Below are 54,744 nucleotides of genomic sequence, written 5' to 3' on the forward strand. Positions count from 1 at the left end.
AGGGGTGCTCGGCGGCGAGCGAGGCCTTGATCTCCTCGTCCTCGACGATCCGGTGCTCGGCGATGTCGATCAGGAACATCCGGCCGGGCTGCAGACGGCCCTTCTTGACGACCTTGTCCTGCTCGATGTCGAGCACGCCGACCTCGGAGGAGAGGACGACCAGGCCGTCCTCGGTGATCCAGTACCGGGCGGGGCGCAGGCCGTTGCGGTCGAGGACGGCGCCGATCCGGGTTCCGTCGGTGAAGGTGACGCAGGCCGGGCCGTCCCAGGGCTCCATCAGGTTGGAGTGGTACTGGTAGAACGCGCGGCGGGCCGGGTCCATGGTGGCGTGGTTCTCCCACGCCTCCGGGATCATCATCAGCACCGCGTGCGGCAGCGAGCGTCCGCCGAGGTGGAGCAGCTCCAGCACCTCGTCGAAGGACGCCGAGTCGGAGTGGTCCGGGGTGCAGACCGGGAAGATCCGGCTCAGGTCGCCGGGGATCAGGTCGGTGGCGAGCTGGGACTCCCGGGCGGTCATCCAGTTGCGGTTGCCCTTGACCGTGTTGATCTCGCCGTTGTGCGCGACGAAGCGGTACGGGTGGGCCAGCGGCCAGCTCGGGAAGGTGTTGGTGGAGAACCGCGAGTGCACCAGGCCGATCGCGGAGGCGTAGAGCCGGTCCGACAGGTCGGGGAAGAACGGCTCCAGCTGGCCGGTCGTCAGCATGCCCTTGTAGACCAGGGTCCGGGCGGACAGCGACGGGAAGTACACCCCGACCTCCCGCTCGGCGCGCTTGCGCACCACGAAGGCGACCCGGTCCAGCTCGATCCCGGCCCGCTCGCCGCTCTCACCGGCGGGCGCCGACGCCAGGCTGTGCTCATCCGAAGGCGCTGACGCGAGGAAGAGCTGCCGGAAGCGCGGCATGACCGAGCGGGCGGTGCTGCCCAGCAGCTCCGGGGCGGTGGGGACGTCGCGCCAGCCGAGGACGGTCAGGCCCTCCTCGGCGGCGATCGCGCCGATCCGGGCGACGGCGGCGGCGTCCGCCGCGTCGTCGTCGGGCAGGAAGGCGATGCCGACCGCGTAGGAGCCGGCGGCGGGGAGTTCGAAGTCGACCCGGGAGCGCAGGAAGGCGTCCGGGATCTGGGTGAGGATGCCCGCGCCGTCACCGGAGTCGGGCTCGGCGCCGGTGGCGCCGCGGTGCTCCAGGTTGCGCAGTACGGTCAGCGCCTGCTCGACGATCCTGTGGTCGGCGATGCCGGTGAGCGTGGCCACGAAGCCGACGCCACACGCGTCGTGCTCGTTGCGCGGGTCGTACAGACCCTGGGCCTGGGGACGCGCGTCCGGAACGAGGGCGTAGGGGCCGGCGGCCTGGTTGCCCTCGGGGCCGGAGTGCAGGGATGCAGACAGCATCGGCTCTCCCGTCGTCGTGTATCTGTTGCTTCATGCAAAGGGACGACGTTGGCCCTGATGCGATTTGTCGGTGCAGGTTACATGATGCCGGTGATCCCGGGTAGCGGAATCCTGCGTCCACATCGCGGACGCAAACCCCAGGTCAAGGGGCCGATGGAGGGTAGGCGCAGCGTCGCGCGTCCAGACCAGTGTGCCCGGGCACCAGGGGGTCGAAACAGGGGCGAAACACCCTCGGAACGACCCCCTCCGGAGGCCGGCCTGGGATTCCCCGACCGGAGCGCAGATCGCGGTTGGGATTGTGCGGGTCGACGACCGGATGCTGAGACTAGGGCAAGGCGGGGCACGCTGCCCATGTGTGGAACATCACGCACCGGAGCGCATAACCATGCAGAAGCCTGGGTGTTCGTACAGGGCCGTCCGGAGGCCCGGTCAGCCGATCGCCCCGCCGATCAGGCGGCCCAGCAGGAAGGTGACGGCCGCGGCCGCGGCGCCCAGCGACAGCTGGCGCAGGCCGCTGAACCACCAGGTGCGGGCGGTCACCCGGGCCACCGCGGCGCCGCAGCCGAACAGGCCGAGCATCGCCAGCAGCGCGGCCGGCCACAGCATGGTGGCGCCGAGCAGGTAGGGCAGCACGGGCAGCAGCGCACCCAGGGCGAAGCAGCCGAACGAGGAGACGGCGGCGACCAGCGGCGAGGGCAGGTCCTCCGGGTCCACGCCGAGCTCCTCGCGGGCGTGCACCGCGAGCAGGGTGTCCGGGTCGGCGGACAGCTGGCGGGCGACCTCCATGGCCAGCTCCGGGTCCACGCCCTTGGCCACGTACAGCTGCGCCAGCTCGGCCAGCTCGCCCTGCGGGTTGCGCCGCAGCTCGATCCGCTCGGCCTCCAGCTCGGCCTCCACCAGCTCACGCTGGGACGCCACCGAGGTGTACTCCCCCACCGCCATGGAGAACGCGCCAGCCGCCAGGCCGGCCAGTCCGGTCAGCACCACGGTGCTCGGCTCGGCGGCGCCGCCGACCACGCCGGTCATCAGCGCGAAGTTGGACACCAGGCCGTCCACCGCGCCGAACACGGCCGGCCGCAGCCAGCCGCCGTTGACGTCCCGGTGGTGGTCGGCGGCGGGTATCCGCGGCTGCGAGTTGTCGGTGTGCTGGTCCGCGATGACGGCGCTCATGCTGTCGGCCTCCCCTTCCGGGCACGGCGAAGAACCCCCTGCCGGGTTCCGGACGGGCTGCTCGTGCCTCTCGAAACTAGCCGTTTGACCTGCGAGTTTCCAGCAAAGTAAGCCTGCCCAAAGGCAGTTGGGGCCGCCCCGCCGATGCTGGCGGAGCGGCCCCGGGCCGGGTCAACTGCCGTGGTCAGGAGGACTTTTCGGAGTCCTGGACGTCCTTGGTGTCCTTGCCGTCCTTGCCGTCCGGCTTGTCCTCCGGGCCCTTGCCGTCCTTCGGCGTCTCGTCGGTCGAGACGTCCGCAGCCACGGCCACGGCCGCGGCCTCGGCGCGCTCGCGGGTGGCCTGCGGGTCGATCTCGTCCGGGTCCTCGCGGCCGGGGCGCAGCCGGGCGGAGACCACCAGGTAGACCACCGCGCCGATGAAGACGAGGATCGCCACCCAGTCGTTCAGCCGCAGGCCGAAGAAGCGGTGCGCCTCGTCGATCCGCAGCCACTCGGTCCAGAACCGGCCGACCGTGTAGGCGGCGACGTACAGCGCGAAGGCCCGGCCGTGGCCGAGGGTGAAGCGCTTGTCGGCCCAGATCACCAGCACCGCGACCAGCACGCACCAGAGCGACTCGTACAGGAAGGTCGGGTGGTAGATGCCGGTGACGACCTCGCCGTTGGGCAGGGTCTTGTCGATCTCCAGGCCCCAGGGCAGCGTGGTGGGCTTGCCGTACAGCTCCTGGTTGAACCAGTTGCCCCAGCGGCCGATGGCCTGGGCGAGCGCGATGCCGGGGGCGAGCGCGTCGGCCCAGGCGGGCAGCGGGACGCCGCGGCGGCGGGCGCCGATCCAGGCGCCGACCGCACCGAACGCGATGGCCCCCCAGATGCCGAGGCCGCCCTCCCAGATCTTCAGCGCGTCGAGCGGGTGCTTGCCCTCGCCGAAGTACAGCTGGTTGTCGGTGATGACGTGGTACAGCCGGCCGCCGACCAGGCCGAACGGCACCGCCCAGACCGCGATGTCGCCGACGGTGTGCTTGCCGCCGCCGCGGGCGACCCAGCGCCTGCTGCCGAGCCACACGGCCACGACGACACCGATGATGATGCAGAAGGCGTAGGCGCGCAGCGGGATGGGCCCCAGGTACAGGACGCCCCGCGACGGGCTCGGAATGTATGCGAGATCCATGACACCCTCGACGCTACCGTGTCCCGCCGGTCGTACCCGCACCGGAGCGGGTCACGGAAGCGTCACTCTCCCGGTCGAGTCCTCCGGCGGTCAGGGCGAGGGCGAGGTGTTGGTCTCGGCGGCGGTCGAGCTGGGCGCCGGGCTCTGCCCGTGCGAGCCGGGGGTGCCGAGCTGCTTGCCCTGGTTGGCCTCGTCCACCCACTTGACCAGGTTCTCCGGGCTGATCTGCTCGTCGCCCTTCTTCGGGTAGATCGGCTGGCCGTTGAGCAGCACCGTGGGCGTGGACTTGAAGCTGGACTTGTCGAAGTCCTGCTGCACCGCGGAGACCCAGCCGCCGAAGGTGTTGGTGTTGACGCAGGACTGGAACTCGGGGTTGTCCAGGCCCGGGACCTGCTTGCCGAGGTCGATCAGGGTCTGCTTGTTCCCGAAGGTGTCCTCGGTCTCGCCGGGCTGGTTGCGGTACAGCACGTCGTGGTAGTCCCGGAAGTGCCCGGCGTTCTGCGCGCAACCCAGCGCGTTGGCACCGTACTTGGAGCCGTTGCCGCCCAGCGAGCGGTCGATGAACGAGACGATGTGGTAGTTGACGAAGATCTTGCCGGCGTCCTCCAGCTGGTCGACGGTCGGCGAGAAGGTGCGCTCGAAGCTGCCGCAGGCCGGGCAGCGCGGGTCCTCGTAGACGGTGAGGGTGGACGGGGCGTTGTCGGCGCCGACCGGGATGATCAGATTCTTGTCGCCGATGGTGCCGGCGGGGGCGGCGGTCGGCGTCTCCGGCTTGGAGCGCTGGTTCTGCACCACCACGCCGACCACCACGGCGGCGGCGATCACGGCGATCACCGCGCCGCCGACCACCACCTTCTTGTTCCGCTTCGCCCGGGCCTCCTGGCCCGCCCGTTCCTCCAGCATCCGCTCACGGGCGCTGCGCTTGCCTTCTCGGTTCTTGTCGCTCATGAGGTCTTCTGCCATGGTCCAGGGGTCGGTTCTCTTCGATGGGTGGGCGGGACGGGCGGGTCAGGCGGCCAGCCAGGCGTCCGCGGAGAGCTTGGTGCGGGGGCGGAAGATCAGCCACGCCGACAGCAGCAGGAAGCCGGTGTCGCGGAGGATCTCCTGCAGGTACTTGGTCTGCGACTCGTCCACCGTGCCGCCGCCGCCGAAGCAGCCGCAGTCGATCGAGATGCCGCGCGCCCAGGCGGAGGAGATGCCGGCGATGAACACCAGCAGCAGCGTCGCGGAGATCAACGCCACCACCCGGGTGCCGAGGCCGATCACCAGCAGGACGGCCAGGGCGAGTTCGAGGAACGGCAGCCCCCAGCCGACCGGCTTCACCAGCGACTCCGGCAGGATCTCGTAGGCCCGCACGGCCTGCGCCGCCTCCGCCGGGTCGGAGACCTTCGCCAGGCCGGCCCAGCCCCACACCACGGCCAGGCCCAGCCGCACCGCCAGCCCGAACCACTCCGCCGCCGGCCCGTCCACCACCCGGCGGAACCCGCCCACCCGGTCGTGTTCGGCCTGCTGACTGGCCATCAGTTCCCCCTCGGGTGCGCTCCACCGTTTCCTGCCTGATGAACCGTAGGGGATGAGGTGTGGTTCCTCCATATTCGCCAGTTACGCCGGACGAGTGACGTTATATGGTCGTACGTCCGATTCTTCGGATCATCGCCCCGGCGGTCCGCACTCCGCCTCCGACTGCTGGCACACCACCGCCCGCTCCGCGCCCCGGCGCGCCAACTCCCGTTCCACGCCGCCGGTTCCGACCAGTGCGGCGGCCAGCGCCAGGCCGGCCGCCAGCGCCCGCAGCAGGACCGCCTTGTGCACCCGAGCCATCCGCACGCCCTTCCGCCGACGAACCGCCTTCCCCGGTCAACGGCGGCGGACGGCCCCACGTACCAGGCGGCCGGAGATTTCACCCGTACCGGTGACCGGCCGTCCGACGGACGGCAGAACGCCGAACGGGGCCCCGGCCACGGCCGGGGCCCCGTTCGGAGCGAGTGCGCGACGCGGTCCTAGACGGCGGGGACCGCCCCGAAGAGTTCGCCCAGCCGGCGGATCGTCGCGGGGGACTCGCGGTACAGGCCGGCCAGGTCCAGGCCCTCGTCGCCCAGGATCATCAGCAGCGCCCGGTCGCCGATCGCCAGCACCACGACGTAGCCGCCGTTGCAGCGGGTGACGACGTCGCGCAGGCCCCCCAGGCCGACCTCGGCGGCGGTGCGCTGCCCGAGACCGAGCATGGCGGCCGACAGCGCGGCGGCCGACTCGGGGTGGACGGCTGCCGTGTCGGCGGCCACCAGCAGGCCGTCGGCGGTCGAGACCACACTCTCGGCGATCCCCATGACCCGTTCACGGAGGGACTTCAGCTGGGCCAGGACTGCGGCGGGCGACGTCTGACTGCTCATGGTGCGCTCTTCTCGGTCTTCTCGGTCTGCCAGGTCGATTCGGTGGGCACGGGCGGTGCGGCCTGCGCGGACGGCCCGGTCCGCTCGGCCCGGCGCTCCGGCGTCCCGTCCGCGCCGACCGGGGCGCGACGCCCCGGAATCCGGCGCGGCAGTGGTCCGGTGACGCCCGGCGGCGGTCCGGCGGGCGGCGTGCGCAGACCGATGGCCGGTCCGCCCGGGGCGGCGGGCGCCGGCTCCCGGTGGAGCAGGTGCCGGGCGTCCATCCGGACCAGGTCGAGCATCACCGCGAACACCCCGCGCCCGAGGGCGAATCCGAGGTCGCGGGCGGTGCGTCGGCCGGTGGCCGCGGCCAGCAGTTCCCGGTACCGGGCCGGAATCCCCGCCGTCGCCGCCCCGGCCTGCCCGGCGGGGCGAATCCGGACCCGGGCCAGTGCGCCGGGCGGACTCCCGAGCCGGGTCAGCAGGGACACCCGCCGGGCGGTCTCCTCGAAGAGCCTTCGCGGTTCGATGCCCGGCCGCAGCGCGATCCGGGCGGGCGCGTCCGCCTCGGCGACCTGCCAGCCGCCGGGTCGGCTCAGCACCAGGGCGAAGGCCGCGTCGAAGAGGGCGGACGCGCAGACGGTCTCCAGTTCGGCGGCGCCGATCGTCCCCCGGGCCACCAGCACCGCGCCCAGGTCCCCGTGGGCGCCCGAGGGGAGGTCGGCCACCGCGGCCGTCCAGTCCGCCTCGGCGATCCGCCCGGACCTGAGCAGCAGTGTCCCGACGGCGGGGGCGCCGGGGGTCTCGATCGCGGTGATCAGCCCCCGCTCCAGGTGGATCGTGCCGCCGGGCGTGCTGGCGACGACGATCGAGCCGGTGAACTCCGCCTTGCGCAGCGTCAGCAGCAGGGCCGGAACATTGCGCGCGGCGGACGGGTCGGACGGGTCCGCGGACCGCCAGGACCGGTCGGCGCCGCCCGGGGCACCGGTCACGTCAGCAGGCCCTTGGCCAGGTCGGCGCTCTGCCGGATCGCCAGGGCCAGATTGGTGCGGGTACGGTCCAGCACGGTGGCCAGCAGCAGCGGGTCGCCCCGGCGCGGGACCAGCTGGACGACCTGGTGGTGGCGGGTGGTGGTGACCACCAGGCTCTCCAGCTCACCCGCGGCCCCGGCCGCACCGAGCCCTTCGCCGATCAGCGCCGCCAGTTCGGCGAGTTCGGCGCCCGTGCCCAGCGGCCGGTACTCCCCGACGGCGTGGTGGCCCAGGCCCGAAACGGCGTCGACGACGACGGCGCCAACCGTCCCGGGGGAATCGAGCACCTCGGAGAGGGACGCTTCGAGTGCGCGCACCAGTACCCCTTCGCTTTCCGAACTCCTGCGCAGCGTACTTTATTGCACGAATCCCGCACGATGCCCCGGGGCAACTCTTCTTGCTAACTTGTCCCCTGAACACGGGAGTTCTGCCCGGAATTCACGCAAAGGACGAACAGCTCATGAACATTGACAGCGCGCTCGCGGAGGCCATGGGCATCGAGGGTGCCATCGGGGTGGCCCTGGTCGACTACGAGAGCGGCATGTCACTCGGGTTCCTCGGCGGCAGCCAGCAGCTCGACCTGGAAATCGCGGCAGCCGCGAACACCGAGGTCGTCCGGGCGAAGATGCGGGCGCTGGCCGCGCTGTCGATCGACGAGACCATCGAGGACGTCCTGATCACCCTGAGCGGCCAGTACCACCTGATCCGCCCGCTGGCCAGCAGCCAGGGCTCGCTCTTCCTCTACCTGGCGCTGGACCGCTCGCGCGGCAACCTGGCGCTCGCCCGGCACGGCCTCAAGCGGATCGAGTCCTCCCTGGCGATCTAGTGTCGCGGCAGGCAGCCTTCGCCCCGTCGCGACGGGGCGAAGGCTGCCTGCCGCGACACTGGGGCCTGTCCGGTCGGACAGGCCCTGGGCCCGTTCTCCCGGGGCTTTCCCGGCAGGATCGGGCCGGGCAAAAGACCGGGCGGCGAAACAATGCGTGAGGGTCCGACTACTGCGGGCCAGATCGGGGAATTCCGGCCAGGAATTCCGCCGGCGCGGGCCGGGAAATGGCGTGACTTTCCGGTGACCGACCGTCATGTCCGCCCCGGTGTTCCGCCGTTCCCCTGCGGGGCGGTCGGCGGAACACCGGGGCGGCGGAGCCGTCAGCGGCGGCGGACGCCTGCGGCCAGGTCGGCGGCCAGCTCCCGGACGGCGGTCAGGCCGGCCTCCGGGTCGGCGGCCTCCAGCAGGCGCTTGACGAACGCGGAGCCGACGATCACGCCGTCCGCGAAGGCCGCGACCTCGGCGGCCTGCTCGGCGTTGGAGACGCCCAGGCCGACGCAGACCGGCAGCGGCGTGGCGGCACGGGTGCGGGCCACCAGGTCCTCGGCCAGGTTGCCGACCGCGGAACGGGTGCCGGTGACACCCATCACGGCGGCGGCGTAGACGAAGCCGGAGCCGGCCGCGGTGACCTCGGCCAGGCGGGCGTCCTTGGAGGACGGGGCGACCACGAACACGGTGTCCAGGCCGTGCTCCTCGGCGGCCTTGCGCCACTCCGCGGACTCCTCGACCGGCAGGTCGGGCAGGATGCAGCCCGCGCCGCCGGCCGCGGCCAGGTCGGCCGCGAACCGGGCCACGCCGTAGCGGTCGACCGGGTTCCAGTACGTCATCACCAGCACCGGCGTGGCCGGGTGGGCGGCGGCGACCTCGGCGACGGTGCGCAGCACGTCCTTGATCTTCACGCCGCCGCGCAGCGCGATGTCGTCGGCGGTCTGGATGACCGCGCCGTCCAGCACCGGGTCGGAGTGCGGCAGGCCGACCTCGACGACGTCGCAGCCGCCCTCGATCAGCGCGTTGATCGCGGCGATGCCGCCGTCGACGGTCGGGAAGCCGGCCGGCAGGTAGCCGATCAGGGCGGCCCGGCCCTCGGCCTTGGCGGCGGCGAGGGCGGTGGTGAGCTGGGTGTCGGCCATGATCAGTTGGTCCCCTCGGCGTCGTCGTAGAGGCCGAAGTACTCGGCTGCGGTGTGCATGTCCTTGTCGCCACGGCCGGAGAGCGAGACCAGGATGGTCGCCTCCGGGCCCAGCTCGCGTCCGAGTTCGAGCGCGCCGGCCAGGGCGTGCGCGGACTCGATGGCCGGGATGATGCCCTCGGTGCGGGACAGCAGCCGCAGCGCCTCCATCGCGGCCCGGTCGGTGACCGGACGGTACTCGGCCCGGCCGGTGTCCTTCAGCCAGGCGTGCTCGGGGCCGACGCCCGGGTAGTCCAGGCCGGCCGAGATCGAGTGCGACTCGATGGTCTGGCCGTCCTCGTCCTGCAGCACGTAGGTGCGCGAGCCGTGCAGCACGCCCGGGTCGCCCTTGGTCAGGGTGGCGGCGTGCCTGGGGGTGTCGGCGCCGTCGCCGGCCGCCTCGAAGCCGACCAGGCGCACGCCCGCGTCCGGGATGAACTCGTGGAAGATGCCCATCGCGTTGGAGCCGCCGCCGACGCAGGCGACCACCGCGTCGGGCAGCCGCCCGGTGCGCTCCAGCACCTGGCGGCGGGCCTCGACGCCGATCACGCGGTGGAAGTCGCGCACCATCATCGGGAACGGGTGCGGGCCGGCCACCGTGCCGAACAGGTAGTGGGTGGAGTCGACGTTGGCGACCCAGTCGCGGAACGCCTCGTTGATGGCGTCCTTCAGGGTGCGGCTGCCGGAGGTGACCGGGATCACCTCGGCGCCCAGCATCCGCATCCGGGCGACGTTCAGGGCCTGCCGCTTGGTGTCGACCTCGCCCATGTAGACGGTGCAGTCGAGGCCGAACAGCGCGCAGGCGGTGGCGGTGGCCACGCCGTGCTGGCCGGCGCCGGTCTCGGCGATGATCCGGGTCTTGCCCATCCGGCGGGTCAGCAGCGCCTGGCCCAGCACGTTGTTGATCTTGTGCGAGCCGGTGTGGTTGAGGTCCTCGCGCTTGAGCAGCACCCGCGCCCCGCCGGCCTCGGCGGAGAAGCGGTGGACGTCGGTCAGCGGGCTGGGCCGACCGGTGTAGTCCTTCAGCAGGGTGTCGAGTTCGGCGGCGAACGACGGGTCGGCCTTGGCCTTCTCGTACTCCTCGGCGACCTGCTCGACGGCGGCGACCAGCGCCTCCGGGATGAAACGGCCGCCGTAGGCGCCGAAGTAACCGCGAGCGTCCGGGACTTGGGTACCCGGAACGTTGAGCTCGGACATGGACAGTCCTCTGTCTGGAAGTGGACGGCGTGAAGATGGAACGGGCGGCGAGTGCTCAGCCGCGGGTTCCGCGCCATCGACGTCCGGGGACCTGTCCGGGCTCGCAGCCGATCACGTACCGCACCCGCCGCCCCAGCACCCGGCGTGCGGGCGCGCGGCAGCCGCGCGGGCGGCAGCCGGGGGCGAGGCGGACGGCGATCGACATGGCGGAGGGGTCAGCCCCGTCCGTTGTTGCGCAGCGCCGGGTGGGCGCCGGCGGCGACCAGGTCGGCGACGGCGGTCCGCGGGTCGCGGCCGGTCACCAGGGCCTCGCCGACCAGCACCGCGTCGGCGCCCTGGTTGGCGTAGGTGATCAGGTCGTGCGGGCCGCGCACCCCGGACTCGGCGACCTTGACGATGTGCGCCGGGATGGCGTCCACCACGTTGCCGAAGGTGTTCCGGTCGACCTCAAGGGTCTTCAGGTTGCGGGCGTTGACGCCGATGATCTTCGCGCCGGCGTCCACCGCGCGGGCGATCTCCTCCTCGTCGTGCACCTCGACCAGCGGGGTCAGCCCGATCGACTCGGCCCGCTCGATGAGCGAGACCAGCGCCGGCTGGTCCAGCGCGGCGACGATCAGCAGCGCCAGGTCCGCGCCGTGCGCGCGGGCCTCCCACAGCTGGTAGGCGGTGACGATGAAGTCCTTGCGCAGGATCGGGGTCTCGACCGCGGCACGCACCGTGTCCAGGTCGGCCAGCGAGCCGCCGAAGCGGCGCTGCTCGGTGAGCACGCTGATCGCGGCGGCGCCGCCGGCCGCGTAGTCGACCGCCAGCGCGGCCGGGTCGGCGATCGCCGCCAGCGCGCCCTTGGACGGGCTGGAGCGCTTGACCTCGCAGATCACCCGGACACCGTCGCCGCGCAGTGCGGCCACGCCGTCCTTCGCCTCGGGTGCCTTGGCGGCGAGCTCCTTGAGCTCGTCCAGGGAGGTCCGGGCCTGGCGCTCCGCGAGGTCCTGCCGGACCCCGTCGATGATCTCGTCGAGCACAGTCACGCGTGCGCCCCCATCGTGTATCGCTGGTGTGGCCGGGGGCACAGGTGCACGCCCTCGGCCTTTCGATGGTATCGGGCCCGGGGGGCGCACTGCGCATCAGTCCGGCGCACGTCTCGCTCTGCGGACCGTCCGAGGGCCGTTCACACCGCCGGGGGCGCGAGTCCGGCGCCGATCGGCAGGTTGCGGACCACCGCGAACACGGCCAGCGCGACCATCAGCAGCACGGTCTGCCGGCCGGTCAGCCGGACCCCGGCGGGGCGGCCGCGCACCGCCCGTACCGTCCAGCGCACCCACAGGGCCAGCGCGGCCAGCGCCAGCAGCGTCACCATCAGGTTGTCGTGGCCGGCGGTCAGCAGATCGCCCCTGGTCAGCGCATGCACGCAGCGCAGGCCGCCGCAACCGGGGCACCACCAGCCGGTGGCCTGCAGCAGCGGGCAGACCGGGTAGTGGCCGGGCGTGTTCGGGTCGACGGCGCCGACGAACGCGGTGGGCATCGCCACCGCGACCAGCGCCGCCAGCGGGCGGACCAGGCGGCGCGGTACCGAGCCGAAGTCAGGGGCGGCAGGAGCGTTCACGGGCACGATTGTGCCCGGGCCGACCCGGAACCCGTCCCGGAAAACGCCGAACGGCGGGCCGGGGGCCCGCCGTCCGTACCGTGCTCGACCGAGGTCAGGCCGCGGAGACCGCGGCGCGCTCCTCGGTGGTCACCGGCGCGAAGTTCTTGCTGGGCTGCTTGCCCATGCCTGCCATCGACATCGCCTTGCCGACCACGCCGCCGATCAGGACCACGGCGAGGCCCGCGATGGTCAGCACGACGTTCGGCATGATCATGGCCACGCCGGCCACGCAGAAACCGACGAAGGAAATGACCACGCCGGTCCACGCGGCGGGGTTGTGGCCGTGCGCTGCTGAAGCCATCTTGATGCTGCTCCTTGTTTCTCCTGGGCCCCGGTCGGGCGGTCCTGGGGGGCGTTCGCTCGACGGGTTGACGCTTCCATTGTGCCGGGCCGAACACGGCGTCCCCAAGCGGGGGCCGCCGTGGTCCCGAGCACACTCAGCCGGTCGGGTCCTCGCCGCGGTCCAGCGCCTTCCACAGGTCGGCGGGGCTGCCGCCGGCCGGCCCGGCCGGACGCCGCCGGGTCGGGGCCTCGTAACGGGCGCCCATGGCGGGCCAGTTCCGGCCGAACCGCACCGTCAGCACGCCGGCCGCGACCAGCAGCAGCCCGCCCGCCAGCGCCACCCACGGCCAGCCGGTGCGGGTGATCTGCTCGGCGTGCGCGCTGGCCAGCCCGAGCTGCCCGGCGGCGAGGTCGTGCAGGCCGGCGGTCTCGGTGCGGCCGATCAGCGCCCCGGCGACCGCGCCGATGCCCGCCAGCGCCATCAGCAGGCCCACCAGCATCCGGGCCCGGCCGCGCACCGCGAACACCGCGACGGCGGCGGCCATCGCCACCAGCGCCGTGCCGGTCGGCAGGCCGGTCAGCTTGCTGCCCGAGGCGGTGATCGCGATCCGGCCGCCGACCGAGCCGGGCGCGATCCCTTCCGCCCAGGTGCGGCCGGCGGCGGTCAGCACCAGGGTGGCGCCGAGCGCGGTCAGCAGCAGCATCAGCGCGAGGGTGCCGCGGGACGACGTGGGGGCGGGGGCAGTCTCACTCACCCGACCAGTGTCCCCGACCGCACGCCGACGCCCGCCACCGGGCCCCGGCGGCCGGTCAGCGCAGGGTGTTGGCGGCGGCGACCGCCCGCAGCACCGCCTTGGCCTTGTTGCGGCACTCGGTGTCCTCGGCGTGCGGGTCGGAGTCGGCGACCACGCCCGCCCCGGCCTGCACGTACGCGGTGCCGCCGCGGATCACCGCGGTGCGGATCGCGATCGCGGTGTCCGAGTCGCCCGCGAAGTCCAGGTAGCCGACGCAGCCGCCGTACAGGCCGCGCCGGGTCGGCTCCAGCTCCTCGATGATCTGCATCGCGCGCGGCTTGGGCGCACCCGACAGCGTCCCGGCCGGGAAGCAGGCGGTGAGCACGTCCAGCGCGCTGCGGCCCTCGGCGACCTTGCCGGTGACGGTGGAGACGATGTGCATCACGTGGCTGTAGCGCTCGACCGCCATGAACTCCACCACCTCGACCGAGCCCGGCGCGCAGACCCGGCCCAGGTCGTTGCGGCCCAGGTCGACCAGCATCAGGTGCTCGGCCCGCTCCTTCGGGTCGGCCAGCAGCTCGGCGGCCAGCTCGGCGTCCTCCAGCGCGGTCGCGCCGCGGTGCCGGGTGCCGGCGATCGGGTGCACCATCGCCTCGCCCTCGGCGACCTTGACCAGCGCCTCCGGGCTGGAGCCGACCACGTCGAAGCCGCCCTCCGCGCCGCCGTCCGGGCCGGGGAAGCGGAACAGGTACATGTACGGGCTGGGGTTGGTGGTGCGCAGAACGCGATAGACGTCCAGCGCGGACGCCTCGCAGGGCGCCTCGAAGCGCTGCGAGGGCACCACCTGGAACGCCTCGCCGGCCCGGATCCGCTCCTTCACCACCTCCACCGCCTTGCGGTAGGGCGCGCCGCCGAACGGCGAGTGCGCCTCCACCTCGGTCGGCGTCCAGGTGGCCAGGCCCGGCTCGACGGGGCGGCGCAGGTCGGCCTCCATCGCGTCCAGCCGGGCCACCGCGTCGGCGTGCGCCTCGTCCACGCCGGTCGCCAGGTCGTTGTGGTTGACGGCGTTGGCGATCAGCAGCACGGTGCCGTCGGAGTGGTCGAGCACCGCCAGGTCGGTGGCCAGCAGCAGCGTCAGCTCGGGCAGCTTCAGGTCGTCCGGGGTGAGGTTCGGCAGGTTCTCCAGCCGGCGGACCATGTCGTAGCCGAGGTAGCCGACCAGGCCGCCGGTGAGCGGCGGCAGGCCGTCGTCCGGGTGCCGGGGGGTGTGCAGGGCCGCCAGCGTGGCCCGCAGTACCTCCAGCGGGTCGCCGGAGGTCGGGATGCCGACCGGGGGCTCGCCCAGCCAGCGCGCGCCGCCGTCCGGCCCGACCGTCAGCGCCGCGCCGGAACGCACCCCGACGAACGAGTACCGGGACCAACTGCCCTGCTCGGCGGACTCCAGCAGGAACGTGCCGGGCCGCTCGGCCGCCAGGCTGCGGTACACGCCGATCGGAGTGAGGCCGTCCGCGAGGAGCCGGCGGGTGACGGGAATGACCCGGGTGTCTGCGGCGAGCGCGCGGAAAGCCTCAAGTTCCATGGGGCACCGATCGGTTGTGTCGGACGGATGTGTGGGACAGGCTAGCGGGACAGCGGCAGCACGTCGGCGTCGAAGCACGTCCGCTCACCGGTGTGGCAGGCCGCGCCGACCTGGTCGACCTTCACCAGCAGGGTGTCGCCGTCGCAGTCCAGCGCGACGTGCTTCACGTGCTGCACGTGGCCGGAGGTGTCGCCCTTCACCCAGTACTCGTTGCGACTGCGACTCCAGTACGTGCAGCGGCCGGTGGTCAGCGTGCGGTGCAGCGCCTCGTCGTCCATCCAGCCGAGCATCAGCACCTCACCGGTGTCGTACTGCTGGGCGACGGCGGGCACCAGGCCGTCCGGGGTGCGCTTGAGACGGGCGGCGATCGCCGGGTCCAGGGCGGTGCTGCCGGGGGCGGCGGGGTTGGTCGACATGCCGTCCATTCTCGCAGGACGCCCCGGCCTGCCCGGGCGACCTCGGCCGGGCGGTAGTTTGACCCCCGACGAACAACAGAACTGCTCTGCACGATGGGGGATTTGCCGGGTGAGTCAGTACCAGTCGCAACCACTGCCGACCGCCGCGTTCGGTCACTACCTGCTCCAGCGGACGGCGGGCGAACACCTCCACCCCGGCGAGCCGATGATCGGCGCCTGGGCGATGAAGCTGGACCGCCTCGCACCGCTCTGGTGGGACCGCGACATCGTCCGCGCCGCGAGCCACGCCCCGCTGGCCTGGATCTACAACTTCTTCGTCCGGTTCTGGTACGGCTTCCTGCTGCACCTGCTGCCGCGCTGGTTCGTCGTCCTGTTCATGCCGAGGATCTACCTGCTGCGCCCGTACGGCCTGTCGCTGACCCGCCGCGCCTACCGGGCGATCCGCCGCCCCCTGCACGGCGGCTCGCTGAACGGCGACGAGGGCACCACGGCGTGGCAGTTCTGGCGGGCGGTGCGCACCACGCCCGGCGAGAAGCTGCGGGCCGACCACGACCACTTCACGGTGCTGCTGACGGACCGCCGCCTGCTGGTCCTCGCCCGCTGGACCAGCATGCAGCACACCCAGCACTACCGGGCCGTCCCGCTGTACGAACTCCCGTTCGGCAGCTGGTGGTTGCGCCCCGACACCCCGAACGACGTGTGGGCCGCCCGACAGGACCTGCTGTTCGCGGACGGCTCCTGGATCGCCCTGGAATTCGAGGACTCCGCCGAGCGCGAGGCGTTCCGCAACGCGACGGCGGGGCGCTGACCGTACGGCCGGGCCCCGCCGTCGCCCCGGCGGCGGGGCCGGTCAGCCGAAGGCGGTCGCGATCCGCGACTCGTCCACCCGGTACGGCGCCGGGTCGTGGGCCAGACCCACGTCGTGCAGGAGCTCCTGCTTGATCGCTTCCTTGTTGACGTCGCTCTTCAGGCCTTCCTTGGCCACCGCCAGCGAGGACTGGCCGGCCGCCTTCAGGCTGCCCTTCCAGGTGCCGTCGCCGCGCTGAAGGTTGTCGTCGTCCTCGATGCCCAGGGCGTGGTCGAAGCCCTGCTGCACCTGCTCCGTGATCTTCCCGTCCGCGTACTTGGCCGCCTTCGCGGCGAGGCCCTCGCCCTCCTCCAGCGACCGCAGTCCCTCGAACGCGGTCTTCACGGTCTTGAGCTCGGTCATCGCCTTGCGCGCCGACTCGATGTTGCGCACCGCCTTCACGGCGCTGCCCAACTCCTTGAGCGCCTTCAGCAGCTCTTCCAGCTTCTTGGCCAGCATGGTGGAGACCTTCGCCACCCGGGCCACGAAGACACCGATCTCCGCCTCGGTGATCAGCGCGTCCGCGATCAGGCCGATGCCCATGGTGACCACCGCGATCACCGCCTCCGCGGCCAGCGACACGATCAGCGCCTCGATCGCCTCGCTGATGATCTGGATGACCATGCCCTCGGCCATCGCGCACTCCTGCGCGGCCGAGTTGATGATCTGCGCGGTGTCGTGCATCCCCTTCGCGGTCTGGTCGAGCGCGTCCGCGACCTCGCCCATGTGACCGCCGAACGCGTCGCTGGCGCTGCCCGCCCAGTCCGCGGAGAGCGGCACCGCGCCGCCGCGCAGCTCGGCCGCGACCGACTGGACGGCGTGCGCCTGCGCCTGCCACTCCTCGGCGGCGGCGTTCAGCTGCGCGAGATCGCCGGTGACCTTCTCCAGCATGTCCATCAGGCCGGACTGCTCCAGCGCCCACACGACCGCCTCGTCCAGCATCCCGCCCAGACCGTTCCGGTCCGGGTGGTTCGCCGGGTCGAGGTTCGCCATCGCCGCCTCGACCTGGGCGTGCGCCCAGGCGTAGGCGTCGCTCTGCCGCTCCATGATGCCCACTGGCGACGGGCCGTAGCCGATCATCTCGTGGCCGTTGCGCCCCGCCGCAGCCATACCGGCCTGCGCGGCCGCCGCACCGATGATCGAGCCGATCCCGCCACCGGTCCCGCCACCCGCCTCGCCGCCGGCGGCACCGCCCTCACCGACACCGTCCAGCCCGGTCGACGGCGAAGCGCCGGCACCCGGTTCCGGGTCCTTGGGGCCGAACAGCTGGTCGCCCACCCAGTCGCCGGCGCGCTGGCTCACGCTGTCGATGACGGTCGAAGCCCCGTCCTTCAGCTTGCCCTTGAACCACCCGTCCCGCGGATCGATCGGGCCGACCCCGGGCGTGTCGTCCCCGGCGCCGCCCGCCGGGTGCTGCGGCGCCTGCGGCTGCTGGGGATGCGTCGGCTGCGGCTGCTGCGGAACGTGCGGCGGCGTCGGCGGCTGCTGCGGGACGTGCGGCGGCGTCGGCGTCTGCGGGACACGCGGCACCGTCGCCCCTCCCTGCCGCTGCCCCTGCCCCGGGCTGGGCAACGTCCGCGGATCCGTCACCCGGGTCGACGACTTGGACCCGCCCTGCGACGTCGACGCCTTCGGGGTGACCTTCGGAGCCTTGTTGGAGGAGGGCTGCACCATTACTGCCCACCGCCCATCGTGCGCACCACGTAGTCCTCGTGGTCCTGGTAGTTCTGCGAGACCCCCGTCAGCCCCTCCGAGGTGCCGTTGACGGCGCTGCCGAGCGCGCCGATGTTCTCCCGGTTGGCACTCGCGTGCTCCTCGTACGCCGACGCCAGGTGCTGGGCGTTCGGCAGGTGTCCGAAGGCATCGGACGAGATGGTGATCGCGGCGGTGACCGACGCGATCCTGCTCAGCTGTTCGGACTGCTCCGCGAGCAGTGACGCATATCGGTCGAGTGCGCCAGGTTCCACCCGAAACCCGCTGTCCCCCATGGCAGTTGCCCTCCCTCGGCGACCTTGTACAACAAGCCGGTCATCCTACTGATCCGCATGCAAAGGCTTTGCAAACAGATGTCCGAAAAGCACTGACGCGACACCCTCCCCGCCCTCACAATGGCGGTGGAACAAGGGGGTTGGCATGACTGGCCGACAGAAGACCGTCCTGGGCACGGCGGTGGCGGTCGTTCTCGCCGCTCTGGCCGCCGTCCTGCTGTGGCCCGAGCCGCACCGCCCGGCCGCTGCCGCGCCCCCGCCTCCCCCCAGTTCCTCCCCGGCACCTTCACCGAGTCCGACCAAGACGGTTCCCTACCCGTACTTCACGCCGGGGACGTGCTTCCAGGTGCCGCGGCTCAGCAACGTGCAGCAGCCCACGGCCGTCCCGTGCGACCAGCAGCACGACGCGGAGTCGATCGCCAACGCGGTTCTCCCGGACGGCCTGGCGGATCTGCCGGCGATCTTCCGCAGCATGACGGACCTGTGCAAGGAGCCGACCAAGCAGGCCCTGGCCCGCACCACCGACGGCCCCCGGCACGGAACGTCGGTGGGTCTGCCGCTGGAGTTCTACCAGCAGGGCGAGCGCGGGGTCACCTGCGCCCTGACGTTCAAGGCCTGACCCTGCCTCAGTTGGAGAGGGAGGTGGTGATGTCCTGCGCGCTGCTCGCGTTGCCGGGCACCTCGCCCCAGGCCGCGACGCTGTTGGTGCCCAGCGTGCAGTCCGCGCCGTAGACCCGGTCGGTCTCCCTGGCGGCGATCACCAGCTTCGTCCGTGGCGCACCCCGCCGGAAGGTGTTCCGGCCGTCGTGAACCGGACTGTCCGCTTCGCGACATCTCGCCATGCGCACGTCAATCAAGTGGGTGCGGGATCACGTGCGCGCCGACGTTCAAGGCCCGACCCGCTGCGTAGGCTGTGCGGCATGTCGAGCCTTGCACGGGCCGAGCGTGCCCGTCTTTCCGGATTGTTGTCGGCGGCCGGCCCGGACGGGCCGACCTTGTGCGAGGGGTGGCTGACCAGGGATCTGGTGGCCCATCTGGTGGTGCGGGAGGGCCGGCCGGACGCGGCGGCCGGGATCAGGGTGCGGCCGCTCGCGGGCTGGACGCAGCGGGTGCAGGACCGCGCGGCGGCCCGCCCGTACGGGGAGTTGGTGAAGTCCTTCCGCTCGGGCCCGCCGGCCTTCTCGCCGTTCAACCTGCCGGGTGTGGACGAGGCGGCGAACCTGCTGGAGTACTTCGTGCACGCGGAGGACGTCCGCCGGGCGGTGCCGTTCGAACCGGAGGAGCCGAAGGCCGAGTTGGTCGAGGCGCTGTGGCGGCGGGTGCCGGTGGCGGCCCGGCTGGGCGAGTCGCGGCCGTCGGTGTCGTTGCGGCTGACGCGCCCGGACGGCCGGGAGGTGACGGTCCGTCGGCACGATCGGCCGCTGGTGACGGTGACCGGGGAGCCCGGCGAGCTGGTGCTGTTCCTGTTCGGGCGCGGCGCGAAGGCCGCGGTGACGGTGGAGGGCGAGCCGGAGGCGGTCGCCGAGCTGGCCGAGGCCCTGCCGCTGCCGGAGGACTGACGGCGCGTCGGCCGCCGCCGCCCCGGCCGGAGGTGCCAGCCTGAGCGGTGGCCCCGCCCACCCCGTCCTCTCTGGAGCACCCATGGTCAGCACCGATTTCCGGACCGGATCGCCGAACTGGATCGACCTCGGCAGTCCGGACCTCGCCGAGTCCGAGCTGTTCTACGGCGCGGTGTTCGGCTGGACCTTCGAGTCGGGCGGCCCGGACGCCGGCGGCTACGGCTTCTTCCGCAACGAGGGCCGCACCGTCGCGGCGGCCGGCCCGCTGACCGAGGCGGAGGCGCTGCCCGCCTGGACGGTGTACTTCCGCACCGAGGACGCCGACGCCACGGCGGCGGCCGTCGCCGAGGCCGGCGGAACGGTGCGGGTGCCGCCGTCGGATGTCATGGAGGAGGGCCGGTTCGCGCAGTTCACCGATCCGACGGGCGGCAACTTCGCGGTCTGGCGGCCCGGGCGGACCCGCGGCCTGGAGGCCGTCCGGGAGCCCGGGGCGCTGTGCTGGGCGGAGCTGCACACCTCCGACCTGGCCAAGGCGCTGCGCTTCTACCAGCGGCTGTTCGGCTGGCGGACGCGCGGCAGCGAGGTGCCGGGCGTGGACTACACGGTGCTGTGCACCGCCGAGGGCTCGGACCCGTTCGAGGCGTCCTTCGGCGGCGCGGCGGGCGTCCATCCGCGGGTGAACGTCGGCTGGCTGGTGCACTTCGCGGTCGCGGACGCGCTGCTGACCGCCGATCAGGTCCGCAAGGCCGGCGGGAGCATCGTGATCCCGCCGGAGCAGGTCCCGACGGTGGGCCGGGTCGCGGTGCTGGCGGACCCGTTCGGCGCGCAGTTCGCGATCCTGGAGCCGGAGCCCCGCCGGTAGAAGGCGGAGCCCGCCGGTGGGCCGGCGGGGCCCCGCGAAGGATCAGCGGACGGGGTGCCCGGTGGTCCGCAGTTCGTCCTTGACCTGGCCGATCGTCAGGTCGCCGAAGTGGAAGACGCTGGCGGCGAGCACCGCGTCGGCACCGGCGTCGACGGCGGGCGCGAAGTCGGCGAGCTTGCCGGCCCCGCCGGAGGCGATGACGGGCAGCGAGACGGCCTTGCGGACGGCCCGGATCATCTCCAGGTCGTAGCCGTCCTTGGTGCCGTCGGCGTCCATCGAGTTCAACAGGATCTCGCCGGCGCCGAGTTCGGCCGCGCGCACCGCCCACTCGACGGCGTCCAGGCCGGTGCCCTGTCGTCCGCCGTGGGTGGTGACCTCGTAGCCGGAGGCGGTCTCGGTGCCCTCGCCGCAGCGCCGGGCGTCGACCGACAGGACCAGCACCTGGCGGCCGAAGCGCTGCGCGATCTCGCGGATCAGTTCGGGGCGGGCGATCGCCGCGGTGTTGACGCCGACCTTGTCGGCGCCGGCCCGCAGCAGCCTGTCGACGTCCTCGACGGCGCGCACGCCGCCGCCGACGGTGAGCGGGATGAAGACCTGCTCGGCGGTGCGGCGGACCACGTCGTAGGTGGTCTCCCGGGAGCCGGACGAGGCGGTGATGTCGAGGAAGGTCAACTCGTCGGCGCCCTGGGCGTCGTAGAGCTTGGCGAGCTCGACCGGGTCGCCGGCGTCGCGCAGGTTCTGGAAGTTGACGCCCTTGACGACGCGTCCGGCGTCCACGTCCAGACAGGGGATGACGCGTACTGCGAGTGTCACGACTGTGTGCCTTCCAGGGTGCGGGCCAGGCCGGGGCGGTGGGCCTCCACCTCGACCTCGACCATCATGCGGGAGTCGGTCAGGCCCTCGACCACCACCATCGTGGTGACCGGCCGGACCTGGTCGAAGATCTTCTTGTGGGCGCGGCCGACCGCGTCGCAGTCCCGGACGTGGGTGAGGTACATCCGGGTCCGGACCACGTCGGTGGCGGTGAGTCCGTAGTGGTCGAGCGCGTCGAAGGCCACCTTGAAGGCGGCGATCGTCTGCTCGTACGGGTCGCCCTCGGCGAGGGCGACGCCGTCCTCGTAGGCGGTGCAGCCCGCGACCAGGACGAAGTCCCCGGCTGCCACCGCCCGGGAGCTCCCGTACGCGTCCTCCCAGGGGGACTCTGCGGAGTGGCGGGCGGTGGTGGCCGGGGTTTCGTCGGTCATCGGGACACAGCCTCCAGGGCCTCTTCGAGGGTGAACTTCTGCTCGTAGAGGGCCTTGCCGACGATCGAGCCCTCGACGCCCTCCGGCACCAGGGTGGCGATCGCGCGCAGGTCGTCGAGCGACGACACGCCGCCGGAGGCGACCACGGGGCGGTCGGTGGCGGCGCAGACGTCGCGCAGCAGCTGCAGGTTGGGGCCGGTCAGGGTGCCGTCGCGGTTGACGTCGGTGACCACGTAGCGGGAGCAGCCCTCGGCGTCCAGGCGGGCCAGGACGTCGAACAGCTGGCCGCCGTCGCGGGTCCAGCCGCGGCCGCGCAGGGTGGTGCCGACCACGTCCAGGCCGACGGCGATCTTGTCGCCGTGCTCGGCGATCACCTTGGCGACCCACTCGGGGCTCTCCAGCGCGGCGGTGCCGAGGTTGACCCGGGTGCAGCCGGTGGCGAGCGCGGCGGCCAGCGACTCGTCGTCGCGGATGCCGCCGGACAGCTCGACCTTGATGTCGAGGCGGCCGGTGACCTCGCGGAGCAGGTCGCGGTTGCTGCCGGTGCCGAACGCGGCGTCCAGGTCGACCAGGTGCAGCCACTCGGCGCCGGCGTTCTGCCAGGCCAGGGCGGCGGCGAGCGGCTCGCCGAAGGAGGTCTCGGTGCCGGAGGCGCCCTTGACCAGGCGGACGGCCTGCCCGTCGCGGACGTCGACGGCGGGCAGCAGTTCGAGGCGGTTGGTCATGATCCGTTGGTCTCCCAAGTCGGAGGGCGTCAGAGAGTGTCGACCCAGTTGGTCAGCAGGGCGGCGCCGGCGTCGCCGGACTTCTCGGGATGGAACTGGGTGGCCCACAGCGGACCGTTCTCCACCGCGGCGACGAACGGCTGCCCGTGGGTGGTCCAGGCCACCTTGGGGGCGCGGATCTTCTCCGAGTGGGACTCCAGCACCCAGTGCCGCACGCCGTAGGAGTGCACGAAGTAGAACCGGGTGTCGGCGTCCATCCCGGCGAACATCCGGGTGTCGGCGGGGGCGTCGACGGTGTTCCAGCCCATGTGCGGGACGACGGGCGCGTCCAGCGGCTCGACCACGCCGGGCCACTCGTCGCAGCCGTCGGTCTCGACGCCGTGCTCGACGCCCTTCTCGAACAGGATCTGCATGCCGACGCAGATGCCCAGCACCGGGCGGCCGCCGGCCAGCCGCCGTCCGATGATCTGCTCGCCGCGCACCGCCTTCAGGCCGCGCATGCACGCCTCGAAGGCGCCCACGCCGGGCACCAGCAGGCCGTCGGCGTCCATCGCCTGCTGGAAGTTCGAGGTGACGGTGACGTTCGCACCGGTCCGCTCGACGGCGCGCTGGGCGGAGCGCAGGTTGCCGGAGCCGTAGTCCAGCACCACCACGTTCTTGGTCATGTCGCGGAGCTCCTAGAAGCGCAGGATGCCGGCGGCCAGGCACATGGCCGAGGCGAAGGCGAGGACGAGGATCACGCTCTTCGGCTTGTCCTGCTTCCAGAACGAGTAGACGCCGGTGGCGAAGAAGATGCCGAGGAAGATCAGAACCGTCGCCATCAGAGGGCGCCCTTCGTGGACGGGAGGATGCCCTCGGCGCGCGGGTCGCGCTCGGAGGCGTAGCGCAGCGCCCGGGCCAGTGCCTTGAACTGGCACTCCACGATGTGGTGTGCGTTGCGGCCGTACGGCACGTGCACGTGCAGCGCGATCTGGGCCTGCGCGACGAAGGACTCCAGGATGTGCCGGGTCATCGTGGTGTCGTACGAGCCGATCATCGGGGCGATGCCCTCGGGCTCGCTGTGCACCAGGTACGGGCGGCCCGACAGATCGACCGTGACCTGCGCCAGCGACTCGTCCAGCGGGACGGTGCAGTTGCCGAACCGGTAGATGCCGACCTTGTCGCCGAGCGCCTGCTTGAAGGCGGCGCCGAGGGCGAGGGCGGTGTCCTCGATGGTGTGGTGGGTGTCGATGTGCAGGTCGCCGTCGGTCTTCACGGTGAGGTCGAAGAGGCCGTGGCGGCCGAGCTGGTCGAGCATGTGGTCGTAGAACCCGACGCCCGTGGAGACGTCCGTCCTGCCGGTTCCGTCGAGGTCGATCTCGACCAGGACGGAGGTCTCCTTGGTGGTGCGTTCGACGCGGCCGATACGGGACATTGCGGGGTTACAGCTCCTTGATTGCAGCGGACACGGCGGCCAGGAAGGCGTCGTTCTCGGCGGGGGTGCCGGCGGTGACGCGCAGCCACCCGGGCACGCCGTTGTCGCGGACCAGCACGCCCCGGTCGAGGATCGACTGCCACACCGCGTGGGTGTCGGCGAAGCGGCCGAACTGGATGAAGTTGGCGTCCGAGTCGGTCACGTCGAGGCCCAGCTCGCGCAGCGCGACCACCAGCCGGTCGCGCTCGGACTTCAGCTGCTCGACGTAGCCGAGCAGCGTGTCGGTGTGCTCCAGGCAGGCCAGCGCCGTGGCCTGGGTGACGGCCGACAGGTGGTAGGGCAGCCGGACCAGCTGCACCGCGTCCACCACCGCCGGGTCCGCGGCCAGGTAGCCGAGCCGGAGGCCGGCCGCGCCGAACGCCTTCGACATGGTGCGCGAGACCACCAGGTTGGGGCGGCCCTCCAGCAGCGGCAGCAGCGAGTCGCGGTGCGAGAACTCGACGTACGCCTCGTCCACCACCACCAGGCTGGGCCGGGCGGCCTGCGCGGCCTCGTACAGCGCGAGCACGGTGTCGGCCTCGACGGCGGTGCCGGTCGGGTTGTTCGGCGAGCAGATGAACACCACGTGCGGGCGCAGCTCGGCGATCGCCTCGCGGGCCGCGTCCAGGTCGACGGTGAAGTCCTCGTTGCGCGGGCCGGAGATCCAGCCGGTGCCGGTGCCGCGGGCGATCAGCGCGTGCATCGAGTACGAGGGCTCGAAGCCGATCGCGGTGCGGCCGGGCCCGCCGAAGGTCTGCAGCAGCTGCTGGAGCACCTCGTTGGAGCCGTTGGCGGCCCACACCTGGTCCTTGGTCACGGTGTGGCCGGTGGTGTCGGTCAGGTAGGCGGCCAGGCCGGCCCGCAGCTCCACCGCGTCCCGGTCCGGGTAGCGGTTGAGCTGCCGGGCGGCGTCGGCGACCCGCTCGGCGATCCGGGCCACCAGCGGCTCGGGCAGCGGGTACGGGTTCTCGTTGGTGTTCAGCTGGACGGGCACGTCCAACTGCGGTGCGCCGTAAGGGGACTGGCCGCGCAGCTCGTCCCGGACGGGCAGGTCGTCGATCTTCGTCACGAGCTGGGCACGCTCCAGTCGAATCGGGCCTTCACAGCGTCTCCGTGACCGGGCAGGTCCTCGGCCTCGGAGAGGTTGACCACGTGCGCGGCGATGTCTGCCAGCGCCTGCCGGTCGTATTCGACGACCTGGACGCCGCGCAGGAAGGTCTGCACGGACAGGCCCGAGGAGTGGCAGGCGCAGCCGCCGGTGGGCAGCACGTGGTTGGAGCCGGCCGCGTAGTCGCCCAGCGAGACCGGGGTGAAGCGGCCGAGGAAGATCGCGCCGGCGTTGCGCACCCGCTCGGAGACGGCGTGCGGGTCGGCGGTCTGGATCTCCAGGTGCTCGGCGGCGTACGCGTTGACGACGGCCAGGCCCTGGTCGAGGTCGTCGACCAGGATGATCCCGGACTGCGGGCCGCCGAGCGCCTCGGCCACCCGCTCGGAGTGCCGGGTGCGGGCGACCTGGGTCTTCAGCTCGGCCTCGACCGCGTCGGCCAGCTCGGCCGAGGTGGTGACCAGCACCGATCCGGAGGTCGGGCCGTGCTCGGCCTGGCTGATCAGGTCCGCGGCGACCTCGGCGGCGTCCGCCGTGTCGTCCGCGAGCACCATGATCTCGGTCGGGCCGGCCTCCGAGTCGATGCCGATCCGGCCGGCGAACAGCCGCTTGGCGGCCGCGACGTAGATGTTGCCGGGGCCGGTGACCAGGTTGACGGGCGCGCACTCCTCGGTGCCGAGGGCGAACATCGCCACCGCCTGGGCGCCGCCCACCGCGTACACCTCGTCCACGCCGAGCAGCGCGCACGCGGCCAGGATGGCCGGGTGCACCCGGCCGCCGAAGGCCTTCTGCGGCGGCGAGGTGACGGCGATGCCGCGCACCCCGGCCTCCTGCGCGGGCACCACGTTCATCACCACGGACGACGGGTAGACCGCCAGGCCGCCCGGCACGTACAGGCCGACCCGGTCGACCGGCACCCACCGCTGGGTGACGGTGCCGCCGGGCACCACCTGGGTGGTGCGGCCGGTGCGCCGCTGGTCGCTGTGGACGGCGCGGGCCCGGCGGATCGACTCCTCGAGCGCGGCGCGCACCTTCGGGTCGAGCTGCTCCAGGGCCTCGGCGATCTGCTCGGCCGGGACGCGGGTGGACGTCAGCCGCACCCCGTCGAAACGCTCGGTGATCTCTATCAACGCGGCCACGCCACGATGGCGTACGTCCTCCGCGATCGGCCGCACCTTCTCAAGGGCGGCCTCCACGTCGAACTCGGCACGGGGCAGCACGTCGCGGGGGTCCTGATCGGAGCCGCGGAGGTCGATTCGAGAGATCACACGGCCAAGTGTAAGGAGTGACGAAAAACGGCATCCGGGTATTTCAGTCCGTGATACGAAGGATGAGACGTCGACAAGATCATCGGGGGATGCGGTGGAGCAGGCGCCGGACGACTGGACCGACATCGAGCGCGGGCTGTGGGAGGCGTTCCGCCACGGCGACGTGTACGACCTGCGGGCCGACCGCTCCGACCTCCGCACCGACCTGGTCCGGCCCGCCCCCGCCGGGCAGGCCGTCCGCCCGGACGAGGAGAGCCTCGGCCCCGACGACCCGTTCGACTCCACTTCCTGGGGGCCGGAGCGCACCGTCCGCGCCGAGGTGATCGCCCGGCTGCTGCTGCACGGCCCCGGGGCCGCACCCGGCAAGGTCACCGCGCTCAAGCTCACCGGCGCCCGGATCACCGGCCGGCTCGACCTGGCCGGCGGCCGGATCGACGGCTACGTCGAGCTGCGGCTGTGCCGCTTCGACCACAAGCTGCTGCTCTCCGAGGCCTCCGCCGCCACGCTGCGGCTGGTCTCCTGCGCACTCCCCCGGCTGGAGGCGTCCCGGATCGCCACCGAGGGCGACCTGCACCTGGCCCGCTGCGGCATACCCGCCGGCGTCCGGCTCACCGACGCCCGGATCGGCACCGACCTGCTGCTCAACCAGTCCGCCATCGGCCCCGACAGCTTCGGGCGCTCGCTGTCCGCCGACGGGATCGGCGTCAACCAGGACTGCGAGGCCGAACGGCTCGACGTGCTCGGCGAGGTGGGCCTGCGCTCGGCCCGGATCGGCGGCCGCCTCTCGCTGCGCGGCGCCACCCTGCGGGCCTCGCCCGTCAACCCCAACGCGCTCAACGCCCCGCGGATCACCGTCGGCCACACCCTGTACCTGTCCGGCTCCGCCGACGCCGACTGGACGGGGTCCCGCACCGTCTACGGCTCCGGCTACGGCGAACCCGCCACCACCGCCGCCTACGAGGACGTCACCCACACCCCGTTCCGCTCCTGGGGCCGGGTCCGGCTCTCCGACGCCCGCTTCGACAACGCCTGCCTGATCACCGCCGCCGAATTCCACCTCGGCCCCGACCAGGAACTCTCCCTCAACCGGATCCAGACCCCCGAGCTCCGCTTCACCTGCAGAACCCCGCCCACCGGCACCGTCAGCCTCAACCGCGCCCGGATCGGCAACCTGGTCGACTCCCCCGACGCCTGGCCCACCGACCGGCACATCTCGCTCACCGGCTTCAGTTACGAATCGCTCCGCCCCGCCGAGCCCTTCCCGCTGGAACGCCGCGTCGCCTGGCTGGAGTCCGGCGCCGAGTTCCGCCCCGAGGCCTACGAGCAGCTCGCCGCCGCCCTGCGCCGCGACGGCGCCGACGAGGACGCCCGCACCGTCCTGCTCGCCAAACAGCGCCGCCGCCGCAGCACCCTGCCGCTGCCCGGCCGGCTCTGGGGCCACCTCCAGGACGCCGCTGTCGGCTACGGCTACCGCCCCGGCCGCGCCGCCACCTGGCTGGTCCTCGCCTGGGCGCTCGGCACGATCTACTTCCAGGAGCACCCGCCCGCGCCGATCAAACCCGACGAACGGGTGGAGTGGAACGCCGCCCTGTACGCCGCCGGCAAGGTCCTCCCACTGATCGACCTCGGCCAGGCCGGCTGGAACCCCGACCGCCCCGGCCAGTGGGTCGCCACCGCCCTGGTCCTCACCGGCTGGGTCCTCGCCACCACCGCCGTCGCCGGCGTCACCCGGCTCCTCCAGCGCGGCTAGCCGTAAGTCCGGAGCGGCGGCGGCCCCACGGGAACTACGCTGTCCGCCGTGACTGATCGGCTCCCGCTCTTCCCGCTCAACACCGTCCTGTACCCCGGGCTGGTGTTGCCCCTGCACGTCTTCGAGGAGCGCTACCGCCGGCTGGTCGCCGACCTGCAGAAGCTGCCCGAGGACGAGCCGCGCCGCTTCGGCGTGATCGCCCTCCGGGACGGCCGCGAGGTCGCTCCGGTCCGCGAACTCGACGCCCCCGCAGGCCCGTTGGACGGCATCGGGGCCCCCGGCGAGGACCCGCTGGACGCCCTCCACCCGGTCGGCTGCGTCGCCGACGTCGCCTCCGTCCGGGACCAGCCCGAGGGCCGCTACGAACTCCTCGTCACCGGCACCACCCGGTTCCGCCTGCGCGCCGTCGACGCCACCGGCCCCTACCTGGTCGGCGACGTCTCCGTGCTGCCCGAACAGCCCGGCGAGGGCTCCGGCGCACTCGCCTCCGGCGTCGAACGCGCCTTCCGCACCTACCAGAAGCGCCTGGCCGGCGCCCGCGAGGCCACCCTCAACGGCGAACCCGAACTCCCCGACGACCCGCAGGTGCTCTCCTACCTGGTCGCCGCCGCCACCACCCTGCCGGTGGCCGTCAAGCAGGAACTCCTCGCCTGCCCCGACACCGCGCAGCGCCTCACCCGCGAGCTCGAACTGCTCCGCCGGGAGAGCGCGGTGATCGCCAAGCTCCCGTCCCTGCCCGCCATCGAGCTCACCCGTCAGGCGTTCAGCCCGAACTGAGGACTCCCCCGCCCATGCCCAGGAAGAAGACCGCCGGCGGCACCCCCGCCACCGTCGCCCTCGACGCGGCCGCCGTCCCGTTCACCGTCCACGAGTACGCCCACGACCCCGCCGCGAGCTCCTACGGCGCGGAGGCCGCCGAAGTCCTCGCCGTCCCGCCGGCCCGCGTCTTCAAGACCCTGCTCGCCGAGACCGACGGCGCCCTCGCCGTCGCCGTCGTCCCCGTCTCCGGCCAACTCGACCTCAAGGCCCTCGCCACCGCGCTCGGCGCCAAACGCGCCACCATGGCCGACCCCACCGCCGCCGAACGCTCCACCGGCTACGTCCTCGGCGGCATCTCCCCCCTCGGCCAACGCAAGAAGCTCCGCACCGTCATCGACACCACCGCCCTGACCCACCCCACGGTCTACGTCTCCGCCGGCAAACGCGGCATGGAAATCGAACTCGCCCCGGCGGACCTGGTCCGGCTGACGAACGCAGTCACTTGGGACATTGGCAGGCGATGAGCATTCAGGGGCGCGTGGGGGTACCTCCCGGCCCGCGGGAGAACTGCGCGAAGGGGAACGCACTCAACCGCAAGATCGCGACGCAGGACAATGACCTGCACGTGATCGCGACCTCACGGATGTGGTGCTGCGCTTCGCGTCCCTACTGCGGAGGCATCGCCCAGTACGGCGGCCGGTCCGGCTCCCGCTTGCCGAACGTCGCCGAGAGGGCGAGCAGCACGATGGTCGCCGTCATCGGCCACACCAGCAGCGCGCCGTGCGCGGTGAGCTCCAGCGGCCCGTCGAACGAACCCCCGTTGCCGACGGCCAGCGCGTGCGCGCGGAGGTCGGTGGTGGGGCCGAGGCGGGTGCCGAGCTGCCAGCCGAGGACCGAGCCGAGGAGGCCGCCCGCGGTGAGGCCGACGGCGACGGCGATGCCGCCGCCGCGGGTGCGGGTCCAGAGGAAGGCGCCGAGGGCCGTGGCGATGCCGAGCGCGAGGCCGAGCAGGGAGAAGACGCCGACGGCGGCAATCTGGGCTTCGCCCTCGGGGTCGCGGTAGAGGATCCGGTTGTCCTGGACCTCGAACCCGATCCGCGGCGAGAGCCAGAGCCAGAGCAGGCCGAGCACGACGCCGAGGACCGCTCCGGCGACGGTGATGACCGCTCCGATCCGCAGCTCGGGGCCGACCGGCGGCCGCTCGACGGCGGCGGGCGGCTGCGGCGGGTGGGGCGGGGCGAACGGGTCCGCCCCGGGCGGCGGCGTGTCACCCGCAGGTGTGTTCGGTACGGTCACGCCCCCATCGTTTCATGGCCGCCCCCGCCGCTGTCGATCTCCTGTCGCGGTCCGTTCGACGGAAGGAGTCTCAGTGCGCGGCGCGCCGGTACGCCCAGGTGGCGAGCGTCAGCGAGGCGAGGCCGACCGCGCCGCAGACGCCGAGGTCGAGCAGGACGCGGGCCCAGTCGGGGTGCGGGGCGAAGGTGAGGGCGAAGGCGTCGACGCCGTAACTGGAGGGCAGCAGGTCGCGCAGCCACTGCACCGGGACAGGCAGCCGGGAGGCCGGCAGGACGCCCAGCAGCAGCGCCGCGGACATGCCCAACTGCCCGGCGAGGGTGGCGAGTTCCTGGCGCGGGGCGAGCAGCCCGAGGGTCGCGCCGAGTCCGGCGAGCGCCGCGCCGGCCAGCGGGACCACGGCGAGCAAAATCCACAGCCGTCCCATCGGCAGCCCGAACATCCAACTGCCGGCGGCGGCGGTGACGAACACCCCGGGCACGGTGAAGGAGGCGTACGCGGCGGCGGTGCCGAGCACCACGGACGCGGGCGGGACGGGCAGCGTCGCGTAGTGGTCGAGGCCGCCGGTGTGGCGGAGCCGGCCGAAGTACTGGGCGAGCAGGTTGAGCGCCACGAAGGCGACGACCAGGACGGCGGAGCCGGCCACCACGGCGTGCGCGGAGGGGTTGTCGCCGGGGTCGACGACGCCGCGCATCATCACCAGGATGCCGATGGACTGGAAGGTCGCGACGAACAGCAGCGGGATCCGGGAGACCTTGGCCCGGGCCAGCTGGGCGCGGTAGACGGCGGCCAGCGCGGGCAGCAGCCGGGCGGCGGGGGCCAGCGGGGCGGCCGTCCCGGTCGCGGTGGCGGCGGGGGCGTCGAGCAGGGTCATCGGGCGAGTCCTCCGTGCCGGCCGCCGAGTCGGAGGTAGGCGTCCTCCAGGGTGGGGGTGGCGAGGGTGAAGTCGTCGAGTGCGGCGAAGGCGGGGCCGGTGGTGACGGCGGCGACCAGTTCCCGGGCCTCGTCGGGGGTGGTGCGCAGGGTCCAGCGGCGTCCGGTGCGTTCGGCGCGTTCGGCGAGCGCGGCGACGGCGGGGACGCCGGTGGGGGCGTCGTGCCGCCAGACCAGGTCGAGCCGGACGTGGCCGTCGACGAGTGCCTTGAGGCCGCCGGGGGTGTCGCAGGCGATGACCTTGCCGCCGTCGACCACGGCGACCCGGTCGAGGACGGTCTCGGCCTCGATGACGTTGTGGGTGACCAGCAGCACGGTGGTGCCGCGTTCGGCACGGCGGCGGTCGACGGCGCTCCACACGGCGCGGCGGGCGACCGGGTCCATGCCGGTGGTGGGTTCGTCCAGCACCAGCAGCGGGCGTTCGCCGACCAGGGTGGCGGCGAAGCAGGCGAGGCGGCGTTGGCCGCCGGAGAGTTTGGCGAGCGGCCGGTGGGCGAGCGGTTCGAGGCCGAGTTCGGTGATCACGTCGGCGGTCTCGGCGCGGGCGGCGGCGCGGGTGAGTCCGCGCAGGCGGCCGGTGGTCTCGGCGGCGAGGGCGACGGTGAGCTCGTCGAGGGCGGTGGATTCCTGGCCGAGGTAGCCGAGCAGCCGGGCGGCCCGTTCGGGGTGGCGGACGATGTCGTGCCCGAGCAGGTCGATGGTGCCGGCGTCGGGTCGGAGCAGGCCGGTGAGCTGGCGGACCAGGGTGGACTTGCCGGCGCCGTTGGGCCCGAGCAGCCCGAAGATCTCGCCGCGCCGGACGGCGAGATCGATGCCGTCGTTGGCCCGGACCTCGGTGCCGCCCGCCCGGTAGGTCTTGACCAGGCCGCTGATGGTGCAGCAGTCCTGAGGTGCCTTGCTCACGACGGAAGACTCTACGCGCCGTGCCGGGCCTTCCGGGCACGCGGGTCACGCGATCAGCTGTCCTCCAGCACCTCCGCCGGGCGGCGGGTGTCGGGGATCCGGGCGGCGAGCTCCTTCCAGAAGCCCTCCCGGATGGCGTACCTGTCCTGCTCGTCGATCTGGTCCTCCTTGTGGGCGAGCAGGCCGAACCGGGCGGCGTAGCGCAGCAGTTCGCCGTCGAGGCGGTGCGGGATGCGCGGGTGGTCGGTCCACAGCAGGGCGGGGCGGTCGGCGGGGGCGAGCCGGTCGAGCCAGCGGCGGGCGAAGACCTGGCCGACCTCCTGCGGGTCGCCGCCGACGCTGGTGATGTCCTCCTCGCGGTCGGCCCAGCGCTGGGCGGCGGTGGTGAGGCGGTCGAGGGTGGGCAGCGCGTCGACGGGGCTGGTGTCGGTGCGTTCCAGCCAGCCGCGGTCGGAGGACCAGCGCAGCACCGGCCCGCCGAGGCCGGTGGCCGGCGGCGTGGGGACGGGGAGGGGGGCGCGTCCGGCCAGGTCCTTGGGGGTGGGGATGATCCGTAACGGGGCGGCGGCCCGCCCGGCGGTCGCGGCGGCGGGTTCGGCGGCGGGTTCGGCGGCGGCGCGCGGCCGGGGCGGGGCGGGCAGCACGGCGACGGGCGCGACGGGGGCGGCGTGGTCGGGGTTGGTCTCCCGCGGGCGGGCCCAGCGTTCGATCCAGGCGCGGTCGAGGACCCGGCGTTCGTCTGCCTCGCCGACGAGTTCCTCGGACTGGTTGAAGTCGCCGTCGGCGGCCTCCAGCGCCCACAGGTGGACGGCCACGCCGTGCTCCTTGGCGGAGGCGACGCCGGGCAGCAGGTCGCCGTCGCCGGTGACCAGCACCACGTCGGCGCAGGCGTGGTTGCGCGCGAGTTCGCTGAGTTCGGCGTGCATCGCGGCGTCGACGCCCTTCTGCACCCAGCGGCCCTCGGCGCGGGTGAGCGCGCCGAGCCGGACGGTGACCCGGGGCAGCACCCTGAGCCGGCGGTGTTCGGGCGCGGGTCTGCGGTCGATGGCGGCGTCGAACCAGTAGATCCGCAGCAGTGGCAGCCCGGTCTCCTCCACGGCGCGGTCGCGCAGCGCGCCGATCAGCACCGGGTGGTCGACGGCGATCCGCGACCGGCCCGGTTCTCCGGCGAGCAGGCTGGCGGCGGCACCCAGCAGGTAGCCGGCGTCGACCAGGACGACGCAGCGGTCCATTTCGGCACCTCTTCCTCGGCCCCGGAGGCGCGGCGGTGGGGACGCCGCGCGGCGCTCCGGCCACCGTTGCGCACACCTGTACCCGTCGTCCGCTCCCCGAACCGTGCCCAAGCCTTTACCCGCGACCCTGGATACTGGGACACCGTGCGGAAAAGTGCAGTGGCCTTGTGCGGAGTGGCGGCGATCGGTGCCGTCGCTCTCGTTCTGGTGCCCGCGACCGTGCCGGAGACCTCCGAGGGCGACACCGGGCTGGTGTCGGTGGTGGTCAACGGCGGTCGGACGGTGGAGCTGGGGCCGAGCGAGACCAGGACCTTCCCGGTGGAGGTGACGGCGACGGACCGCTCCGGCATCCGCACGGTCGACCCGATCGGCCTGTGGGGACCGAACTACGCGACCCTCAAGGTCGGCCCGATGAGCTGCGTGCCGGTCGACGCCACCGGCACGGTGAGCCGCTGCACCGGCGAGGCGACGGTCGAGGCGACCTCCCGGGTGCTGTTCGACGACCAGGCCGGCAGCTGGTTCGTGGACCTGCGGATCCAGGCCAACGACGGCGACCGCTACATCTCGAAGTCCGCGGGCGGCTTCTCGCTGAAGCGCACGGCGCTGCTCGACGAGGCGTCCGGCCCGGCGACGGCGTCCGACGGCGAGAAGATCCGGCTCAACGGCCGCCTGCAGCGCGCCATGTGGGACGAGCACGGCTACATCCCGCAGCAGGGCACCACCGTCTACCTGCAGTTCCGCGCCGACGGCTCGAACACCTGGTCCACCCTGACGGCCGTCAACACCGACCACGAGGGCCGGTTCTCCCTCCAGGTCGCGGCGAGCGGCTCGGGAACGTACCAGTGGTACGCGCCGGGCGACAAGTGGACCGGCTCGGCGACCTCCGCGGAGCTCCCGGTCACGGTCGGGCCCGGGCAGTGAACAGGGGCGCCGGGGAGGATCCCCGACGCCCCTGACCCGGAACGGATCAGCCGCGCAGTTCGGCGGCGACCAGTTCGGCGATCTGCACCGCGTTGAGGGCGGCGCCCTTGCGCAGGTTGTCGTTGGACAGGAACAGCGACAGGCCGTGCTCGACGGTCTCGTCCGCCCGGATCCGGCCGACGTAGCTCGGGTCCTGGCCGGCGGCCTGGAGCGGGGTCGGGATGTCGGTGAGGACGACGCCGGGGGCGTCCGCCAGCAGCTCGGTGGCGCGCTCGGGGCTGAGCGGGCGGGCGAAGCGGGCGTTGACCTGGAGCGAGTGGCCGGTGAAGACCGGGACGCGCACGCAGGTGCCGGAGACCTTCAGCCCGGGGATGCCGAGGATCTTGCGGCTCTCGTGGCGGAGCTTCTGCTCCTCGTCGGTCTCGTTGCTGCCGTCGTCGACCAGCGCGCCCGCGAACGGCAGCACGTTGAACGCGATGGGCCGCTTGTAGACGCCCGGCGCGGGGTACTCGACGGCCGCGCCGTCGTGCACCAGCGCGGTGGCGCCGTCGACGACCTTGCGGGCCTGCTCGTGCAGCTCGGAGACGCCGGCCAGGCCGGAGCCGGAGACCGCCTGGTAGGTGGAGACCACCAGCGAGACCAGCTCGGACTCGTCGTGCAGCGGCCGCAGCACCGGCATCGCGGCCATGGTGGTGCAGTTCGGGTTGGCGATGATGCCCTTGGGGCGCTCGGCGATCGCGGCGGGGTTGACCTCGGCGACGACCAGCGGGACCTCGGGGTCGCGGCGCCAGGCGGAGGAGTTGTCGATGACGACGGCTCCGGCCTCGGCGGCCTTCGGGGCGAGGGCCTTGGAGGTGGACCCGCCGGCGGAGAAGATCACGATGTCGAGGCCGCGGTAGTCGGCCGTGGCGGCGTCCTCGACGGTGACTTCGGTGTCCTTCCAGGGCAGGGTGCGTCCCGCCGAGCGCGCCGAGGCGAACAGCCGCAGCTCCTCGACCTGGACGTCGCGCTCCGCCAGGATCTCGCGGACCACGCCGCCGACCTGGCCGGTGGCCCCTACGATGCCGATCCTCATCCGTCTCCTCCTCCTACGTGTTCCAGCCATCATGCCTTGTCAGAGGGGGTTTTCGCGGAGGCGTCCCAAGGCGTGAACGCCTGCCGTCCAGCTCGGCAATCCCTCCGGTCCGGCCCGGTCCGGGCCGGAAATTCTTCGCGGAACGGTCAGCCGTGCGCGAGCAGCGGCAGCCGCACCGCCGGGGTCGGGATGCGGCCGGCGCGGTGCAGCAAGGCCTTGAGCGCGGTCGGGTTCGGCCCGGCGAACGCGGCCCGGGACACCTCGACGAGCTCCGCGCCGAGCGCGCGGGCCCGCGGCACGTCGCCGTCCGCCCAGGCCCGGTGCAGGGCGACGAAGCGGGCGGTCTCCAGGTGCGCGGAGGCCAGGATGCCGCCGTCGGCGCCGAGCGCGAGCAGCGGGGACAGGAACAGGTCGTCGCCGGCCAGCACGCCGCGCGGGCCGGCGGCCAGCAGCGCGACGGCCTGCTCGTCGATCCCGCCGGGCGCGTACTTGATGCCCGCGACCTGCGGCAGCGCCAGCAGTTCCAGCAGGGCGGCGGCGCCCAGCGGCTGCCCGGTGCGGTACGGGATGTGGTAGATCACCAGCGGCACCGGGCTGGTGGCGGCCAGCGCCCGGAAGTGCGCGAGCACCCCGTCCTCGCCGGGCCGGACGAACGCCGGGACGGCGACCAGCGCGGCGTCGGTCCGTCCGGCCAGCCTGCCCAGCGCCTCGGCGGTCCGCGCGGTGCCGCCGTGTCCGGCGCCGACCGTCAGCACCGCGCCGTAGTCGGCGGTGACGCGGCGGCAGAGCTCGACCACCGCGGCCTGTTCGGCGTCCGTGAGGGAACCGGGTTCGCCGGTGGTGCCGAGGGCGACCAGTCCGGCGGCGCCGGCGTCCAGGCTGTCGCGGGCCAGCTGCTCCAGGGCGTCGAGGGCGAGGTCGCCGTCGGCGGTGAAGGGAGTGACCAGCGGGACGTGAATGCCGTGGAGTTCCATGAAGGGAAGCCTGCCGGGCGGCGACCGTGCGGGTCCAGTTCACATTTCCGATGCTTCTCGTAAGCTGGGCCGATGCTCGATGTGCGACGACTGCGGCTGCTGCGCGAACTGGCCCACCTGGGGACGATCGCGGCGGTGGCGGACGCCCTGGCGTTCAGTCCTTCGGCGGTGTCCCAGCAGCTGTCGGTGCTGGAGCGGGAGGCGGGCGTGCCGCTGCTGGAGCGGACCGGTCGGCGGGTGGCGCTGACCCCGGCCGGGCGGAACCTGGTCCGGCACACCGAGGCGGTGCTGGAGCTGCTGGAACGGGCGGACGCCGAACTGGCGCACGCCCGCAGCGGCCTGGCCGGCCCGCTGCGGATCGGCGCCTACCCGTCCGCGGTGCGCGCCCTCGTCCCCGCCGCACTGGCCGAACTGGCCTCCCGCCACCCCGAGTTGGAGGCCATGGTGAGCGAGGTGGACCCGGCCGCGGTGGCCGCGGCGCTGCGCGCGGGCGAACTCGACCTCGCCCTGGTGCACGAGTACGACCTGGTCCCGGGCGAGCCGGAGGAGGGCATCGCGCTGACCGGCCCGGTCTTCGCCGAGCCGCTGTACCTGGCGGCCCGCGCCCCCGGCACGCTCGCCGACCACCGGGGCAGCCCGTGGATCACCGCCCCCGTCGGCACGCTCTGCCACGAGCTGACCCGACGCGCCTGCCAGGCCGCCGGTTTCACCCCCCGGGTGCGGCACCGGGTGGACGACTTCGGCTCCCAGTTGGCCCTGGTGGCGGCCGGCCAGGGCGTCGCGCTGGTCCCGCACCTGGGCACCGGCCACTGCCCGCCGAACGTCGCCCTCACCCGCCTGCCGATCTACCGCCGCACCCGCACCGCCTTCCGCGCCGGCGCCGCCGCCCACCCGGCGGTGGCCGCCTTCGCGGCGGCCCTGCACGCGGCCGTCCCGCCCGAGCTGCGCGCCGCCTGACGTCCGGTCAGTCCGCGAACTCCCGGATCAGCCGCCAGACTTCGGCGGGCCGCTCCTCCTGCATGAAGTGCCCGCCGCCGTCCACCAGCCCGGCGTCGAGTGCCCGCACCCCGGCCGCCCGCAGTCCGGCGGCGTAGGCGTCCAGGTCGACGGGCTCACGGGTGCCGCGCAGGTAGAGCAGCGGGGTGTCGACGGGCCCGGCGGCGGCGGATTCGGCGTTGTCGCGGGCGTCCTGCCCGAAGGCCCGGTAGAGGTCGAACCCGGCGGTGAGTTGGGCGGGTTCGCGGTAGGCGGCGGCCTGTTCGGCGCGCGATTCGGCGGCGATCCGGTCGGGGTCGGCGGACAGCGCCCGGTAGAAGTGCCCGAAGTAGGCCTCCTGCCGGCCGTCGACCAGCGTCTCGGGCAGGTCGGGGACGGCGTGCAGGCCGAAGTGCCAGATGTACGGGTTGCGCAGCACCTGCTCCCAGGGCGCGACGCCCGGCAGCACGGTGTTCATCACCACCACCCGGTCGACGGCGTCGAAGGTCCGCAGGTAGGCGTAGGCGGCCATGCCGCCGGCGTCGTGGCCGACCAGCGTGGTGCCGGTGAGGCCGAGTCGGCCGATCAGGGCGTGCACGGCGGCGGCGATCCGCCGCTTGGAGCCGCCGACGCCGCCGGTGGAGCGGCCGATGCCGGGCAGGTCGACGGCCAGCAGGCGGGCGTCGTCGCCGGCCGCGGCCATCACGCCCCGCCAGGTGCGGGAGGACTCGGGCCAGCCGTGCAGCAGCAGGAAGGGCCGCCCTTCGGGGTCGCCGGATTCCACGACGTGCAGGGAGAGTTCACCAATCGGCACCTGGCGGTACCTCAGCTCGATCGACATGCGACATGTCTACCAAAAGACATGGATCATGTCGATTGCCGGTCGTCTAGGCTGGGCCGCATGAACGACGACCGCCCGGGCTTCGAGCGCGGCACCGGCTTCCTGCTGGCCCGGCTCGGCTCGCTCACCGCCCGCTCCTGGACGGCCTTCCTCGGCGAACACCGGCTGACCCAGGCCCAGTACGGCGTCCTGGTCGCGCTCGGGCAGCACGGCCCGGTCGGCCAGGGCCGACTGGCCGAGCTGGTGGCGGTGGACGCCCGCAACCTGGTGGCGGTGCTGGACGGCCTGACCGACCGCCGCCTCCTGGAACGCCGTCCGCACGACACCGACGGCCGCCGCCGGGTGGTCGCCCTGACCGCCGGGGGGCGGACGCTGGTCGACGGCCTGGCCGCCGCGGCCGCCGCCGAGCAGGACCGCTTCCTGGCCGCCCTGCCCGCCGCCGACCGGGCCCGGCTGAACCGGCTGCTGCAACGCCTCTACCGGGCCCACCTGCCGGAACCGGGCACCGGGGCTTGAACCCCTCGATAGCCTTTCGCCATGCATGAGGTGAACGAGCAGGTGGAGCAGCCCGGGCAGTTCGGCGGCGGGGCGACGGTGGAGGTGGCCGCCGAGCGGATCGGGTCGGTGCGCACCGCGTACGCGCCGGACCACGACGGCGACCCGGACCCGGGCGAGATCGTCTGGACGTGGGTGCCGTTCGAGGAGAACGACGGCCGCGGCAAGGACCGCCCGGTGCTGGTGGTGGCCCGGGAGCGGGCGGGGACGCTGCTGACGGTGATGCTGTCCAGCAAGGGCCACGACCACGACCCGGACTGGGTGCCGCTCGGCGCCGGCCCGTGGGACCGCAGCGGCCGGGACTCCTGGGTGGCCCTGGACCGGGTGTTCCGGGTGCACGACGGCGGGATGCGGCGCGAGGCCTGCGCGCTGGACCTGGCCCGTTTCCAGCTGGTGGTCGACTCGTTGAGGCATCGTTACGGCTGGCACTGAGTAACGATTGTCGGATCGTCATACACAGCTTGCCCTCAAGCGGGTAAAACGGGCTTCAGCACCTCCCAACAGTTGACCTGGAGTCGGACGCATGAGCAGCAATACTCCTCCTGGCTACGGGCCGCAGGACCCGTACGGCCAGAACCCGTACGGTCAGCAGCAGCCGCCGGCCGGCGGCTACGGCGCCCCGCCGCCGCCCCCGCCGCCGCCGGGCTACGGCGAGCAGCCCGGGTACGGCGGCCAGCCGGGCTACGGCCAGCAGGCGAACTACGGCGCCCCGCAGGGCCAGTGGCCGCTCTGGCTGGCCCCGACCCCCGCCCCCGGTACCCCGCTGCCCCCGGGCACCCGCACCCTGGCCACGCCGGTGGACCGCTTCGTGGCGCGCTTCATCGACGGTCTGATCGTCGGTGTCGTCGTCGGAGTCGTGTCCTCCGTGACCTTCGGCATCCTCAGCTTCGGGTACTTCGCGCTGCTGGCCGCCGCGTACGTCGTCTACGACGGCGTCATGATGACCACCCAGCACTGCCAGACCCTCGGCAAGAAGGTCATGAAGATCCGGGTGGTCAGCGTCGCCACCGGCGCCCGGCCCACCGACAACGAGCTGTGGACCCGGGCCGGGGTCCTGGGCGGCCCGCTCATCATCCCGTTCCTCGGCAACCTGCTGTTCCTGGTCAACGGCCTCTCGCAGCTGTGGGACAAGCCGCTGCAGCAGACCTTCCACGACAAGGCCGGCAAGACCGTGGTGGTCAAGGAGAGCTGATCCGGCGTCAACGGCGAAGAGCCCCCGTGGAGTTCCGACTCCGCGGGGGCTCTTCGCATGCCCGTGTCAGCCGGCCAGGCAGCTGGGCCCGAGCAGCTGCTTCAGGTCGCCGAACAGCGCCGGGTCGGACTTCACCCGGTGCCGGTCGAGGCGCAGCACCACGGTCCTGGTCCGCCCGCGCAGGTGGACGTGGACCTCGGTGGAACCCTTGTGGTGGGTGAGCACCTCGCCGAGCCGGCCGACGATCGGCGGGGTGAGCTTGTTCTCCGGCACGGTGATCACGATCGGCAGCTGGGCGCCGACGTTGGACAGGTCGGGCACCGTGAGCTCCATGCCCATCAGCCGCGGCACGTCCTCCCGCTTGTCGAGCTTGCCGCGGACGAACACCACGGCGTCCTCGACGAGTTGCGAGGAGACCAGCTGGTAGCTGGCGGGGAAGAACATGCAGTCGATGGAGCCGGCCAGGTCCTCGACGGTGGCGATCGCCCAGGCGTTGCCCTGCTTGGTCATCTTCCGCTGGAGGCCGGAGATGATGCCGCCGATGGTGACGATGGTGCCGTCGGGGCGTTCGGCGAGGTCGGCGACCGCGCAGTCGGCCTTGTCGGCGAGGACGTGCTCGATGCCGTGCAGCGGGTGCGAGGAGACGTACAGGCCGAGCATCTCGCGCTCCTGGGTGAGCAGGAACGACTTCTCCCACTCGTCCTCGGAGAACACCACGTCCAGGCCGAAGCTCGGCTCGTCCGAGACGCTGTCGCCGCCGAACAGGTCGAACTGGCCCTCGGCCTCCTTGCGCTTGATCGAGACCACGTTGTCGATCATCGGCTCGAACTGGGCGGTCAGGCCCTTGCGGGTGTGCCCGAGCGAGTCGAAGGAGCCGGCCTTGATCAGCGATTCGACGGTGCGCTTGTTGCAGACCACCGCCTCGACCTTGTCCAGGAAGTCCGGGAAGGAGGCGTACTTCCCCTTGGCCTTCCGGGTGCGGATCATCGACTCCACCACCGGCCCGCCGACGTTGCGGATCGCGGTCAGGCCGAACCGGACGGTGTCGCTGCCGTGCGGGGTGAAGTCGGCGTCGGACTCGTTGACGTCCGGCGGGAGCACCTGGATGCCCATCTTGCGGCACTCGTTGAGGTAGACCGCAGACTTGTCCTTGTCGTCCTTGACCGAGGTGAGCAGGCCGGACATGTACTCGGCCGGGTAGTTGGCCTTGAGGTAGGCCGTCCAGTAGGAGACCAGTCCGTAGCCGGCGGTGTGCGCTTTGTTGAAGGCGTAGCCGGAGAACGGGACGAGGACGTCCCACACCGCCTGGATCGCGGCGTCCGAGTAGCCGTGTTCGCGGCAGCCCCGCTGGAAGGGCACGAACTCGGCCTCCAGGATCTCCTTCTTCTTCTTGCCCATCGCGCGGCGCAGCAGGTCGGCCTGGCCGAGCGAGTAGCCGGCCAGGATCTGCGCGGCCTTCTGCACCTGCTCCTGGTAGACGATCAGGCCGTAGGTCGGCTTGAGGATCTCCTCCAGGGGCTTCTCCAGCTCCGGGTGGATCGGGGTGATGTCCTGCTGGCCGTTCTTGCGCAGCGCGTAGTTGGTGTGCGAGTTGACGCCCATCGGGCCCGGCCGGTACAGCGCCAGAACAGCCGAAATGTCTTCGAAGTTGTCGGGCTTCATCAGCCGCAGCAGCGAACGCATCGGGCCGCCGTCGAGCTGGAACACGCCCAGCGTGTCACCACGGGCCAGCAGCTCGTAGGTGGGCTTGTCGTCGAGCGGCAGCTCGAGCAGCTCGATCTTGATGCCCTTGTTCTTCTCGATCGCCTTGACGGCGTCGTCCATGATCGTCAGGTTGCGCAGGCCGAGGAAGTCCATCTTGAGAAGGCCGAGGCCCTCACAGGTCGGATAGTCGAACTGCGTGATCGTGACCCCGTCGGTGTGCCGGGTCCAGACCGGGATGTGGTCGGTCAGCGGCTCCGCGGACATGATGACGCCGGCCGCGTGGACGCCGGGCTGGCGGATCAGGCCCTCGATGCCGCGCGCGGTGTCGATGACCTTCCGGACGTCCGGGTCGCTCTCGTACAGGCCGCGGATCTCGCCGGCCTCGCCGTAGCGGGGGTGCGAGTTGTCGGTGATGCCGGAGAGCGGGATGCCCTTGCCCATGACGTCCGGCGGCATCGCCTTGGTGATCCGGTCGCCCATCGCGTACGGGTAGCCGAGGACGCGCGAGGAGTCCTTGATGGCGGCCTTGGCCTTGATGGTGCCGTACGTGACGATCATGGCGACCTTGTCGGAGCCCCACTTCTCCGTCACGTAGCGGATCACGTCGCCGCGCCGGCGCTCGTCGAAGTCGATGTCGACGTCGGGCATCGAGATGCGCTCGGGGTTGAGGAAGCGCTCGAAGATCAGGCCGTGCGGGATGGGGTCGAGGTCGGTGATGCCCATGGCGTAGGCGACCAGCGAGCCGGCCGCGGAGCCTCGGCCGGGGCCGACCGCGATGCCCTGGCTCTTGGCCCACATGATGAAGTCGGCGACCACGAGGAAGTACGCCGGGAACCCCATCTGGATGATGGTGTCCATCTCGTACTCGGCGAGCTTCTTGTGCTCCTCGTCGTAGCCCTCCGGGAAGCGCCAGTCCATGCCCTCCCAGACCTTGGACTTGAAGAAGTCCGCCTCGGTCTCGAAGCCCTCCGGGATCGGGAACCGGGGCATCAGGTTCTTGAAGGTGAACATGCCCTCGGTGTCGACCCGGGAGGCGACCAGCAGCTGGCTGTTGCGGCAGCCCTCCTGCCAGATGTCGGAGCTGTCCAGGCCGTACATCTCGGCGGCCGACTTGATGTAGTAGCCGGTGCCGTCGAACCGGAAGCGGTCCGGGTCGGAGAGGTTCTTGCCGGTCTGGACGCAGAGCAGCAGGTCGTGCGCGCCGGCGTCGGACTCGGTGGTGTAGTGCGAGTCGTTGGTGACGACCGGCGGGATGTTCAGCTTCTTGCTGATCTCGATCAGGCCGTCGCGGACCCGCTTCTCGATGTCGAGGCCGTGGTCCATCAGCTCCAGGAAGTAGTTCTCCTTGCCGAAGATGTCCTGGTAGTCGGCGGCGGACCTGACCGCCTCGTCGAACTGGCCGAGCCGCAGCCGGGTCTGCACCTCGCCGGACGGGCAGCCGGTGGTGGCCATCAGACCGGCCGCGTGCTCGGCGATGATCTCCTTGTCCATCCGGGGCCACTTCACCAGCCAGCCCTCCGCGTACGAGCGGGAGGTCAGCTTGAAGAGGTTGTGCAGGCCCTCCCTGTTGCGGGCCCAGATGGTCTTGTGGGTGTACGCGCCGGACGCCGAGACGTCGTCCTTCTTCTGGTGCGGCTGGCCCCACAGGATGCGCTTGGTGTTGGAGCGGGCCTCCGGCGCGACGTACGCCTCGATGCCGATCACGGGCGTGATGCCGGCGGCGGTGGCCTGCTTGTGGAACTCGGCCGCGCCGTACATGTTGCCGTGGTCGGTCATCGCGACGTGGGTCTGGCCCAGCCGCTCGACTTCCTTGAACAGTTGCTTCAGCCGGGCGGCGCCGTCCAGCATCGAGTACTCGGTGTGGACGTGCAGGTGCGCGTACGGCTGGTCGCTCAAGGCGGGGCCTCCGGGACTGAAGGGGGGGCTGAAACACGTGAGGCCCGAGCCACCACCAGGGCTCGGACCACGGCTTCCGGGTTCGCGCCCCCGAGTCTAATCCCCTCCAGTACCCTCCGAGCGAACCCACGCGGATCGGGAGGGAACCCTGCCATGGCCTTCGCACCATCGCCTCTGCCCACTGCCCGGCCGACCGTCCGCGGCCTGCCCGGAATCGGCGTGCTCATGTTGTTGCAGCTCATCGCCCTGCTCGGCGTCCTCGGCTACGACTTGGTGCAGGGCGACGGCCTGTCGTACCTGCCGACGGCGCTCGGCTTCTCGTACGAGCACGTCGTGCCGGCCCCGGTCGGTTTCTTCGGCTGGAGCACCGCGTACCTGCTGGCGACGGTCGCCGTCGTGTTCGGCGCGTTCGCGGGCGGCCGCTGGGTGCGCGGCGCGGCGATTCCGCTGACCGCCGTCAACGCGTACCTCTCGCTGAATCAGCTGGTCCTCCTGTTCACCGGGGGCAACGCCGGCAACGACTACGTGTACAAGCCGTTCGGTCACCTGCTGCTGACCCTGACGCTGCCGCTTGACGTGTTGATCGCCCTGGCCGTCGCCGTGGTGGTGGCCGCCACCCGCACCCCGGACGCCGCGCCGCTGCACCCGCAGCCGGGCTTCGGGCAGCCGGGCGCCGCGCCCGGCCCGTGGGGCGGCGCGGCCGCGGGGCCGGTACCGCAGCCGCCCTTCCCCTTCCCCCACCCGCACGCGCCGCAGCCCGGACTGCCGCAGCCGCCCGCCGGCGGCCCCGGCGCCGCGTACGCCTGTCCCCCGGCCCCGCCCGCCGGTGCGCCCGGCTACCCCCTGGCTCCGCCCGCGCCGCCCGCCGGTGCGCCCGGCTATCCCCCCGCCCCGCCCGCGCCGCCTCACTCCCACCACCAACCGCCGACCACCCCGCCGATGTCCTGACCGGCTGTTGGTTCGGTCGTCGCCGAGAGGAGCCCGACGATGCCCCCCGCCGTCCGAACGCTGACCGCCCGCGAGTTGACGGTCGGCTACTTCGAGCGCCAACTGCTGGACCGCGACCGGCCGTTGCCCGCCGCCGAGGCGGTGCGGCGGCTGGCGGCGCTGCAGGCGCAGTACTCGCCGTCGCCGCACCTGGCGCTGTGGGCCCGGCTGCCGGGCTTCGGGTACCGGGAGTTGGAGGCGGCGCTGGTGGACGGCAGCGTGGTGAAGTCGACGCTGATGCGCGGCACCCTGCACCTGGTGCCGGGCGAGGACTACGGTCACCTGGCGGCCGCCTGGCGCCGCCAGTGGCTCACCGACCTGCGCGGCCGGCACCGGGACGCGGGCCTGGACGAGGACGGACTCACCGCCTCGCTACGGGAGTTCGCCGCCGTGCCGCGCTCCGCCGAGGAGCTGCGCGCCCAGCTGGCCGAGGCGTCGAAGGGGCGGATCCGACCCGCGGACCTGCTGCACTTCGCCCGCGCCCTGGTCCCGCTGGTGCACGTCGCCCCGTCCGGGCACTGGCGGGCCCACGGCAAGCCCCGATTCGTGCTGTGGCAGGGCGAGTTGCCGCCCGAACCGGAGGCCACGGCCCGGCTGGTGCGCCGCTACCTGGCCGGGTACGGACCGGCCTCGCGCGCCGACATCGCGCACTTCGGCGGGCTGAAGCTGCGGCAGGTCGACCCGGCGCTGGCCGAACTCGGCGAGCTGGTCCGCTACCGGGACGAGGCCGGCCGGGAGCTGCTCGACCTCCCGGACGCGCCGCCGGTCCCCGACCCGGGCCGCGAACTGCCGGTCCGTTTCCTGCCGAAGTGGGACGCGGCGCTGCTCTCGCACGCCGACCGGACCAGGATGCTGCCCGCCGACATCCACCGGCAGGTGTACCGGGCGGTGAACGGCACCCTGCTGGCCTCCTACCTGGTGGACGGCCGGGTGGCGGGCACCTGGGCGCACGAGGCGAAGCGCGGCGCGGCCGTGCTGACGCTCACTCCGCTCGTCCCGCACGGGCAGCGGGCCGAGCTGGCGGCCGAGGGCGAGCGCCTGGTGGAGTTCCTGGAGCCCGACGCGGCCACCCGCACGGTCCGGTTCGCCGACTGACGGCCGGTCAGTCCTGCGCGTCGGCCTCCGCGGTGTCCTCCGCCTCGGCCTCCGCGTCGAGCTCGGCGAGGAACGCCAGCGCGGCCACCCAGGTCCGTCGGTCGGCCTCGGCGTCCCAGTCCGGCAGTTCGGGGTCGGTGTACAGGTGCCCGGCGCCCCGGTAGCGGTGCACCTCGACGTCGCCGCCGGCCCGGACCATCTGCAGGTACCAGGTGTTCAGCCAGTCGTCGGACTCGTACGCGTCCGGCTGGGCGACGTGCAGTTGCACGGCGATCTCGGTGGCGGCGTCCTCCCGCAGGTCGGAGGTGCCGTGCAGGAGCACCAGCCCGCGGGCCTGCTCGTCGGCCAGCGCCAGGTTCTGGGCGAGCGACCCGCCGAGCGAGAAGCCGGCGTACACCAGCCCGTGCTTGGCGGGCAGCAGCGGGGCGACGGCGGTGACGGCCCGGCGCAGCAGCTCGTCGTTGCCGACCTCGTCGCGGTACGCCGTGCCCTCCTCCGGCTCGTCGAAGGTGCGGCCCTCGTACAGGTCGGGGGTGTGTACGGTGTGCCCGGCCTCGCGCAGCTTGTCGGCGGCCCGGTGCACGGCCGGGCGCAGGCCGTACGCGGAGTGGAACAGGACGATCTCGGCCACGGGTGGACTCCTCGGTGCGGGGTGGTCGACCCTCCATGATCTCCCATCCCGGAACGCGCCGGAGCCCGGCCCACCGGTGGGTGGGCCGGGCCGTTCGGGCGTGCGGGTCAGTAGGTGGTGCTGACGGCCGCGCCGCTGAAGCCCTGCTGGGCGTACAGGCTGATGTAGTTGTAGCCGGCGGGCGGGTTGGTGATGGTCAGCGTCTCGGTGTTGCCGCTGCCGGTGGACTTGGCGGTGTACGAGCCGGTGGTGGCCCAGTTGCTGCCGTTGTAGTACAGGTCGGCGTTGCCGGTGCCGCCGGAGACGGTGACGGTGAGGCTGGGGGTGCCGGCCGGCACGTACAGGTAGAAGTACGCGTAGTTCTGGACGGTGGCGGCGACGTTCGATCGGCGGCAGTCCCGGTCGAGCTGCCGGGTGTCGGAGCCGCTGCACTCGGGGGTGCTCGGCACGGTCGGGCCGCAGTTGCCGGTGTTGCAGGCGGTCAGCCAGGCGTTGAAGTCGGCGTCGTAGCGGCTGCCGATGGTGGTCTTCAGGATCGTCCGGGCGCCGTCCCAGTCACCGACGCGGTACTTGGCGAGCACGGCGTCCATGTCCGAGCGGTGCGATTCGAGCATGTAGCGGACCGCCAGGTAGCCCCAGTTGTAGACCCGGGTCTGGTCGGCGTTGTCGTACGTGGTGTCGAACAGGGTGGACAGCGCGTAGGTGTGCTGCCCGGCCTGCTCGATCGCGTCGGTGTACTCGACGCCCCGGTACCCGTAGGAGATGTACTCGGCGAAGCCCTCGACCCACCAGACGGTCGGGGTGGTCATGCCGGCGTCGAAGTCGCCGTACATGTCGAACCGGCCGTCGAGGTAGTGGGTGTACTCGTGGTTGAGGTTCCAGATCTCGAAGGCCGGGCGGACCCAGTCGGCCTCGTAGGCGATGAACCGCGGCTGGTTGCCGACCGTGGCCGGCTTGCCCTCCAGGTACATGCCGCCGTTGTCGGTGGACATGTCGAAGATGACGCCGGCGTAGGTCTGGTAGTCGTTGCGCGAGTGGAACACCACCACCTCGATGGTGGAGTTGTTGTCGTCCGCGACCGCGCCCTTGTCCCGGACCACGCCGTGGAAGTACGCGTCCTGGCCCTTCAGGCTGGTGCACGCGGTGGCCAGCTGGTCCGCCGTCAGCGCCTGGGCGATGATCTTGATGCTGGGGCTGCAGGTGTAGTTGACCGTCAGCACGGCCGCCTTCAGCCGGTTCGCCAGGTCACAGGTGCCGTAGTAGGCGCAGTTGTCCTTGTCGTAGGAGTCCGTCATCTCGGCCAGGACCGCCCACATCGTCGCGGTCCGCCCGGTGATCGAGGTCTGGTCCAGCAGGCTCTTCACCAGCGGCCGGACCTTGGTCTGCATCTCCGGGTCCTTCAGGAACCGGCCCAGTTCGCGTCCCGAGTTGGTGACCAGGAAGTCGTTGGTCCCGCCGAGCAGGGCGTTGTTGCGGGTGGCGAACGCCTGCAGGGTGTCGAGCACGCTCGGGTCGGCCTGCACGGCCGGCAGGAAGTCGCTGTTCTGGTGGCCGCGCCAGAGCACCGTGTACACGTTGTTGACGGCGTTGACCATGTACCAGGAGCTGTCGTAGCTGCTGTTGTAGCCGTTCAGCAGCCGCTTGACGACCGACAGGTAGCGGGCGTTCTCGGCCGCGCTGTCGATCAGCGTGACCGCCTCGCCCAGCGTGGCGCCGTTGGCGTCGGTCACGTCCTGGGAGTGCGAGGAGGCGAAGAACGCGTCCAGCGCGCCTTCGATCGCGTACTTGAGGTTGGTGCCGTACGGGCCGACCACGTCCGGGTTGTACCACTGCACGTAGTACCCGGCGCGCAGGTACAGCACCAGCTGGGTGGCCGAGGTCGAGTCGTCACCCGGGTAGTTGGCGGAGACGTCGCGCATCGCGTTGGCGACGCTCACCATCTGCGCCTCGTTGAACGCCAGCTTCGCGTCGTTGCCCTTGAGCAGGAACAGCGAGTTGACGCAGTCCACCGTGACGGACTTGATCTGGGCGACCAGCGCGCCGCCGGTCTTCCCGGTGAAGTCGGACACGTTGCACGCGGCCGCTGCCGCAAGGGACTTCGCCTGCTTCGGCTCGCCCTTCACGCTCAGCGGCGGCCGCTTGCTGGCGTCCGCCCGCACATCGTGGTCGGCGTCCTTGAGACGCTCGGCCGCCTCGGTGCTGCGCGGCGCCGACTTCGACGAATTCGACGCCTTCTCGGGCTTGGCGTCGGTGACAGCCTGGGCGTCCCGGCCGAACGAGGCCAGGAATCCGAGTGCCAGGCAGAGGGAGAGCAACAGGCTCCACGTTCGCGTGAGGGACGCGAACGGTATCCGGAAGGTTCGCACGTGGGGGCCTCCGGGCCGATATGACGCCGCGTCTTGGGGGGACACGGCGGAGGGTGGGGGAGGCTGCCGAGCGCCTGCTCAGCGGCCTATGACATGTACAATTGCACATGTCACCTCACGCCGGAACCCCTCACGGCCGGATCAACTGGCCTGCATAACCCCGGAGTTCACTTCGGCGTCGACACCCCGACGGTCCGCCGTCACGTCGACGCGCCTGTCCAGGGCCAGCCGCAGCACCACGACCGCCAGCGCGACCAGGGCGAACCCGGCGCCGACCCAGGGAAGCGACCGGGCGCCCCGGGCGGCGAGCGCCCAACCCCCCACGGCCGTACCGACGGTGATGCCCAGGTTCGAGAACGAGACGAACAGGCTGTTGCCGAACTCGGGCGCGTCCTGTGTGTCACGGCCCAGCCAGTGCTGGCACACGATGAGCCCGCCGGAGTGCACGGCCGCCCACACCGGAACGAGAGCGATCATGGGCGCCACGCGCCCGCCGAAGGCGAAGACCAGGACGTAGACGACTGCGCACAGGACCGGGAAGAGCAGCACGGTGCGGACGGCGCCGGCCCGCAGCAGGGCCGCGAAGGCGAAGTTGCCGACGATCATGACGATGCCGAACACTATGAGCAGCGCACTGATCCGGGAGCCGCCCACCCCGGTGACGGCCCCGAGGTACTCGGCGAAGTAGCCGTACACCGAGAAGAGCGCCGCGAACACGAGGACGACCGAGGCGATGGTCAGCCAGCTCCGCCCGCTGCGCAGCACCCCCAACTGGCTGCCGTAGGACAGCCGTTCACCGGACGGCAGCGCGGGCAGGAAGCGCAGGACGCCGATCAGGCCGAGCAGGTTGACGGCCGCGCCGAACCAGAACGCCGCCTGCAGCGAGAAGTGGTCCGCCAGGTAGGACGTGAACGGCACGCCGAAGGCGAAGCCCGCCGTGATGCCCGCGAACACCCGGGCGGTGGCGCGGGTCGCATCCTCCGGCCGACCGAGGCGCACCGCCGTGGCGAGCGCGACCGAGAAGAACACCGGATGGACCAGCGCGGGCACCACCCGGAACGCGAGCATCACCGCGAAGTGCGTGGTGAGCGCATAGACGGCGTTCGAGACGGCGAAGACGCCCATGGCGGCCGCCAGGACGGCCCGACGGTCGAGGCGGGAGGCCGCGAGGGTCATGAACGGCCCGGACACGGCCACGACCAGGGCGAAGGATCCGACGAGCAGCCCCGCGGTGGAGGCGCTGACGTGCAGCCGGGCGGCGAGCTGCGGCAGCACTCCGACGATGCCCATCTCGGTGGTGATGATGCCGAAGACTCCGACGGCGAGCGCCAGGACGGCCGGGGTACTTCTTCTCATGATCGTCTTCCTGTGGGAGAGCGGGGCGGGATCATATTCATGTATCGCGGTTTCTAGATATGAAAGCCCGCAGTGAAGACACGGGGACTGCGAACAGGCCTGGAGTCAGAGCTCGTCGGCGATGTGGGCCGCGAGCGCCCGGATCGTTCCTTCGTTGCGCCGGTAGTACGTCCACTTGCCGATCCGCTCGGACTCCAGCAGGCCGGCGTCCTTCATCGACTGCAGGTAGCTGGACACCACGGACTGCGAGAGGCCGGACCGCGCCTGGATGTCACCGACGCAGACCCCGATGTGGAACCCCAGGCCCTGCTCACGGTAGGCACTCTCGTCGAAGTGCTCGGCCGGGTTCTTCAACCACTCCAGGAACTGCAGGCGCGCCGGGTTGGCCAACGCCTTGTACACGGCCAGTGGGTCCACGATCCGCCTCCCGACTCGCTCCGCCGATGTCGTATCTACTTTTTGCGATTTTTGGAAGCGTGTCAAATGCGAGGGGCCCGGGCGCCGCTCACCCGGCCAGCCGGCCCGCCAGCTCGTCCAGATCCCCGACGAACCACAGCTGCAGCCCGCGGTTGCTCTCCCGCACGAAGTCCCGCAACGCGTCCGACCGCTCCACGTGCGGCGCGACGTCCCCCACCACCGCGAGACCCATCCGGTACTGGGCGAACTTCTGCACCACCCCGCCCGCGACTCCGCTGCGCAGCCGGAAGAACTCCTCCCCGAACCGCCCCACCGGCACCGCCACCCAGGACGCCCCCAGGTAGTAGGCGTTCCCCAGCAGGTCCACCGCGTCCTGCTCCCCCGCGACCGGCTCCCCCTCCGCCGCACACACCAACACCTGGACCCCGCCCAGCTCCTGAACCGCCGTCACCGCATGTCTCCCGTCATGTCGTCGATCAACCCGAGCACATCCCCCACCCGCCGCGGCGGCCCCAGCACCACGAACCGCAACGCACCGCGCGACTCGTCCCGGACCGCCTGCACCCACAACGGCCGCGACTCCCCCGAGGACCACGCGCCCGCCGCCGCCAGCACCGCCGTGACCAGCCGGTCCGCGTCCCCGCGCCCCAGCCCGTCCACCTGCACCACCGCCGAGACCTCCGCCGAGACCTCCGCCCGCGAAGGCCCCGCCGCCCCGCCGCCGGTGAACGCCTCCACCTCCGCCCGCGCGATCCGGTACTGCTTCCCGATCCGCACGGCCTTCAGCTTCCCGTCCCGGACATAGCCCCGGACGGTCTTCACGTGCAGCCCCAGCAGCTCGGCCACGTCCTCGACGGAGTAGAACTCCTGCACGCCGCATCCTTCCGCATCATTCCCTATCCGGCACCTGATAGGGAAGGTTACTCCATGATCGGATCGTCAAGCGATCACAGTCTTCGCCACCCTTTCGGGTGAACGAATCACGCAACAGCAGTACGCAGGCCGCCCCACGTTGACCATGAGAGCGCTGATTTCCTGCCCTTGCGAAAGGCATCGACTGATGAGCACTCCCGAAGACGGCACCACCCCCTTCACCGCAGACCGGTTGACGAACCTCCGGACCGCCGGCATCTACGCCTCGGGCACCAAGGTCTCGCCCGACGCCGTCGGCCTGGCCGAGGCGCTGGTCGCCACCCTCGCGGGCGCCGCCGAACAGCCGCTGCTGCCTGCGGAGTTGCAGGAGCTCGTCGACCAGGTGAAGGCGAAGGCGACCATCGGCCTGCCGCGGATCACCGCGGACGACGGGGTGCGGCTCTCCGCGTTCACCATCCGGCTCAACACCGACGAGCCGCGCCCGGTGGTGATCGTGCCGTCCGGGTGGACGCCGCTGGGCTGGACGCTCTTCGCCCACCTGTACCTGCGCCTCGCGCTGCGCGGCTACCACGTGCTCGCCTACACCCCGCGCGGCATCGGCCAGACCTTCCCGATCCCCGGCGGCGGCTTCATCGACGCCCCGTTCACCTCCGGCGGCACGGTGGACGTGGCCGGTCCCTCCGACTGGGCCGACGGCTCCACGGTGATCGACTACGCGCAGCAGCACTTCGCCCCGAGCCGGGTCGCGTTCTTCGGCGAGTCCTACGGGTCGGGCATCAGCCAGCTGGTCGCCGCCCACGACCCGGCGGGCCGCGTCGACGCGGTGGTCGCGCTCAGCACCTGGGGCGACCTGGCCGATTCGCTGTACCTCAACGAGACCCGGCACCTGGCCGCCGTCGAGGCCCTGATCGCGTTCACCGGCGGGCCGGAGGAGCGCAAGTTCGACCCGGCCACCCGCCAGCTGTTCGCGGACTTCCGCGAGGGAGCCAACCTGGACGAGGTGGTGGCCTGGGGCAAGGAGCGCACCCCCGCCTCCTACGTCGACCAGACCAACGCCCGCGGCGTGCCCACGTTCTTCTCCAACACCTGGCACGAGACGCTGTTCCCGGTCAACCAGGTCGTGGAGCACTTCGAGCGGCTAACCGTCCCCAAGCGCCTGAACCTGTGGATCGGCGACCACGCCGCCCCCGAGGGCGCCGGGCTGACCGTCCCCGGCCCGAACGCCCCCGTGGACGAGGCCCTGGCCTGGCTCGACCACCACATCCTCGGCGTCGCCAACGAGGTGCCGAGCTGGGAGCCGGTCAAGAGCCAGGTGATGTTCGAGCCCACCGTCCGCGAGAGCCACCCGAGTTGGGCCGACGTCAGCACCAGCACCGAGACGCTGTACCTGGACGGCGGGCAGAACGGGACGCTCGCCGCCGCCCCGGCCGCCGGCTGGAAGGCGTCGTTCACCACCGGCGAGCTCACCGAGGCCACCGCCGTCGACGACCTGATGGTCACCGGCCGGGAGGAGTGGCAGGGCAACCCGAAGAGCTACGTCACGGGGAAGTTCGACCGCCGCTACCTCGCCACCTGGACCTCCGCCGCCAGCGCCCGCCGGGTGCGCGGCGTCCCGGAGCTCACCCTGACCGTCACCCCCGCCGGGTCGAGTGCCACGCTGGTGGCCTACCTCTTCGACCTCGCCCCCGACGGCACCGCCCGCATCATCACCCACGAGCCGTTCACCCTCACCGACGTCGCGGCCGGCAAGAGCCGCACGGTGACGTGGCGTCTCCAGGCCGCCGCCTACGACGTCGCGGCCGGGCACAAGCTGCTGCTCGTGGTCAACGCCAAGGACAAGCTCTACTCCGACGCCAACACGCCCCTCACCACCCTGACGGTGGGCTCCGACTCCGGAGCCGCGGCCCGTCTCGTTCTGCCCCTCGGCTGACACGACGCACGGCCTGCCCGCCCCCCGCGGTGGGGGCGGGCAGGCCGTGCGATCTCCCCCTCGAAAAAACCGTTTGCATCGCTCGACCCGCTCGCTAAGGTAGTGCCCGTTCCGTCCGCACGCGTCTGCGCTGCGGTCGGCGAGACGAGAGAGGAGGTGTGGCCAGGATGGTTGCCGCCGTGACGCGGCGCGCTTTCGCCTGCGCGCCATACGCCTCCTCCCACCGTCTTCTCCCCACCGGCTGACAGCGCATCGATCCGCGCCCCGGTGGGCCACTCCTCAGGAGCCACCGCAGTGCGCGAGCGCTTTGCCGACAGCGATTCCTTCTCCCGTATCCGCCCCAAGGGCGCTTCTCGTCGCGGCCGCAAGGCCGACCGTTTCGACGACGCCGAGCCCGAGTACCTGTACTTCCCCTCCGAGGCCTTCGAGGACTCCCAGGAGTTCGACGACTCCGACGACTCCGCCGACTTCGAGGACGAGCCCCGGTCCGCCCCCGACGGCCCCCCGATGGGCGACCGCTGGTCCACGTGGGACCAGTCCACCCCCACCGAGAAGGGCCCGGAGCCCCGCCCCGGCTGGGTGGTCACCGAACTCGCCGCCGTGGACACCGAATTCGGCATCGTGAAGACCGGCAAGGAGGCCGACGTCTTCCTGCTGGAGCGCGCCGTCCCCGGCACCGAGCGCCGCACTCTGATGGCCGCCAAGCGCTACCGCGATTCCCAGCACCGCATGTTCCACCGCGATTCCGGCTACCTGGAGGGCCGCCAGCACAAGGAGTCCCGGGTCAGCCGCGCGATGGCGAAGCGGACGGCCTTCGGCAAGGAGGCGATCGCCGGCCAGTGGGCGGCCGCCGAGTTCGCGGCGCTGTGCCGCCTGTGGTCGGCGGGGGTCGCCGTGCCGTACCCGGTGCAGATCACCGGCACCGAGATCCTGATGGAGTTCATCGGCGACGAGGCCGGCACGGCCGCGCCGCGCCTGGCCCAACTGCGCGCCGAGGAGGCCGACGTCGAAGACCTCTGGGAGCAGCTGGGCCGCAGCCTCGCACTCCTCGCGTACGACGGCTACGCGCACGGAGACCTCTCGGCGTACAACATCCTGGTCCACCACGGCCGCCTGGTGATCATCGACGTCCCGCAGATCGTGGACGTCGTGGCGAACCCCCGCGGCCTGTCGTTCCTGGAGCGCGACGTGCGCAACGTCGGCGCCTGGTTCGTCTCCCGCGGCCTCCCGCCCGAGCGGGTGGAGGCCCTGGTGGAGTCCCTCGCCGAGGAGGCCCGTCTGCGCCGCTGACAATCGGCCCGGCTATTCGCTCGGCCACAGGATGAACCGCGGCAGCACCACCCGCCGCGGTTCCCCGCCGCTCGCCGCCACCGCACCGAGCGCGCCCCGGATCTCGTACAGGTGCGCGACGGCGAGCTCCAGCGGGGCCTCGTACGGCTGGTACGTGTACCGGATGGGATAGTCCACCCCCGGCCGGATCGACATCTCGATGTGGCACCCGAGCACGTGCGTGACGGGCCGCCGTTCGGCGAACTCGACCAGCCGGTCGATGGTCTGCGCGAACGCGGCCCAGTCGTCGATGTAGAGCCGGCCGGGGTAGACGGTGTCGCCGGTGAGCAGGAAACCGCTCCACGGGTCGTAGTAGGTGACCGAGGCGGCGTGGTGCCCGGGGGTGGCCAGGCACTCCAGCACCCGCCCGCCGAGGTCGATCCGTGCGACGGCCTCCGGGTCCTCGTCGAAGCCGAAGAACGGCCACGCGCTGTCCTTCCCGGCCGGCACCAGCTCCGTCCCGGGCCGGTCCGCGAACTGCCCGTCCCCGGCGACGTGGTCGCCGTGCGCGTGGGTGTGCACCACCAGCAGCCGGTAGTCCTCCCGGGGATTCTTCGCCAGCCACCCCTCGATCAGCTCGTCCACCGTCCGCCGCAACGGCAGGTACGCGGCCTCGGCGGTGGCCCCGGTGTCGATCAGCACGGCCCGCTCGTTGCCGAACAGCAGGTACAGGAACGGCGCTTCGTAGTTGACCGCCATGTTCTGCCGCAGGATGACGGTGTGCTCGTCGTACACGT

Annotated in this window: 60 protein-coding genes and 1 pseudogene (2 of these 61 cut by a window edge); 17 read left to right on the plus strand and 44 right to left on the minus strand. The window is 72.3% G+C overall.

Annotation, left to right across the window (positions count from 1 at the left end):
* The 9 genes from gltB to AMK19_RS20210 all read right to left on the minus strand — a co-directional run.
* Positions 1-1,387, minus strand: the beginning of a protein-coding gene (gene gltB / locus AMK19_RS20175; protein ID WP_073813629.1) for a glutamate synthase large subunit. 3,272 nt of this gene lie to the left of the window's left edge; only the first 1,387 of its 4,659 coding nucleotides appear in the window; the start codon lies at positions 1,385-1,387; its stop codon lies beyond the left edge, outside the window.
* Positions 1,388-1,816: 429 nt separating this feature from the next.
* Entirely contained in the window at positions 1,817-2,557 is a 741-nt protein-coding gene (locus AMK19_RS20180) for a VIT1/CCC1 transporter family protein (RefSeq protein ID WP_073813631.1), read from the minus strand.
* 184 nt (positions 2,558-2,741) lie between these two features.
* Positions 2,742-3,722 carry a prolipoprotein diacylglyceryl transferase gene (gene lgt, locus AMK19_RS20185; protein ID WP_073813633.1) on the minus strand — a complete coding sequence of 327 codons (981 nt, stop codon included), beginning with the start codon at positions 3,720-3,722 and terminating at the stop codon, positions 2,742-2,744.
* A 90-nt stretch (positions 3,723-3,812) separates the two neighbouring features.
* On the minus strand, positions 3,813-4,670 hold the full coding sequence (locus AMK19_RS20190; RefSeq protein ID WP_073813635.1) for a DsbA family protein: 858 nt from the start codon (positions 4,668-4,670) through the stop codon (positions 3,813-3,815).
* Positions 4,671-4,730: 60 nt separating this feature from the next.
* Entirely contained in the window at positions 4,731-5,243 is a 513-nt protein-coding gene (locus AMK19_RS20195; RefSeq protein ID WP_083647111.1) for a MauE/DoxX family redox-associated membrane protein, read from the minus strand.
* Positions 5,244-5,372: 129 nt separating this feature from the next.
* Positions 5,373-5,543 (minus strand): hypothetical protein, encoded by a 171-nt coding sequence (locus tag AMK19_RS36060; protein ID WP_158071930.1) that lies wholly within the window; start codon positions 5,541-5,543, stop codon positions 5,373-5,375.
* A gap of 179 nt (positions 5,544-5,722) precedes the next feature.
* Positions 5,723-6,112, minus strand: a complete 390-nt coding sequence (locus AMK19_RS20200) for a roadblock/LC7 domain-containing protein (RefSeq protein WP_073813637.1) — start codon at positions 6,110-6,112, stop codon at positions 5,723-5,725.
* Positions 6,109-7,083 carry a hypothetical protein gene (locus AMK19_RS20205; protein WP_073813640.1) on the minus strand — a complete coding sequence of 325 codons (975 nt, stop codon included), beginning with the start codon at positions 7,081-7,083 and terminating at the stop codon, positions 6,109-6,111. Before AMK19_RS20205 ends, AMK19_RS20200 begins: the two co-directional genes overlap by 4 nt.
* Positions 7,080-7,439, minus strand: a complete 360-nt coding sequence (locus AMK19_RS20210) for a hypothetical protein (protein ID WP_073813642.1) — start codon at positions 7,437-7,439, stop codon at positions 7,080-7,082. Before AMK19_RS20210 ends, AMK19_RS20205 begins: the two co-directional genes overlap by 4 nt.
* 143 nt (positions 7,440-7,582) lie before the next feature.
* On the opposite strand from AMK19_RS20210, the gene AMK19_RS20215 reads away from it, so the two are divergent.
* Positions 7,583-7,948, plus strand: coding sequence for a hypothetical protein (locus AMK19_RS20215; RefSeq protein WP_073813644.1), 366 nt, complete (start codon positions 7,583-7,585; stop codon positions 7,946-7,948).
* A gap of 320 nt (positions 7,949-8,268) precedes the next feature.
* Here the strand turns inward: AMK19_RS20215 and trpA are convergent, their stop codons facing one another.
* From trpA to hisI, 9 genes are all read right to left on the minus strand, one after another.
* Positions 8,269-9,078 (minus strand): tryptophan synthase subunit alpha, encoded by an 810-nt coding sequence (gene trpA, locus AMK19_RS20220; protein WP_073813646.1) that lies wholly within the window; start codon positions 9,076-9,078, stop codon positions 8,269-8,271.
* A 2-nt stretch (positions 9,079-9,080) separates the two neighbouring features.
* Positions 9,081-10,313 (minus strand): tryptophan synthase subunit beta, encoded by a 1,233-nt coding sequence (trpB, locus tag AMK19_RS20225; protein WP_073813648.1) that lies wholly within the window; start codon positions 10,311-10,313, stop codon positions 9,081-9,083.
* Positions 10,314-10,368: 55 nt separating this feature from the next.
* Positions 10,369-10,518 carry a tryptophan biosynthesis modulator TrpM gene (gene trpM, locus AMK19_RS38645; protein ID WP_443135027.1) on the minus strand — a complete coding sequence of 50 codons (150 nt, stop codon included), beginning with the start codon at positions 10,516-10,518 and terminating at the stop codon, positions 10,369-10,371.
* A 10-nt stretch (positions 10,519-10,528) separates the two neighbouring features.
* Positions 10,529-11,341, minus strand: a complete 813-nt coding sequence (gene trpC, locus AMK19_RS20230; protein WP_073813650.1) for an indole-3-glycerol phosphate synthase TrpC — start codon at positions 11,339-11,341, stop codon at positions 10,529-10,531.
* Between the two features lie 140 nt (positions 11,342-11,481).
* Complete coding sequence (locus AMK19_RS20235; RefSeq protein ID WP_241844492.1) at positions 11,482-11,916, minus strand: DUF2752 domain-containing protein; 435 nt, start codon at positions 11,914-11,916, stop codon at positions 11,482-11,484.
* A gap of 94 nt (positions 11,917-12,010) precedes the next feature.
* A complete protein-coding gene (locus AMK19_RS20240) occupies positions 12,011-12,259 on the minus strand; it encodes an HGxxPAAW family protein (RefSeq protein WP_073813653.1) in 249 nt (82 codons plus the stop codon).
* A 136-nt stretch (positions 12,260-12,395) separates the two neighbouring features.
* Positions 12,396-12,995 carry a TIGR02234 family membrane protein gene (locus tag AMK19_RS20245; RefSeq protein ID WP_073813655.1) on the minus strand — a complete coding sequence of 200 codons (600 nt, stop codon included), beginning with the start codon at positions 12,993-12,995 and terminating at the stop codon, positions 12,396-12,398.
* Positions 12,996-13,050: 55 nt separating this feature from the next.
* Positions 13,051-14,553, minus strand: a complete 1,503-nt coding sequence (locus tag AMK19_RS20250) for an anthranilate synthase component I (protein ID WP_073813657.1) — start codon at positions 14,551-14,553, stop codon at positions 13,051-13,053.
* A gap of 41 nt (positions 14,554-14,594) precedes the next feature.
* Positions 14,595-14,969, minus strand: coding sequence for a phosphoribosyl-AMP cyclohydrolase (gene hisI, locus AMK19_RS20255; RefSeq protein WP_073813850.1), 375 nt, complete (start codon positions 14,967-14,969; stop codon positions 14,595-14,597).
* Between the two features lie 109 nt (positions 14,970-15,078).
* Between hisI and AMK19_RS20260 the strand changes: the two genes are divergently transcribed.
* On the plus strand, positions 15,079-15,777 hold the full coding sequence (locus tag AMK19_RS20260; protein ID WP_073813659.1) for a hypothetical protein: 699 nt from the start codon (positions 15,079-15,081) through the stop codon (positions 15,775-15,777).
* A gap of 42 nt (positions 15,778-15,819) precedes the next feature.
* Here the strand turns inward: AMK19_RS20260 and AMK19_RS20265 are convergent, their stop codons facing one another.
* Positions 15,820-17,346: a WXG100 family type VII secretion target gene (locus AMK19_RS20265; RefSeq protein WP_073813661.1), complete on the minus strand. Its 1,527-nt coding sequence runs from the start codon at positions 17,344-17,346 to the stop codon at positions 15,820-15,822.
* Positions 17,347-17,489: 143 nt separating this feature from the next.
* Positions 17,490-17,783 (minus strand): hypothetical protein, encoded by a 294-nt coding sequence (locus AMK19_RS20270; protein ID WP_073813663.1) that lies wholly within the window; start codon positions 17,781-17,783, stop codon positions 17,490-17,492.
* Positions 17,784-17,949: 166 nt separating this feature from the next.
* Between AMK19_RS20270 and AMK19_RS34455 the strand changes: the two genes are divergently transcribed.
* A complete protein-coding gene (locus AMK19_RS34455) occupies positions 17,950-18,423 on the plus strand; it encodes a septum formation family protein (protein WP_083647113.1) in 474 nt (157 codons plus the stop codon).
* A gap of 7 nt (positions 18,424-18,430) precedes the next feature.
* Here AMK19_RS34455 and AMK19_RS38140 read toward each other — a convergent pair whose 3' ends face one another.
* Positions 18,431-18,565: a hypothetical protein gene (locus AMK19_RS38140; protein WP_274536987.1), complete on the minus strand. Its 135-nt coding sequence runs from the start codon at positions 18,563-18,565 to the stop codon at positions 18,431-18,433.
* Between the two features lie 159 nt (positions 18,566-18,724).
* Between AMK19_RS38140 and AMK19_RS20280 the strand changes: the two genes are divergently transcribed.
* Positions 18,725-19,363, plus strand: coding sequence for a TIGR03085 family metal-binding protein (locus AMK19_RS20280; protein ID WP_073813667.1), 639 nt, complete (start codon positions 18,725-18,727; stop codon positions 19,361-19,363).
* Between the two features lie 82 nt (positions 19,364-19,445).
* Complete coding sequence (locus tag AMK19_RS20285) at positions 19,446-20,225, plus strand: VOC family protein (RefSeq protein ID WP_073813669.1); 780 nt, start codon at positions 19,446-19,448, stop codon at positions 20,223-20,225.
* A 42-nt stretch (positions 20,226-20,267) separates the two neighbouring features.
* On the opposite strand, the gene hisF is transcribed toward AMK19_RS20285, so the two are convergent.
* The 8 genes from hisF to hisD are packed head-to-tail and all read right to left on the minus strand — an operon-like array spanning position 20,268 to position 26,020.
* A complete protein-coding gene (gene hisF / locus AMK19_RS20290; protein WP_073813671.1) occupies positions 20,268-21,038 on the minus strand; it encodes an imidazole glycerol phosphate synthase subunit HisF in 771 nt (256 codons plus the stop codon).
* Positions 21,035-21,469: a RidA family protein gene (locus tag AMK19_RS20295; protein ID WP_073813673.1), complete on the minus strand. Its 435-nt coding sequence runs from the start codon at positions 21,467-21,469 to the stop codon at positions 21,035-21,037. The genes hisF and AMK19_RS20295 overlap by 4 nt, the downstream gene beginning before the upstream one ends.
* Complete coding sequence (gene priA, locus AMK19_RS20300) at positions 21,466-22,194, minus strand: bifunctional 1-(5-phosphoribosyl)-5-((5-phosphoribosylamino)methylideneamino)imidazole-4-carboxamide isomerase/phosphoribosylanthranilate isomerase PriA (RefSeq protein ID WP_073813675.1); 729 nt, start codon at positions 22,192-22,194, stop codon at positions 21,466-21,468. Before priA ends, AMK19_RS20295 begins: the two co-directional genes overlap by 4 nt.
* Before the next feature lie 29 nt (positions 22,195-22,223).
* Complete coding sequence (gene hisH / locus AMK19_RS20305; RefSeq protein ID WP_073813677.1) at positions 22,224-22,859, minus strand: imidazole glycerol phosphate synthase subunit HisH; 636 nt, start codon at positions 22,857-22,859, stop codon at positions 22,224-22,226.
* Positions 22,860-22,871: 12 nt separating this feature from the next.
* A complete protein-coding gene (locus AMK19_RS36590) occupies positions 22,872-23,015 on the minus strand; it encodes a hypothetical protein (RefSeq protein ID WP_198953380.1) in 144 nt (47 codons plus the stop codon).
* On the minus strand, positions 23,015-23,608 hold the full coding sequence (gene hisB / locus AMK19_RS20315; RefSeq protein ID WP_073813681.1) for an imidazoleglycerol-phosphate dehydratase HisB: 594 nt from the start codon (positions 23,606-23,608) through the stop codon (positions 23,015-23,017). Before hisB ends, AMK19_RS36590 begins: the two co-directional genes overlap by 1 nt.
* Positions 23,609-23,615: 7 nt before the next feature.
* Positions 23,616-24,716: a histidinol-phosphate transaminase gene (locus AMK19_RS20320; protein WP_073813683.1), complete on the minus strand. Its 1,101-nt coding sequence runs from the start codon at positions 24,714-24,716 to the stop codon at positions 23,616-23,618.
* On the minus strand, positions 24,713-26,020 hold the full coding sequence (hisD, locus tag AMK19_RS20325; RefSeq protein ID WP_073813685.1) for a histidinol dehydrogenase: 1,308 nt from the start codon (positions 26,018-26,020) through the stop codon (positions 24,713-24,715). Before hisD ends, AMK19_RS20320 begins: the two co-directional genes overlap by 4 nt.
* Positions 26,021-26,114: 94 nt before the next feature.
* Here hisD and AMK19_RS20330 point away from each other — a divergent pair, with 94 nt between their 5' ends.
* Genes AMK19_RS20330 through ybaK form a run of 3 tightly spaced genes read left to right on the plus strand, consistent with a single transcriptional unit; the run spans position 26,115 to position 29,053 of the window.
* A complete protein-coding gene (locus AMK19_RS20330; RefSeq protein WP_073813687.1) occupies positions 26,115-27,770 on the plus strand; it encodes an oxidoreductase in 1,656 nt (551 codons plus the stop codon).
* Positions 27,771-27,818: 48 nt separating this feature from the next.
* Positions 27,819-28,547 carry an LON peptidase substrate-binding domain-containing protein gene (locus AMK19_RS20335; protein ID WP_073813689.1) on the plus strand — a complete coding sequence of 243 codons (729 nt, stop codon included), beginning with the start codon at positions 27,819-27,821 and terminating at the stop codon, positions 28,545-28,547.
* A gap of 14 nt (positions 28,548-28,561) precedes the next feature.
* On the plus strand, positions 28,562-29,053 hold the full coding sequence (ybaK, locus tag AMK19_RS20340) for a Cys-tRNA(Pro) deacylase (protein WP_073813691.1): 492 nt from the start codon (positions 28,562-28,564) through the stop codon (positions 29,051-29,053).
* A gap of 142 nt (positions 29,054-29,195) precedes the next feature.
* On the opposite strand, the gene AMK19_RS20345 is transcribed toward ybaK, so the two are convergent.
* From AMK19_RS20345 to AMK19_RS20360, 4 genes are all read right to left on the minus strand, one after another.
* On the minus strand, positions 29,196-29,825 hold the full coding sequence (locus AMK19_RS20345; protein WP_073813693.1) for a hypothetical protein: 630 nt from the start codon (positions 29,823-29,825) through the stop codon (positions 29,196-29,198).
* A gap of 70 nt (positions 29,826-29,895) precedes the next feature.
* On the minus strand, positions 29,896-30,696 hold the full coding sequence (locus AMK19_RS20350; RefSeq protein WP_073813698.1) for an ABC transporter permease: 801 nt from the start codon (positions 30,694-30,696) through the stop codon (positions 29,896-29,898).
* A complete protein-coding gene (locus tag AMK19_RS20355) occupies positions 30,693-31,658 on the minus strand; it encodes an ABC transporter ATP-binding protein (RefSeq protein WP_143200306.1) in 966 nt (321 codons plus the stop codon). The genes AMK19_RS20350 and AMK19_RS20355 overlap by 4 nt, the downstream gene beginning before the upstream one ends.
* Before the next feature lie 53 nt (positions 31,659-31,711).
* The gene (locus tag AMK19_RS20360) at positions 31,712-32,890 is read right to left on the minus strand and encodes an NYN domain-containing protein (protein ID WP_073813702.1); all 1,179 of its coding nucleotides are present in this window, start codon (positions 32,888-32,890) and stop codon (positions 31,712-31,714) included.
* A gap of 207 nt (positions 32,891-33,097) precedes the next feature.
* Here AMK19_RS20360 and AMK19_RS20365 point away from each other — a divergent pair, with 207 nt between their 5' ends.
* Positions 33,098-33,811 carry a hypothetical protein gene (locus AMK19_RS20365; RefSeq protein ID WP_143200307.1) on the plus strand — a complete coding sequence of 238 codons (714 nt, stop codon included), beginning with the start codon at positions 33,098-33,100 and terminating at the stop codon, positions 33,809-33,811.
* Between the two features lie 46 nt (positions 33,812-33,857).
* Here the strand turns inward: AMK19_RS20365 and AMK19_RS20370 are convergent, their stop codons facing one another.
* On the minus strand, positions 33,858-34,886 hold the full coding sequence (locus AMK19_RS20370) for an aspartate-semialdehyde dehydrogenase (RefSeq protein ID WP_073813710.1): 1,029 nt from the start codon (positions 34,884-34,886) through the stop codon (positions 33,858-33,860).
* 146 nt (positions 34,887-35,032) lie between these two features.
* Positions 35,033-35,860: a dihydrodipicolinate synthase family protein gene (locus AMK19_RS20375; RefSeq protein WP_073813714.1), complete on the minus strand. Its 828-nt coding sequence runs from the start codon at positions 35,858-35,860 to the stop codon at positions 35,033-35,035.
* A 72-nt stretch (positions 35,861-35,932) separates the two neighbouring features.
* Here AMK19_RS20375 and AMK19_RS20380 point away from each other — a divergent pair, with 72 nt between their 5' ends.
* Positions 35,933-36,817, plus strand: coding sequence for a LysR substrate-binding domain-containing protein (locus AMK19_RS20380; protein WP_073813718.1), 885 nt, complete (start codon positions 35,933-35,935; stop codon positions 36,815-36,817).
* 7 nt (positions 36,818-36,824) lie between these two features.
* On the opposite strand, the gene AMK19_RS20385 is transcribed toward AMK19_RS20380, so the two are convergent.
* Positions 36,825-37,676 carry an alpha/beta fold hydrolase gene (locus AMK19_RS20385; RefSeq protein WP_073813722.1) on the minus strand — a complete coding sequence of 284 codons (852 nt, stop codon included), beginning with the start codon at positions 37,674-37,676 and terminating at the stop codon, positions 36,825-36,827.
* Positions 37,677-37,736: 60 nt separating this feature from the next.
* On the opposite strand from AMK19_RS20385, the gene AMK19_RS20390 reads away from it, so the two are divergent.
* The 3 genes from AMK19_RS20390 (at position 37,737) to AMK19_RS20400 (ending at position 39,423) form a co-directional block, all read left to right on the plus strand.
* On the plus strand, positions 37,737-38,192 hold the full coding sequence (locus AMK19_RS20390) for a MarR family winged helix-turn-helix transcriptional regulator (protein ID WP_073813725.1): 456 nt from the start codon (positions 37,737-37,739) through the stop codon (positions 38,190-38,192).
* Between the two features lie 21 nt (positions 38,193-38,213).
* Entirely contained in the window at positions 38,214-38,663 is a 450-nt protein-coding gene (locus AMK19_RS20395) for a type II toxin-antitoxin system PemK/MazF family toxin (protein ID WP_073813729.1), read from the plus strand.
* Positions 38,664-38,754: 91 nt separating this feature from the next.
* Positions 38,755-39,423 carry an RDD family protein gene (locus AMK19_RS20400; RefSeq protein WP_073813732.1) on the plus strand — a complete coding sequence of 223 codons (669 nt, stop codon included), beginning with the start codon at positions 38,755-38,757 and terminating at the stop codon, positions 39,421-39,423.
* 66 nt (positions 39,424-39,489) lie between these two features.
* Here the strand turns inward: AMK19_RS20400 and dnaE are convergent, their stop codons facing one another.
* Positions 39,490-43,023 carry a DNA polymerase III subunit alpha gene (gene dnaE / locus AMK19_RS20405; protein ID WP_073813736.1) on the minus strand — a complete coding sequence of 1,178 codons (3,534 nt, stop codon included), beginning with the start codon at positions 43,021-43,023 and terminating at the stop codon, positions 39,490-39,492.
* A gap of 153 nt (positions 43,024-43,176) precedes the next feature.
* On the opposite strand from dnaE, the gene AMK19_RS20410 reads away from it, so the two are divergent.
* Both AMK19_RS20410 and AMK19_RS20415 read left to right on the plus strand, forming a co-directional pair.
* Positions 43,177-43,971, plus strand: coding sequence for a hypothetical protein (locus tag AMK19_RS20410; protein WP_143200308.1), 795 nt, complete (start codon positions 43,177-43,179; stop codon positions 43,969-43,971).
* A gap of 39 nt (positions 43,972-44,010) precedes the next feature.
* Positions 44,011-45,105, plus strand: a complete 1,095-nt coding sequence (locus tag AMK19_RS20415) for a winged helix DNA-binding domain-containing protein (protein ID WP_073813743.1) — start codon at positions 44,011-44,013, stop codon at positions 45,103-45,105.
* A 7-nt stretch (positions 45,106-45,112) separates the two neighbouring features.
* Here AMK19_RS20415 and AMK19_RS20420 read toward each other — a convergent pair.
* The 6 genes and pseudogenes from AMK19_RS20420 to AMK19_RS20445 form a co-directional block, all read right to left on the minus strand.
* A pseudogene (locus tag AMK19_RS20420) lies at positions 45,113-45,742 on the minus strand (dienelactone hydrolase family protein); the annotation flags it as partial.
* A 101-nt stretch (positions 45,743-45,843) separates the two neighbouring features.
* Positions 45,844-48,051, minus strand: a complete 2,208-nt coding sequence (locus AMK19_RS20425; RefSeq protein ID WP_241844493.1) for a M9 family metallopeptidase — start codon at positions 48,049-48,051, stop codon at positions 45,844-45,846.
* Positions 48,052-48,243: 192 nt separating this feature from the next.
* Positions 48,244-49,458: an MFS transporter gene (locus tag AMK19_RS20430; RefSeq protein ID WP_073813747.1), complete on the minus strand. Its 1,215-nt coding sequence runs from the start codon at positions 49,456-49,458 to the stop codon at positions 48,244-48,246.
* Positions 49,459-49,563: 105 nt separating this feature from the next.
* Positions 49,564-49,875 carry an ArsR/SmtB family transcription factor gene (locus AMK19_RS20435; protein ID WP_073813749.1) on the minus strand — a complete coding sequence of 104 codons (312 nt, stop codon included), beginning with the start codon at positions 49,873-49,875 and terminating at the stop codon, positions 49,564-49,566.
* Positions 49,876-49,963: 88 nt separating this feature from the next.
* A complete protein-coding gene (locus AMK19_RS20440) occupies positions 49,964-50,326 on the minus strand; it encodes a DUF4180 domain-containing protein (RefSeq protein ID WP_073813751.1) in 363 nt (120 codons plus the stop codon).
* Entirely contained in the window at positions 50,323-50,748 is a 426-nt protein-coding gene (locus AMK19_RS20445) for a helix-turn-helix domain-containing protein (RefSeq protein WP_073813753.1), read from the minus strand. Before AMK19_RS20445 ends, AMK19_RS20440 begins: the two co-directional genes overlap by 4 nt.
* A gap of 187 nt (positions 50,749-50,935) precedes the next feature.
* Between AMK19_RS20445 and AMK19_RS20450 the strand changes: the two genes are divergently transcribed.
* Together AMK19_RS20450 and AMK19_RS20455 are read left to right on the plus strand one after the other, a co-directional pair.
* Complete coding sequence (locus AMK19_RS20450; protein WP_073813755.1) at positions 50,936-52,678, plus strand: CocE/NonD family hydrolase; 1,743 nt, start codon at positions 50,936-50,938, stop codon at positions 52,676-52,678.
* Between the two features lie 294 nt (positions 52,679-52,972).
* Positions 52,973-53,968: a serine protein kinase RIO gene (locus AMK19_RS20455; RefSeq protein WP_083647119.1), complete on the plus strand. Its 996-nt coding sequence runs from the start codon at positions 52,973-52,975 to the stop codon at positions 53,966-53,968.
* Between the two features lie 12 nt (positions 53,969-53,980).
* On the opposite strand, the gene AMK19_RS20460 is transcribed toward AMK19_RS20455, so the two are convergent.
* On the minus strand, positions 53,981-54,744 hold the 3' portion of the coding sequence (locus AMK19_RS20460; protein ID WP_073813757.1) for an MBL fold metallo-hydrolase. 109 nt of this gene lie beyond the right edge of the window; 764 of the gene's 873 nt are visible here — the last part of the coding sequence; the start codon falls outside the window, past its right edge — the gene reads right to left on this strand; its stop codon occupies positions 53,981-53,983.

The organism is Kitasatospora sp. CB01950 (assembly GCF_001905465.1).
Classification (GTDB): Bacteria; Actinomycetota; Actinomycetes; order Streptomycetales; family Streptomycetaceae; genus Kitasatospora.

Excerpts from the sequence above, each read along its gene's own strand:
- trpA (WP_073813646.1), bottom strand. The coding sequence starts at position 9,078 with ATGGCCGACACCCAGCTCACCACCGCCCTCGCCGCCGCCAAGGCCGAG.
- AMK19_RS20350 (WP_073813698.1), bottom strand. The coding sequence starts at position 30,696 with ATGACCCTGCTCGACGCCCCCGCCGCCACCGCGACCGGGACGGCCGCC.
- AMK19_RS36590 (WP_198953380.1), bottom strand. The coding sequence starts at position 23,015 with ATGGCGACGGTTCTGATCTTCCTCGGCATCTTCTTCGCCACCGGCGTC.
- AMK19_RS36060 (WP_158071930.1), bottom strand. The coding sequence starts at position 5,543 with ATGGCTCGGGTGCACAAGGCGGTCCTGCTGCGGGCGCTGGCGGCCGGC.
- trpB (WP_073813648.1), bottom strand. The coding sequence starts at position 10,313 with ATGTCCGAGCTCAACGTTCCGGGTACCCAAGTCCCGGACGCTCGCGGT.
- AMK19_RS34455 (WP_083647113.1), top strand. The coding sequence starts at position 17,950 with ATGACTGGCCGACAGAAGACCGTCCTGGGCACGGCGGTGGCGGTCGTT.
- AMK19_RS20415 (WP_073813743.1), top strand. The coding sequence starts at position 44,011 with ATGCCCCCCGCCGTCCGAACGCTGACCGCCCGCGAGTTGACGGTCGGC.
- hisB (WP_073813681.1), bottom strand. The coding sequence starts at position 23,608 with ATGTCCCGTATCGGCCGCGTCGAACGCACCACCAAGGAGACCTCCGTC.
- AMK19_RS20450 (WP_073813755.1), top strand. The coding sequence starts at position 50,936 with ATGAGCACTCCCGAAGACGGCACCACCCCCTTCACCGCAGACCGGTTG.
- AMK19_RS20240 (WP_073813653.1), bottom strand. The coding sequence starts at position 12,259 with ATGGCTTCAGCAGCGCACGGCCACAACCCCGCCGCGTGGACCGGCGTG.
- AMK19_RS20400 (WP_073813732.1), top strand. The coding sequence starts at position 38,755 with ATGAGCAGCAATACTCCTCCTGGCTACGGGCCGCAGGACCCGTACGGC.
- AMK19_RS20375 (WP_073813714.1), bottom strand. The coding sequence starts at position 35,860 with ATGGAACTCCACGGCATTCACGTCCCGCTGGTCACTCCCTTCACCGCC.
- AMK19_RS20395 (WP_073813729.1), top strand. The coding sequence starts at position 38,214 with ATGCATGAGGTGAACGAGCAGGTGGAGCAGCCCGGGCAGTTCGGCGGC.
- hisI (WP_073813850.1), bottom strand. The coding sequence starts at position 14,969 with ATGTCGACCAACCCCGCCGCCCCCGGCAGCACCGCCCTGGACCCGGCG.
- lgt (WP_073813633.1), bottom strand. The coding sequence starts at position 3,722 with ATGGATCTCGCATACATTCCGAGCCCGTCGCGGGGCGTCCTGTACCTG.
- ybaK (WP_073813691.1), top strand. The coding sequence starts at position 28,562 with ATGCCCAGGAAGAAGACCGCCGGCGGCACCCCCGCCACCGTCGCCCTC.
- AMK19_RS20250 (WP_073813657.1), bottom strand. The coding sequence starts at position 14,553 with ATGGAACTTGAGGCTTTCCGCGCGCTCGCCGCAGACACCCGGGTCATT.
- AMK19_RS20215 (WP_073813644.1), top strand. The coding sequence starts at position 7,583 with ATGAACATTGACAGCGCGCTCGCGGAGGCCATGGGCATCGAGGGTGCC.
- AMK19_RS20180 (WP_073813631.1), bottom strand. The coding sequence starts at position 2,557 with ATGAGCGCCGTCATCGCGGACCAGCACACCGACAACTCGCAGCCGCGG.
- AMK19_RS20285 (WP_073813669.1), top strand. The coding sequence starts at position 19,446 with ATGGTCAGCACCGATTTCCGGACCGGATCGCCGAACTGGATCGACCTC.
- AMK19_RS20295 (WP_073813673.1), bottom strand. The coding sequence starts at position 21,469 with ATGACCGACGAAACCCCGGCCACCACCGCCCGCCACTCCGCAGAGTCC.
- AMK19_RS20430 (WP_073813747.1), bottom strand. The coding sequence starts at position 49,458 with ATGAGAAGAAGTACCCCGGCCGTCCTGGCGCTCGCCGTCGGAGTCTTC.
- trpM (WP_443135027.1), bottom strand. The coding sequence starts at position 10,518 with ATGTCGATCGCCGTCCGCCTCGCCCCCGGCTGCCGCCCGCGCGGCTGC.
- AMK19_RS20380 (WP_073813718.1), top strand. The coding sequence starts at position 35,933 with ATGCTCGATGTGCGACGACTGCGGCTGCTGCGCGAACTGGCCCACCTG.
- AMK19_RS20195 (WP_083647111.1), bottom strand. The coding sequence starts at position 5,243 with ATGGCCAGTCAGCAGGCCGAACACGACCGGGTGGGCGGGTTCCGCCGG.
- AMK19_RS20390 (WP_073813725.1), top strand. The coding sequence starts at position 37,737 with ATGAACGACGACCGCCCGGGCTTCGAGCGCGGCACCGGCTTCCTGCTG.
- AMK19_RS20360 (WP_073813702.1), bottom strand. The coding sequence starts at position 32,890 with ATGGACCGCTGCGTCGTCCTGGTCGACGCCGGCTACCTGCTGGGTGCC.
- AMK19_RS20200 (WP_073813637.1), bottom strand. The coding sequence starts at position 6,112 with ATGAGCAGTCAGACGTCGCCCGCCGCAGTCCTGGCCCAGCTGAAGTCC.
- priA (WP_073813675.1), bottom strand. The coding sequence starts at position 22,194 with ATGACCAACCGCCTCGAACTGCTGCCCGCCGTCGACGTCCGCGACGGG.
- AMK19_RS20410 (WP_143200308.1), top strand. The coding sequence starts at position 43,177 with ATGGCCTTCGCACCATCGCCTCTGCCCACTGCCCGGCCGACCGTCCGC.
- AMK19_RS20385 (WP_073813722.1), bottom strand. The coding sequence starts at position 37,676 with ATGTCGATCGAGCTGAGGTACCGCCAGGTGCCGATTGGTGAACTCTCC.
- AMK19_RS20190 (WP_073813635.1), bottom strand. The coding sequence starts at position 4,670 with ATGAGCGACAAGAACCGAGAAGGCAAGCGCAGCGCCCGTGAGCGGATG.
- hisH (WP_073813677.1), bottom strand. The coding sequence starts at position 22,859 with ATGACCAAGAACGTGGTGGTGCTGGACTACGGCTCCGGCAACCTGCGC.
- AMK19_RS20370 (WP_073813710.1), bottom strand. The coding sequence starts at position 34,886 with ATGAGGATCGGCATCGTAGGGGCCACCGGCCAGGTCGGCGGCGTGGTC.
- AMK19_RS20280 (WP_073813667.1), top strand. The coding sequence starts at position 18,725 with ATGTCGAGCCTTGCACGGGCCGAGCGTGCCCGTCTTTCCGGATTGTTG.